33 protein-coding genes and 1 tRNA gene are annotated in these 42,398 nt (G+C 68.5%); 8 read left to right on the top strand and 26 right to left on the bottom strand.

The annotated features are described in order from the left end of the window. Positions 1–235 precede the first annotated feature (235 nt). From E1293_RS13515 to E1293_RS47395, 3 genes are all read right to left on the bottom strand, one after another. The gene (locus E1293_RS13515; RefSeq protein ID WP_165978200.1) at positions 236–1,234 is read right to left on the bottom strand and encodes a site-specific integrase; all 999 of its coding nucleotides are present in this window, start codon (positions 1,232–1,234) and stop codon (positions 236–238) included. Positions 1,235–1,242: 8 nt separating this feature from the next. Continuing rightward, positions 1,243–1,638, bottom strand: a complete 396-nt coding sequence (locus E1293_RS49430; RefSeq protein WP_132197518.1) for an Arm DNA-binding domain-containing protein — start codon at positions 1,636–1,638, stop codon at positions 1,243–1,245. A gap of 215 nt (positions 1,639–1,853) precedes the next feature. Beyond that, entirely contained in the window at positions 1,854–2,003 is a 150-nt protein-coding gene (locus E1293_RS47395; RefSeq protein ID WP_165978203.1) for a hypothetical protein, read from the bottom strand. A gap of 529 nt (positions 2,004–2,532) precedes the next feature. Here E1293_RS47395 and E1293_RS13505 point away from each other — a divergent pair. Continuing rightward, a complete protein-coding gene (locus E1293_RS13505; protein ID WP_132197560.1) occupies positions 2,533–2,931 on the top strand; it encodes a hypothetical protein in 399 nt (132 codons plus the stop codon). 221 nt (positions 2,932–3,152) lie between these two features. Here the strand turns inward: E1293_RS13505 and E1293_RS13500 are convergent, their stop codons facing one another. The 14 genes from E1293_RS13500 to E1293_RS13435 form a co-directional block, all read right to left on the bottom strand. Continuing rightward, positions 3,153–4,034 carry an HpcH/HpaI aldolase/citrate lyase family protein gene (locus tag E1293_RS13500; protein ID WP_132197558.1) on the bottom strand — a complete coding sequence of 294 codons (882 nt, stop codon included), beginning with the start codon at positions 4,032–4,034 and terminating at the stop codon, positions 3,153–3,155. Between the two features lie 89 nt (positions 4,035–4,123). Beyond that, complete coding sequence (locus E1293_RS13495; RefSeq protein ID WP_132197556.1) at positions 4,124–4,960, bottom strand: enoyl-CoA hydratase-related protein; 837 nt, start codon at positions 4,958–4,960, stop codon at positions 4,124–4,126. Then, entirely contained in the window at positions 4,957–5,940 is a 984-nt protein-coding gene (locus tag E1293_RS13490) for an MBL fold metallo-hydrolase (protein WP_132197554.1), read from the bottom strand. Before E1293_RS13490 ends, E1293_RS13495 begins: the two co-directional genes overlap by 4 nt. A 14-nt stretch (positions 5,941–5,954) precedes the next feature. Beyond that, positions 5,955–7,055, bottom strand: coding sequence for an acyl-CoA dehydrogenase family protein (locus tag E1293_RS13485; protein ID WP_132197552.1), 1,101 nt, complete (start codon positions 7,053–7,055; stop codon positions 5,955–5,957). Beyond that, positions 7,055–8,239: an acyl-CoA dehydrogenase family protein gene (locus tag E1293_RS13480; RefSeq protein WP_132197550.1), complete on the bottom strand. Its 1,185-nt coding sequence runs from the start codon at positions 8,237–8,239 to the stop codon at positions 7,055–7,057. Before E1293_RS13480 ends, E1293_RS13485 begins: the two co-directional genes overlap by 1 nt. Beyond that, positions 8,236–10,392: an acetate--CoA ligase family protein gene (locus E1293_RS13475; RefSeq protein WP_132197548.1), complete on the bottom strand. Its 2,157-nt coding sequence runs from the start codon at positions 10,390–10,392 to the stop codon at positions 8,236–8,238. Before E1293_RS13475 ends, E1293_RS13480 begins: the two co-directional genes overlap by 4 nt. A gap of 37 nt (positions 10,393–10,429) precedes the next feature. Further along, a complete protein-coding gene (locus E1293_RS13470; protein ID WP_165978202.1) occupies positions 10,430–11,659 on the bottom strand; it encodes an iron-containing alcohol dehydrogenase family protein in 1,230 nt (409 codons plus the stop codon). Positions 11,660–11,663: 4 nt separating this feature from the next. Then, positions 11,664–12,875 (bottom strand): amidohydrolase family protein, encoded by a 1,212-nt coding sequence (locus E1293_RS13465; protein ID WP_132197544.1) that lies wholly within the window; start codon positions 12,873–12,875, stop codon positions 11,664–11,666. Positions 12,876–12,935: 60 nt separating this feature from the next. After that, positions 12,936–14,228, bottom strand: a complete 1,293-nt coding sequence (locus tag E1293_RS13460) for a CaiB/BaiF CoA transferase family protein (RefSeq protein ID WP_132197542.1) — start codon at positions 14,226–14,228, stop codon at positions 12,936–12,938. 103 nt (positions 14,229–14,331) lie between these two features. Then, positions 14,332–15,351 carry an ABC transporter ATP-binding protein gene (locus tag E1293_RS13455; RefSeq protein WP_243716200.1) on the bottom strand — a complete coding sequence of 340 codons (1,020 nt, stop codon included), beginning with the start codon at positions 15,349–15,351 and terminating at the stop codon, positions 14,332–14,334. Continuing rightward, positions 15,348–16,433 carry an ABC transporter ATP-binding protein gene (locus tag E1293_RS13450; RefSeq protein ID WP_132197540.1) on the bottom strand — a complete coding sequence of 362 codons (1,086 nt, stop codon included), beginning with the start codon at positions 16,431–16,433 and terminating at the stop codon, positions 15,348–15,350. Before E1293_RS13450 ends, E1293_RS13455 begins: the two co-directional genes overlap by 4 nt. A gap of 2 nt (positions 16,434–16,435) precedes the next feature. After that, entirely contained in the window at positions 16,436–17,341 is a 906-nt protein-coding gene (locus E1293_RS13445; RefSeq protein WP_132197538.1) for an ABC transporter permease, read from the bottom strand. Then, positions 17,338–18,285: an ABC transporter permease gene (locus E1293_RS13440; RefSeq protein ID WP_132197536.1), complete on the bottom strand. Its 948-nt coding sequence runs from the start codon at positions 18,283–18,285 to the stop codon at positions 17,338–17,340. The genes E1293_RS13445 and E1293_RS13440 overlap by 4 nt, the downstream gene beginning before the upstream one ends. A 60-nt stretch (positions 18,286–18,345) precedes the next feature. Continuing rightward, complete coding sequence (locus E1293_RS13435) at positions 18,346–19,920, bottom strand: ABC transporter substrate-binding protein (protein ID WP_165978201.1); 1,575 nt, start codon at positions 19,918–19,920, stop codon at positions 18,346–18,348. A gap of 141 nt (positions 19,921–20,061) precedes the next feature. On the opposite strand from E1293_RS13435, the gene E1293_RS13430 reads away from it, so the two are divergent. The 6 genes from E1293_RS13430 (at position 20,062) to E1293_RS13400 (ending at position 24,154) form a co-directional block, all read left to right on the top strand. After that, positions 20,062–21,150, top strand: a complete 1,089-nt coding sequence (locus E1293_RS13430) for a hypothetical protein (RefSeq protein ID WP_132197532.1) — start codon at positions 20,062–20,064, stop codon at positions 21,148–21,150. Between the two features lie 28 nt (positions 21,151–21,178). After that, positions 21,179–21,730: a UGSC family (seleno)protein gene (locus E1293_RS13425; RefSeq protein WP_132197530.1), complete on the top strand. Its 552-nt coding sequence runs from the start codon at positions 21,179–21,181 to the stop codon at positions 21,728–21,730. A gap of 383 nt (positions 21,731–22,113) precedes the next feature. Beyond that, the gene (locus tag E1293_RS13420; RefSeq protein WP_132197528.1) at positions 22,114–22,761 is read left to right on the top strand and encodes a GntR family transcriptional regulator; all 648 of its coding nucleotides are present in this window, start codon (positions 22,114–22,116) and stop codon (positions 22,759–22,761) included. A 397-nt stretch (positions 22,762–23,158) separates the two neighbouring features. Continuing rightward, the gene (locus E1293_RS13410; RefSeq protein ID WP_132197526.1) at positions 23,159–23,431 is read left to right on the top strand and encodes a hypothetical protein; all 273 of its coding nucleotides are present in this window, start codon (positions 23,159–23,161) and stop codon (positions 23,429–23,431) included. Between the two features lie 133 nt (positions 23,432–23,564). After that, on the top strand, positions 23,565–23,834 hold the full coding sequence (locus tag E1293_RS13405) for a hypothetical protein (RefSeq protein WP_132197524.1): 270 nt from the start codon (positions 23,565–23,567) through the stop codon (positions 23,832–23,834). Then, complete coding sequence (locus tag E1293_RS13400; protein WP_132197522.1) at positions 23,831–24,154, top strand: type II toxin-antitoxin system PemK/MazF family toxin; 324 nt, start codon at positions 23,831–23,833, stop codon at positions 24,152–24,154. The genes E1293_RS13405 and E1293_RS13400 overlap by 4 nt, the downstream gene beginning before the upstream one ends. Before the next feature lie 346 nt (positions 24,155–24,500). On the opposite strand, the gene E1293_RS13395 is transcribed toward E1293_RS13400, so the two are convergent. The 5 genes from E1293_RS13395 to E1293_RS13375 all read right to left on the bottom strand — a co-directional run bounded on the left by E1293_RS13395 (position 24,501) and on the right by E1293_RS13375 (position 31,914). Then, a complete protein-coding gene (locus tag E1293_RS13395) occupies positions 24,501–25,499 on the bottom strand; it encodes a site-specific integrase (RefSeq protein WP_165978200.1) in 999 nt (332 codons plus the stop codon). Between the two features lie 8 nt (positions 25,500–25,507). Next, positions 25,508–25,903, bottom strand: coding sequence for an Arm DNA-binding domain-containing protein (locus E1293_RS49425; RefSeq protein ID WP_132197518.1), 396 nt, complete (start codon positions 25,901–25,903; stop codon positions 25,508–25,510). 257 nt (positions 25,904–26,160) lie between these two features. Next, positions 26,161–26,757: a hypothetical protein gene (locus E1293_RS13385; RefSeq protein ID WP_132197516.1), complete on the bottom strand. Its 597-nt coding sequence runs from the start codon at positions 26,755–26,757 to the stop codon at positions 26,161–26,163. Beyond that, positions 26,754–27,083: a hypothetical protein gene (locus E1293_RS13380; RefSeq protein ID WP_132197514.1), complete on the bottom strand. Its 330-nt coding sequence runs from the start codon at positions 27,081–27,083 to the stop codon at positions 26,754–26,756. Before E1293_RS13380 ends, E1293_RS13385 begins: the two co-directional genes overlap by 4 nt. Next, a complete protein-coding gene (locus E1293_RS13375; protein ID WP_165978199.1) occupies positions 27,073–31,914 on the bottom strand; it encodes an HD domain-containing protein in 4,842 nt (1,613 codons plus the stop codon). Before E1293_RS13375 ends, E1293_RS13380 begins: the two co-directional genes overlap by 11 nt. 470 nt (positions 31,915–32,384) lie before the next feature. Here E1293_RS13375 and E1293_RS47390 point away from each other — a divergent pair. Then, a tRNA-Ser gene (locus E1293_RS47390) sits at positions 32,385–32,501 on the top strand. Between the two features lie 55 nt (positions 32,502–32,556). Here the strand turns inward: E1293_RS47390 and E1293_RS13370 are convergent. The 4 genes from E1293_RS13370 to E1293_RS13355 all read right to left on the bottom strand — a co-directional run bounded on the left by E1293_RS13370 (position 32,557) and on the right by E1293_RS13355 (position 41,972). After that, the gene (locus E1293_RS13370; protein WP_207938833.1) at positions 32,557–33,822 is read right to left on the bottom strand and encodes a site-specific integrase; all 1,266 of its coding nucleotides are present in this window, start codon (positions 33,820–33,822) and stop codon (positions 32,557–32,559) included. Positions 33,823–34,338: 516 nt separating this feature from the next. After that, positions 34,339–34,740, bottom strand: a complete 402-nt coding sequence (locus E1293_RS13365; RefSeq protein WP_132197508.1) for a hypothetical protein — start codon at positions 34,738–34,740, stop codon at positions 34,339–34,341. Between the two features lie 330 nt (positions 34,741–35,070). After that, positions 35,071–38,451, bottom strand: a complete 3,381-nt coding sequence (locus E1293_RS13360; protein ID WP_207938832.1) for a helicase-related protein — start codon at positions 38,449–38,451, stop codon at positions 35,071–35,073. Beyond that, positions 38,448–41,972, bottom strand: a complete 3,525-nt coding sequence (locus E1293_RS13355) for an Eco57I restriction-modification methylase domain-containing protein (RefSeq protein WP_165978198.1) — start codon at positions 41,970–41,972, stop codon at positions 38,448–38,450. The genes E1293_RS13360 and E1293_RS13355 overlap by 4 nt, the downstream gene beginning before the upstream one ends. Between the last annotated feature and the right edge of the window lie 426 nt (positions 41,973–42,398).

The raw sequence follows: 42,398 nt of genomic DNA, 5'->3' as shown, positions 1-42,398 counted from the left end.
CGCTTTTAATCCGTAGGTTGTGGGTTCGAGTCCCACGCAACCCACCACCCTTGACCAGGGCAAACACGCTCTACGCCACGCGTGGGTGATCATGCCTGGGGCCGGGATGAGGCCCTCCTGGGGCCGAGAGGGCGCACAAGCTGAGCCGAGGCCCGCATCTCTCCCGTGCGATTGGTGAAGGCAAGGCTGTATCCCCGCGCCGACCAACTCGAGGTGGCACGCCACCGGTGTGCGGTTAGTCCTTTCGCAGGTCGTCGGGTGGGGCGAGGAGCGCAGGCTCTCGATCACGCAGCCGATACGCAGTATCCGAGCGGAGGCGTCCAGGCGGCCGAGCCCGTGGGCGGGGACCTGCCGATGTGGGACGCCTACTGGTCGCCCGGCGCCGCACCAGAGCCGTCCGGGGGTGGCCCCAGGTAGGTTGCCTGCGCCGGGCCAGGGCACGGCCGCGGCGTCGGGTGGTGCCGGGCACCCTGCCCGCGGCGCGCAGCAGGTGCGTTGCGGTCTGCTCGGCGGCGCGGTGCGCGACTTCGGGTAGCACGGAGGTGTAGGTGTCGGCGGTCAGCACGATGCTGGAATGCCCCAGCATCTCCTGCACCACCTTCAACTCCACCCCGGCCGCCAGCGCCAGCGTCACCGCGCCATGGCGCAGGTCGTGCAACCGGATCGGCGGCACCCCGTGGACGGCGATCAGCTTCTGGAACACGTGGGTGAGCCGGCCCGGGGCGACCGGGTCACCATCGAGGTTGGTGAACACATACCCGCTGTCGCGATAGCCCTCACCATAGGCGTCCGCTTCGGCCTGCTGCCGGGAGCGGTGCACGCGCAGCACAGCGATGGTGGTGCGGTCCAGCGCGATCACCCGGGTGCTATGCGCGGTCTTGGGCGGACATACCGTCAGCCGCCCGTCCCTGGGCTGCAGTCGGCGGCAGACCACCGCGGTTCCCTCGTCCAAGTCGACATCGCACCAACGCAGCCCGGCTGCCTCACCGCGGCGCAGCCCGCGTAACGCGATCAGATGGTAGGCCGCATACAAACGATGCGCGGCGATCGCGTCCAGGAACTGCACGGTCAGCGCCACCGTCCACACCGCCACCGCCGGCCGCTCCCCGGTCTTACGCCAATGCCGGACACGGGCGGCGGTCCACACCACCGCCCGCGGCCGCCGGGTCGCAGGCAACGCCACCAGCGACGCCGGGTTCTCCTCCACCAGCCCCGCCCGCAACGCCGCATTCAACGCCGCATTCAACGCGTCGCACGGATCCGATCCAACGTCGCAGCCGACAACCGCCGACCCGCTTCCTGATGCTCGCGGGCAATGACCTGGAACATCTCCTCCACATGCGCCACCGCCACCTCCGCCAGCAACAGATGCCCCAGCAACGGGCTCAGATACCGCCGCACATGATCGGCGTAACCGGTCACCGTGGACGGCGCACCCTGGCGGTTATCCAGCCACCGCTGCAGCCACTCGGCCACCGTGAGCGGACTCCCCGCCGGGCCGCGCAACCGTACCAACGCCTCCAGCGCGGCCTTGCGGGTCGGGAACCCGCCCCGGCGGACCCGTCGACGGCGACCGTCCGGTCCGGTTCCCAGTTCGAGGCGCAGGTACCAGCTGCCGTGGCTGCGCTCGGCCGCCAACCGCGGGCACCTGCGGCCTATCGCCCTGCCACTGTCGGGATCCTCGCAGCCGCATCGCCGGTACACACCACCAGCACTCCTCACTCTTCTCATAAGGGCAGGGTGGGTCTGCAATGGATGCATCGACCATCACAGACGGCGACAGACTGGCCTACCGAGTACGACAGCACAGCCTCGGGCTAGGGCGACAGGAACTCCTCCTGGCGTGCCTCCCATCACAGAAGCCGGGGCACCTCAATCTGCGCGGCGATCCACGACTTGCCGGCGTTGTGGCAGCTCTTCACTGCCCTGCGCTTGTGCGTGACGATCGAGTTGGCGATGTCGCGCTGCCTAGACCACTGGTGCGCACCGAGCCGTTCGGTCACCCAGCCGACCGGGTTGCGAGATAGGGGCTGACGGGTGCAGGTCAAAACTGACGGGCGGCGTACTCCCATACGAGGTCGACCGCCGTGGCTCACCTCCCCCGGCGCCTGGCCGGGGCGGTCAGGGGATGGCGACGCAGAGGTCGAAATGTCTTGCGAATGGTCGGGGAGCGGCGCCGCAGAGGCACCGGACAACTGCGGTGACGCGGGCCAGGACCTGCGAGGAATCGTCCCGCTCGATCTCGGTGAAGTACAGCGGGGCCGACGGTCGGGTCGAAGGTGACGCGGTAGACGACGTCCGGGTTGGGGGTCGCGTCGTCGAGCCAGGTGAGCAGCTCAATGTGGGCAGTCTCGAGCAGGGACGTGGACCTTCTCGGAGCGCAGTGTCAGGTACGGAGCCGTGTCTGGCATGGCTTCGCGGGCTTTCGTTGTGGCGCGGGCACGTCGCGCCAGCACCCGCCCAGGTTGACCTGTGTGTCCTCATGCGGCCTGATGCGCGCAGCGACAGGCGGTCCGGGAGAGGATGCGGGGCGTGACCACCACACGAGCGTTATCTCTCGCCGGGTCGGCCGCGCTGATCCTGGCGTTCGCGATCGGGTTCTGGCCGATCCACGTGAACGTCGGGCTCGGGACAGCGGACTGCGGGACTGCGTTCCGGCCGGTGGACGCCACCGACTCCTATGACGTGCTGTCGGACCCGACAGGCGCCGGTCTGACCGCAGCGGGTCTGGCTGACGATCGGTGTGAGGCTGCACGATCGGGGCCGGGGTACATCGCGCGCGCCGGTGTGGCCGGCGGTCTGGTTCTACTCATCGCGGCCGCTGTGCAGCGGCGCCGCCGCGAGCAGGCCGAGACTGGCGAAGAACGTGTGACGACGGTGCTCGGGCGCCCATGGCCAGCACGGGGCAACCGCGGGAAGGCTGAAGAGTAGGACGGCCCGAGCGCATAAACCCGGCAGGGCGGACGGGTCTTCGGGCGCTACAAAGTGCATCCGAATCCGCAAGTATTCCGCGCCATTTCGGCGTAGCTGTGATGAAGGTTCCGCTATTGGACCATTGGTAGCCATAATGAACTGCCGGTATGCGCCACCCTTAAGAGGTGTCAAGAAGCCGTCGGCATTGCACTGGTCATCACGCTGCTCGGGTGCCGGGGTCAGGTCGCTTCCGCGGCGGCGGCGCGGGCGAGGGTGCGCCGCGCCCCTAGCACGACCGCTGGGTCGATCATCTCTCCGTCCACGGCCACCGCGCCAGTGCCGCCGCGCTCGGCGGCCTCCATCGCGGCCTCGATCGTCCGGGCGCGGCGCAGCTCGTCGTCCGTCGGTGTGAACACCTGGTTGACGTACGCCACCTGCCGCGGATGGATCACCCATTTCCCGTCGAACCCGAGTTCCCTCGCCCGCTGGTTGGCGGCGCTCTGGCCCGCGTCGTCGGTGTACGCCAGGTGGGGGCCGTCGATGGCCTGCAGCCCGTGCCGCCTGGCAGCTAGGAGGACGGCGTGTTGGACGGGGAGCCACACGTCCAGGTCACGGTAGGAGATACCGAGCGCGGATCCCAGGTCCGCGTAGCCGAGGATCAAGGACTGCACCCGCGGTGAGGCTGCTGCGAGTTCGTCGACGCGGTGCAGGGCGTCGGGACTCTCGATCAGAACCTGGATGCCGACGCTCCGGTCGGAGCCCCCGGCCGCCTCGATCCCGGACAGCAGCCGGTCCAGGAACGCGACGTCGCCCGGGCAGGACGCCTTGGGCAGGACGAACGAAGCCGGCGCCGCGTCCCCCGTCAGGGACAGGACCTCTTGGTGGCACCACGAGGTGCCCACCGGGTTCACCCGGACCGCCACGGTCCGCCCGCTGCGCACCAGATTCGGCAGGCGGGCGGCGAGGACGGCGCGGCCCTGCTCCTTCGCTTCGGCGACGACCGAGTCCTCCAGATCGAACACGATCTCATCGGCGCCCAGCCCCGCGGCCTTGTCGACCTTTCCCTGGTCCGAGGCGGGAACGGACAGGCACGAGCGGCGCACCACGGCATCCGGCGACATGGGTTGACCTCCGGTTCGGGCAGGCAGGCCATGGGGCCGTACCGGCATGGGCGATGACTGGTGTGCGAGCGATCCAGCGCGGGTCGGCGTCAGTCCGCGTGCCGCTCGGCGAAGCCCGGCGGGTCCGGGGCGAAGGCGGCGTCCCGTTCACGGAGTGCGGGTGCGAGGCCGATCTCCGCGACCCGTTCGCGGAAGGCGAGGGCGGGCGGGGCGGTGTGCGCCACGGCGTCCTCGGTCTCGGCGATGCGGGCCAGCGTCGCACGGCCCATCAGGTCGATGCCGCGGTTCAGCACGTGCTTGTTGCCGATCAGCATCTCGCGCCCGACCTTTCCCATCCGGTCCGCGAGCGCCAGGACCGCGCCGTCGAGCGCCTCGGGCGCGTGGCTCTCGATGGCCAGGCCCAGCCGGCGTGCCTCCGCGCCGGTGACGGAGTCGCCGGTGAGCAGCATGCGCTTGGCCAGTTGCGGGCCGAGCCGGTACAGCCACATGTTCGTCGGCGGCACGCCCAGGTTGCGCACCGGCGGGAAGCCGATCCGCGCGTCGCGCGCACACACCAGCAGGTCGCAGTGCAGCGCCAGGTCGGCGCCGCCGGCGATCGCGAAACCGTGGACCTGGGCGATCACCGGCAGCGGGGTGTTGAACACCTCGTCGAGGGCACGGTTCGTCCGGCGCAGCCGCTCGCGGTCGGTCCAGATGGTCCGCGGCCCGGTGTAGCCGGCGGCCAGGTCGAAGCCCGCGGAGAACCCCTTGCCCGCTCCGCGCAGCACGATCACCGAGATGCCCGGATCGTCGGTGGCCTCCTCCAGCGCGGCGACCAGTTCCCGCAGCAGTTCCACGGAGAGGGCGTTGCGGCGGTCCGGACGGTTGAGGGTGAGCCGGCGCACCGACCCCAGCGTCTCCCGCAAGACGAGTTCCGGCGCGCTCATGCGCCGAACCTGAACGTCGTGCCGACCGCGGGTTGCACGTAGCGGTCCGCCAGCTGCGTCGACAGGGCCGCGTGGGCGGGCAGTCCGGAGCAGTGCATCGGCACGGCCATGGCTACGTCGAGTTCGGCGAAGGCGTCCACCGTCTTCTGGACGTTCTCCGCCGGCGTGGTCGGGAAGCCGAGGTGGAATCCGCCCATGACGGCGCGGATCGGCTTCTCTCCGCCGGCTATCTCGCGCGCCCGGGTGATGGTGTTCACCACGCCGGCGTGGGCGCACCCGGTCAGGACGACCAGGCCCTCGCCCTTGACGTCGATGACCAGGCCCTGCTCGTCCCACACCTGGTCGGGGACCCGGTGTCCCTCGCCGTCGACCTGCCAGAGCCCGGCGGCGTGGGTATCCAGGGTCTGCGGCGGCCCCTCGAAGTCGTTGACGCGCGAGATCTCGCCGGTGGTGAACACCCCCCAGCCGAGCACCATCGGGTCGCGCGTCAGCACCTGGCGTCCGCCTGAGCGGTCCAGGTCGTCCTCGCGGAAGGCCTGGTTGTACTGCGGCGCCGCGCGGCCGTCGCCCATCACCGCGTAGCGGGGCAGGAACGCGTCCGGGTGGGTGATCACAGGTAGCGGCGCCTCCAGCGCGTCGAGCAGGCCGTACACGCCGCCGAAGTGGTCGGGATGGCCGTGGCTGACGACGAGGTGGTCGAATTGGGTGGGGTCGATGTCGAGCGACCGCAGGTTATGCGCGAGCACCGTGCCGGTGAGTCCGGCGTCGAAGAGCACCCGTGTGGCGCGCCTGCCGCTGTAGGCGGTGACCAGCAGGCTGAGCCCGTTCTCCGCCGCCGGCGGGATCAGCCTGGGGTCGAAGTGCTCCACCAGCCCGAACCGCGACACGCAATGCCCGCCGGGGGTGTCGAGTTCGGGCAGCAGCATGTCCACCCAGTTCTCGACGAGCACGGTGATCTCAAGGCGATCCGCTTGCCACATCGTCGTGTTCCCTTCTACTCCGCCGGATTCCGGTCGTCCGGGGCGCCCGACCATTCGGCGAGCACCGCCGGCAGGTGGCCGGCCATGGCTTCGAGGTGCTCGCCCGGCGTGCCGGCGAGCCGCTCGTTGATCCTGCTTCTGCGGGCGTGCAGGTGCGCGGGCACCTCGCGGGTGAAGCCCGTCCCGCCGTGCACCTGGATGCCCGTCGCCGTCGTCCGGACGTGTGCCTGGTCGGTGACGGCCTTCGCGACGTGCGCGCTGAACGCGGCGTCGGCCGCGCCGGAGTCGAACACGGCGGCGGCGTGCCAGGTCACCGAGCGGGCGTTGCCGACGGCGACGTGGGCGTCGACGAGCAGGTGCTTCACCGCCTGGAAGCCGCCGATCGCCTGCCCGAACTGCCGCCGCTCTTTCGCGTACTGGACGGCGGCATCGAGGCACCGCTCGGCGCTGCCGAGCGAGTCGAAGCACAGCAGCACGGCCGCCTCGATCAGGACGTTCCGCAGCGCCTCGGGTTCGAGCCGGTGCATCCGCGCCGGGACGCCGTCGAGGTCGGTGGCCGTCCAGTCGCGGCCGGTGTCGAGCGCGCACGCGGGATCCGCCGGGAAGGCGAGCGAGCCTGTTTCGACGCAGGCGACCGCCGTGCCCGTGGCGGTCGTGACCGGCAGGACGAGCAGATCGGCCTGCCGTCCCTCGCTCACCGCCCCCGCTCGGCCGCGCAGCGCCCCGTCCGCCTCGACGTTGACCGCGGCCGGGTCGAGTCCCCAGGACGCGGCCAGCCGGTGCCCGCCGGCCTCGGTCTCGGTGAGCGGTTCGGCGGCCCCGTCCGCGGCGAGGAGGAGCCGCTGCGCCAGCGCATGCCCGAGCAGCGTGCCCGGGAGCAGTCCGCGCCCGGCCTCCTGCACCATCAGCCCGAGGTCGAGCAGCCCGGTGCCGGATTCTGGCGTCCCGATCTGGGGGACGCCGATCCCGGCGAGGGCCTTCCACACCTCCGTGTCGTCGTGTCCGGCGCCCGGCTCGGCGGCCTCGATCACCCGCTCGGCGCCGTGGTGCTCCTCGATCGCGCGGCGCACCGTGCGGCGCAACTCTTCCTGCGTGTCGGTCAGCACGACGCTCATCAGCGCGCACCCCCCTTCGGCAGGCCGAGCACTCGTTCACCGATGATGTTGCGCTGCACCTGGGACGTGCCGGCGGCGATGGTGTTCTTGAATCCGTTCACCCATTCGAGCGGCCACGACGTGGTCCCCTGGTTGCCGGGGCGGACCTCGCCGAGCACGTCGTCCGGCGGCAGGACGCTCAGCGCGAGGTCGACGATGCGCTGCCCCAGTTCGGTGGTGAACAGCTTCCCCGCCGAGGCGTCCACACCGACCTCCCCCTTCGCCGTCACCGTGGACACCATCCGCTGGTAGCTGAGCCCTCCGGCGTGCGCCTGCGCGAGCAGTCCGAGCGCCCGTGTCCGGACGTCGGTGTCGGCTCGCGCGTCGTCGGGCAGCGCCGTCCACAGTTGCGCGGCGAGGCGCCGCATTTCGAAGGCGCGGGTGGTCGCGAACCGCTCCCAGGACAGGGTGGTGAGGGCGACCTTCCAGCCCTCGCCCGCCCGGCCGATCAGCGCGTCGGCGGCGACCGGCACCTCGTCGAGGAAGACCTCGCAGAACTCGGCCGACCCGTTGATCTGGCGCAGCGGGCGGACGGTGAGGCCGGGACCGTCCATCGGCACGGCGAACGCGGAGATCCCGCGGTGCGGTACGTCCTCGACCGGCTCTGTGCGCGCGAGGAGGATCATCATGTCGGCGTGCTGTGCGCGGCTCGTCCAGACCTTCTGCCCGCTGAGCCGCCAGCCGTCCCCGTCGGCGGCGGCGCGGGTGCGCAGGCCGGCGAGGTCGGAGCCCGCGTCCGGCTCGGAGAAGCCCTGGCACCAGAGGTCCTCGCCGGTGAGGATGCGGCGCAGGTACCGTTCCTTTTGCTCCCCCGTGCCGAAGGTGATCAGCATCGGCCCGACCATCTGCGTGCCGACGATGCCGATGTCGAACGGCGCCTTCACCCGGTCGCGCTCCTCGACGAAGATCGCCTGTTCGAGCAGGGTCGCGCCGCGGCCCCCGTACTCGGCCGGCCAGGAGATGCCGGCCCACCCGCCGTCGTAGAGGGTGCGCTGCCACGAGCGTAGGAACCGTACTTCGGCGTCTTCGTCCGCGTGCGGGGCGAAGCGCTCGGTGCCCCAGCCGTCCGGAAGATTATCCGTGAACCACTGCCGCAGCTCGCGGCGGAACGCCCGCGCGTGGTCGCCGTCGAAGGGACCGCTCACTGGTGAGACCCTCCTCGTGAAGAGCCGTCAGAGGTCACGGGGTCTTCGCCGACGACGGCAAGGCCGTCGCAGATGAGGACTCCGGCCTCGGAGACGATGACGGGGTTGCATTCGAGTTCGACCAGCCGGTCATTGGCGGCGACGAGGCCGCCGAGCCGGACCAGCAGGTCCGCCACGGCGCCGGCGGCGTCGGCGCCGATCCCGCGATGGTGGTCGAGCAGTCGGCCGGCGAACAACTGCCCGAGAGCGTCCATGGCGTCCGCGTGAGTCAGGGGCGCCGCGCGCACCGCCATCTCTCCGATGATCTCGGTGAGCACGCCGCCGAGGCCGACTACCGCCACGGGTCCCGCCACCCGGTCGCGCCGTGCACCGCAGACCAGCTCGATGCCGGCGGGCACGCGCTGCTCGACGAGGACGCCGTCCACGGCGACGCCGAGTTCGCGGCCGAGTGCGAACAGCCGCTCGGCCTGGGACCGCACCTCGTCGGCGCCGCTGACCCCGACGACGACGCCGCCGATGTCGCTCTTGTGCTCCAGGCCGGGGGCGATGAGCTTGAGCACGGTCTCGCCCTCGATGCCGGCCGCGATGGCGACCGCCTCGTCGGCGTCGGCGGCCAGGGCACCGGCCGGGACCGGCAGGCCCGCGGCCTCAAGCAGCCCGCGCACCTCGTGCTCGTTCAGGGTCACCGTCGACTCGCCCTCGGCCGGCTGGGTGGGCGGCAGGTCGAAGGACGGGGCGGAGACCACCGCCGGGTCCGGCACCGCGGCGACGTACCGTGCGGGCGCCAGCCCGACGAGCGCCCGGACGGCGCGGTTCGGGTCGTCGAAGGTTGCGACGCCGGCTCGCCAGAGGTCCTCTTTGAACCTCTTGCTGCCGCCGCCCCAGGTCACCACCACCGGGACCGCCGGATTCCGTTCGGCGATCTCGGTGAGCGACCGGACCAGCCGCGGCGCGATCGGGTCCAGAGTGCCGAGGAAGACCATCACCGCGTCGACCTCGTCGGACTCCGCGAGGATCTCGGCCACCTCGCAGAACTCCTCGGGCCGGCTCTGGATGAAGGCGGTCGTGTCCACCGGGTTCGTCGCCGAGCCGAACCACGGGATGACGTCGAACACCTTCTTCTGCAGTTCCGGTGACAGTTCGGGGAGTTCCAGGCCCGCCGACACCATCAGGTCTGCAAAGAGCGACCCGGCCCCGCCGGACGCCGTCACCACCCCGACGCGCCGGCCCCGCATCGGCCGCGCCACGTGCCGTGCCTTGGCGATGTCGAGCAGGTCGTCCAGAGTGGCCGCCGCAACGATCCCGCCGGCGGCGGCGAGGTCGGCGAGGACCTTCTCGTCGCCCGCGACCGCGCCGATGTGGCTGCCCGCGGCGGCGGCGCCCTGCAGCGACCGCCCGGCCCGGCAGAACGCGATGACCTTCTGCGACTCGGCGGCCATCCGGGCGGCCTTCGCGAGCTGGTCCCAGCCGGACAGCGATTCCACGAACCCGAGGACCGCGTCCACGCCGGACTCGGGCCGCATCATCCACTCGACGACGTCGCCGAGCGTCGTGGCGGACTCGTTGCCGAGCGCGACGAGATGGTCCACGCCGACGCCGTGCGCCAGGCAGATCGTGTAGATGATCGCCGCCATGCCGCCGCTCTGGCCCACCACCGCGACCCGGCCCCCCGCGTTCGCCACCTGCACCGCGTTGGTGAAGGTGGCGAACAGCGAGCTCGGCTTGCTGATCACCCCCATCGAGTTCGGGCCGATCAGGGCCATGCCGTACTTGCGCGCCGTCTCCACGAGCAGGCGCTGCCGCCGCCTCCCCTCCTCGCCCGCCTCGGCGAACCCGGCGGAGAGCACGATCGCGGCCCGTACGCCGAGCCCGCCCGCCTCGGTGAGGACGTCGAGCACCGACTCCGACGGGGTCGCGATCACCACGAGGTCGGGCGGCCTGCCGATCGCGGTCAGCGACGCGGCGAGGCGGCGGCCCTCGATCTCCGGTTCGGCGGGGTTGACGCCGAACACCTCGCCCTCGAAGTGGCGGACGAGGTTGGCGAAGGTACGCGCCCCCGGACTGGTCGGCGAGGTGGAGACTCCGACGACCGCCACGCTCGCCGGGCGGAACAACGCGTCGAGAGCGTGCGCGGACTCGACAGAAGTGGTCATCTGATCTCCAAGGTTCGGACCCGTCCGGCCGTGCCGGTCAGGCCACTCCGTGAACGGCGGCGGCGACCAGCCGGCGGACGTCGTCGTCGGTCACCGGCACCGGGTTCAGGGCGACGCCCCGCTCCTCGCGCAGGCCGGCGACCACGCCCTCGACGTCGACGGCCGGCAGCCCGATCTCCGCGAGCGTGACGGGCGCCCCGACACGGTGCTGGAACTCGCGCAGCACCGCGCCCGGGGAGGCCGCGGTGAGCGGCGTGCCGAGCACCCGTTCGGCGGCGCCGCGGATCACGGCCGCGCACCGGGCGAGCGGCCGGGCCGCCCCCGCCTCGTTGAAGTCAACGACGTAGCTGAGCATCACGGCATTGGCGTCGCCGTGCGCGACGCCGTGGTGCGCGCCGAGGACGTGGCAGACCGCGTGGTGCAGGCACACGCGTGCGGTGCAGAGCGCCCGGCTCGCCAGGACCGCGCCGGTGAACAGCTCCGCTTTGGCGTCCTCGCCGCGGTCCCGGGCGGCCAGGTAACGGAGCATGCCGGCTGCGAGCGCGTCGAGCCCGGCGAGGGCGAGTCCGTCACTGATCGCGTTGCCCGCGGTCGAGTACATCGCCTCCACCGCATGCGCCACCGCGTTCATGCTGGTCGTGGCGACGATCCCCGCGGGCAGGTCGTTGTCGTCGGACGTCTCGTAGAGGACAGCCCGCGCGGACAGCGCCTGGTCCCAGAGCACGCGCTTCATGCCGTTCTCCGTGACCCCGGCGCCCGGGGTCAACTCCGCGCCGGAGAGCGTGGTCGGCACCACGACCAGCGGCACGGGCCGTCCCCCCACGACGGGGTCGGAGACGGTGCCGTCGGCGCGCACCCGGGCGAACAGCCGGGACATGTCGACCCGCCCGTCGTCTCCGCGCGCGGCCATCACAGCCGCTGTCGCCTTGCCCAGGTCGCCGGCGCTGCCGCCGCCGAGCGCCAGAATGACGTCCACTCCGGCATCGGCGAAGCGGCGGCCGAGCCGCACCGCCGCCGGCAGCGGCGTGTGCGGCTCGATCTCGGTGCAGACGACGCGGTCGAGAGAGCCGAGCGACCGCCGCACGCGTTCGCCCAGCGGACCCCGCCAGACGCGGTCGCCGGCGAGGACACCGACCACGCGGCCGCCGAGGCCGAAGATGATGCCGCCCACACCGTCGACGACCCCGGCGCCGATCTCGACGCGCTGCGCCGGAGTCTCGTAGCGGGCGGTGGCCGACCTGGCACGTGCCCGTGCGTCCCGCGTCACCGGCTCAGCCAAGGTGGTAGACCCGGGCGGCGTTGGTGTTGAGGAGCTTGCGCAGGATGTCCTCGTCGATGCCCTCCAGGCTGCGCTCGATGTGGACCTTCGGGCTGTCGGCGTAGGACGCCGGGCCGGGCTGCAGCGCGGTCGGGTGCGGGAAGTCGGTCTCGAACATGACGTTGTCCTGGAACAGGTCGCCCATCCGGCGTACCGACTCGGACTCGAACCAGAACGTCCCGTACACCTGGCGCTGGATGTACTCGCTCGGCATCAGGTCCATCTCCGTGAACGCGTCGCGCGCGCCGGAGTTCAGCCACTGCCAGTCCAGCATCTCGGCGAAGTACGGCATCCACCCGAACCCGCTCTCGACCGAGACGAAGTTCAGCCGCGGGAACCGGTGGCACACGCCGTACAGGGTGATGTCGGCGATCGTGCGCGCATTGCCCATCAGGAACATCGCGCTCATCTTGGCGAAGTCGGCGCGGGAGCGGCGGTAGCCGATGGCCGAGCGTGCCTCTTCCTCCGTGATCTGGAATCCGGTGTGGAAGTTGATGGACATCTCGTTCGCCTGCGCGGCCTCCCACACCGGGTTCCAGTGCTCGTCGTAGATGAGCGGCAGGCCGACCGGCTCGAAGTTGGAGGGGAAGATGATGCCGCGGTGGCCCTTGGCGATGCATCGTTCCATCTCGCGCACGGCCAGGCCGGTGTCCCAGAACGGCAGCCACATCAGCGGGATCAGCCGCTCCGGGTCGGGGCTGCAGAAGTCCACCAGCCAGTCGTTGTACGCAGCGACGCACTCGTAGCGCAGCTGCGGGTCGAGATCGAAGAAGTAGACGCTGGAGAACCCGAGGATGTTGGGGTAGAGCAACTGGGAGTGGATCCCGTACTCGTCGAGCCGTTCCAGCCGCCGCTCCGGGTGCCATGCGGCGGCGTCGGCCTCCTCTACCAGCTTCGGATACGAGGGCGGGAACTCCCGCCAGTTCGCGGTGGCGAAGTTGGCGACCGCCGAGCCGCGGCGCTCCCCGATCCACCAGCGGTCGATGCCGTGCTTCTCGTCCCGCCGGACGTGCGGGATCTGGTCGCCCCACTTGGCGGCGCTGAGCCGTCCCGTCCAGAGATCCGGCGGCTCCATGACGTGGCTGTCCGTGTCAATGATCTTGATGCGCTCGGCGATCCCCGGGCGCTCCGCCGTCGCGGCCTGTGAGTGCACCTGAGCCGTCATGAGTTTCCCGTCCCTTCCTATGAACCCGTTGTCATGCCTTCGGCCTGCGTGAGCGCCGGTCTACGCCTCGGCCCCGCTCGCCACGCCGGTCTCCTCCGACGTGCCGGTCTCCTCTGCCGTACCGGCCGGCGGGGAGGCCACGATCCCCTTCTCGGCCCATCGGGCCAGCTCCGCCTCGCTGAAGCCCAGCTCGTCGATCAGGACCTCGCGGTTGTGCGCGCCGAGGGCCGGCCCGAGCCAGCGGTGCCGCCCCGGCGTCTCCGAGAGCAGCGGGACGACGTTCTGCACCCGCACCGGAACGCCCTGGTCGTCCTCGACCGTGGTGAAGCTCTCCCGCGCGAGGTACTGCTCGTCGACGGCGATGTCGGCGGCGGTGTACACGGGGAACGCCGCAACCTGGTGCTCCTCGGACGCGGCGAGCACCTCGTCGCAGCTGCGGGCGCCGATCCAGCCGCCGATGACCTCGTCCAGCTCGTCGATGTGCGCGAGCCGTCCGACGTGGTCGGCGAACCACGGCTCGTCCAGGTAGTGCTCCTGGCCGATCATCCGCATGAGGCGCTCGGCGATGGACTGCGCGCTGGCCGAGATCGCGACCCACCGGCTGTCGGCGCTCTCGTAGAGGTTGCGCGGCGAGGTGAACGGCGCCCGGTTCCCCGTCCGGCCCTGCACCTCCCCGAGCTGGTCGAAGAGCGTCAGCTGCGGGCCGAGCAGCCAGAAGACCGGCTCGTAGATGCTGAGGTCGATCGACTGGCCGCGCCCGCCGGGCGTCGTGTCCCGGTGCCGCAGCGCGAACATCGCCGCGCAGGCGCCGAATATGCCGGTGATCGCGTCGCCGAGAGCGAACGGCGGGAGCGTCGGCGGCCCGTCGGGGTGCCCGTTGATGTGCGCGAACCCGCTCATCGCCTCGGCGATCGTGCCGAAGCCGGGACGGTCGCGCCACGGCCCGGTCTGCCCGAACGCCGTCACCCGCACCATGACCAGGCCGGGGTTCTCGGCGGCGAGCCGCTCGTAGCCGATCCCCCACTTCTCCAGCGTGCCGGGACGGAAGTTCTCGATCACGATGTCGGCGGTCGAGGCTAGCCGGCGGAACGCGTCCTGCCCCTCCGGGGCGTGCAGGTCGAGGGTGACGCACCGCTTGTTGCGGTTGAGCACCGTCCACATCAGGGACGTGTCGTCGCGTTGCCAGCCCATGCGGCGCTGCCCGTCGCCCTTGGGGTGTTCGACCTTGATGACGTCGGCCCCGAAGTCGGCGAGCATGGTGGCGGCGATCGGCCCGGCGAACAGCGTCGAGGCATCGATCACCCGCAGGTTCGCGAGCGGGCCGGGGCGCGCGTCCTCGGTCGTGCCCTTCAAGGTTGCCTCCTATGTGATGCATCATGCATCAGATCGTCGTAGGGCTGGGTGACATCGTCCCGGGATAACGAGGTCTCGCCGCCGGCCGAGCAGTGGACGTCGCTCACGGCACCGCCCCGCTCTTGTCCAGCGCCGCCGCCGCACCGCCGTCGCCGGTGTTCAGGTGGCAGGCCGACCAGCCTCCGCCCGCGGCCGGCACCACCGGCGGCACCTCCGCGGCGCAGACCTCCATGGCGTGCGGGCACCGCGTGCGGAACCGACAGCCGGACGGCGGCGCCAGCGGGCTGGGCAGCTCACCGGACAGGACGATCCGCTCCCGGGACCGCTCGGCGGGATCGAGCCGAGGGATCGCCGACAGCAGCGACCGGGTATAGGGGTGCGCCGGTTCCTCGTAGACCCGCTGCGCCGGTCCCTCCTCCACGATGGAGCCGAGGTACATCACGGCGATCCAGTCGCTGACATGCCGGACGAGTGCCAGATCGTGCGCGATGAACAGGTAGGTCAGGCCGAAGTCGCGCTGGAGGTCCTCCAGCAGGTTGATGATCTGGCTCCGGGTCGACACGTCGAGCGCGCTCACCGCCTCGTCGCAGACCACCAGGTCAGGGCGGGTCACCAGGGCCCTCGCGATCGCGATCCGCTGCCGCTGGCCTCCGGAGAACTGCTGCGCGTACCGGTTCAGGTGGGCGGCGGAGAGGCCGACGTGCTCCAGCGCCTCGACGACCGCCGCCCGGCGCTCGGCACGGCTCGCGCCCTTCCGTGCCGCGCCGAGCGGTTCGGCGACCAGGTCCTCGACCGTCCAGGACGGGTCGAGCGACGAGTACGGGTCCTGGAAGATCATGTGCATCCGCGGCCGAAGCGGCCGCAGCCCGCGTCCGCCCAGGCGGGTGATGTCGACCCCGTCGAAGGCGACCCTGCCCGACTCCGCGGCGGTCAGCCTGAGCACCGCGCGGCCGAGCGTCGACTTACCCGAACCGCTCTCGCCGACGAGCCCGACGGTGCGATGCCGTGGCACGGCTATTGAGACGTGGTCGACCGCGGTGAGCATCGCGCGCGGACGTCCGAAGACGTTGCGGCCGACGGGGAAGCGAACGGTGAGGTCCTCGACCTCCAGGATCGGTTTCACTTCCGGTCACCTCCCGGCAAGACCGAACCGCCGAGCGGTTCCGCAGCAAGGGCCCCGGTGCCGCCCGCGTCGCCGCCGATCCCGGACAGCCGCAACTCCTCCCGGCGCACGCAGCGGGACGAACGGCCATCGCCGATCGGCTCCAGCGGCGGCTCGTCCGCGTCGCACACGCCGGGTTTCGCGTGGGGGCAGCGCGGGTGGAAACGGCAGCCGTCCGGCATCGCCTCCGGGGTCGGGATGGCACCGGGGATCGACCACAGCCGGGAACCGGTGGTGTCGCCCTGGGGCACCGACCGCAGCAGCGCCTCGGTGTAGGGATGCTGCGGAGCGGCGAACACCTCGGCGGTACGGCCCGTCTCGACCAGGTGTCCGCCGTACATCACCACGACCCGGTCGGCGATCTCCGCGACGACCCCGAGGTCGTGCGTGATGAACAGGACGGACATGCCGAACCGCTCTTGCAGCGCGCGCAACTCGGACAGCACCAGGGCCTGGATGGTCACGTCGAGCGCGGTCGTCGGCTCGTCGGCGATGAGCAGCTTCGGTTCGCACGACAGGGCCATCGCCATCATCACCCGCTGCCGCATGCCGCCCGAGAACTCGTGCGGGTACGCCTTCAAGCGCTCCGCCGCGGACGGGACGCCGACCAGGTCGAGCACCTCCACCGCGCGGTCACGCGCCGCCTTGCGCGAGACCCCGCGATGGCACCGCACCTGCTCGGCGATCTGCTCGCCGATGGTGAACGCGGGGTTCAGGCTGGTCATCGGCTCCTGAAAGATCATCGCGATGTCGTCGCCGCGCACCCGGTCGAGCTCGCCCGAGCGCAGGCCGAGCAGCTCGCGCCCCTCGAACCGCACCGAGCCGCGGGTACGGGTGATCCGCGGTGGCAGCAGCCCCAGCACCGACATCGAGGTCACGCTCTTCCCGGAGCCGGACTCCCCCACCAGCGCGACCGTCTCCCGCGGACCCACCGCGAACGACACCTCGTCCACGACCCGCGCCACGCCGTGCTCGCCCCGGATGTCGACGCTGAGCCGGTCGATCTCCAGCAGCGGGCCCGCAGCCGGCTTGGACAGCCCCATGACTACCTCATCGCCCTTCTGCCGAGGCTGTCGCGCAGTCCGTCGCCGAGGACGTTGAGCGACAGCACGATGATCATGATCGCGACGCCCGGGCCGATCGCGTAGACCGGCGCGTCCCGCAGGTGGCGGAACGCCTCGCCGAGCATGGATCCCAGGCTGGCGCTCGGCGGCTGCACGCCGAGGCCGATGAAGCTCAGCGACGCCTCGGCGATGATGGCGAACCCCAGCGACAGGCTGATCTCCACCAGCAGCGGCGACAGGATGTTCGGCAGCACGTGGCGGCGGACGATGCGGTGCGCCGGGGCGCCCATCATGCGCGCCGCCTCCACGTACGTCTCCTCCCGGACGGCCATCGCCGCGCCGCGCACCACCCGCATGAACCGCGGGGCGTAGATGACGCCGATGGCGATCATCGCGTTGGTGAGGCCGGCGCCGAGGAACCCGACGATGCTGATCGCGAGGATCAGCGGCGGGAAGCTCATCAGGGCGTCGTTCACCCGCATGATCGCGCTGTCCACGAGCCCGCCCGCGTAGCCCGCGATCAGCCCGAGCGGCAGGCCGATCGCCATCGCGACGCCGACCGCGATCACGGCCGCGCCCAGCGACAGCCGGGCGCCGTACATCATCCGGGTGAACACGTCCCGGCCCAGGTCGTCGGTCCCGAGCCAGTGGCCGCCGCTCGGTCCGGACAGCGCGTCCGAGAGGCTGCCCCCGGCAGGGTCGTACAAGGTCCACCACGGCGCGAGCACCGCCGCCAGCGTGATGAGCACCAGGATCGCGAGGGCTGCGACGGCCGCGCGCTGCCGCCGGAACCTGCGCAGGAAGCCGACGCGGACGGCGGTGCCGGTCGGCGGGCTCCCGGCCGCGGCCGGAGCGGCGGGGACGGTGATGTCCGGTTCGACGCTCATGCGGCACGCAGCTTCGGGTTGAGGTAGCCGTAGGCGACGTCGACCAGGATGTTCGCGACCACCACCACCAGCGCGGCGCTGATGGCGACTCCCTGGATGATCGGATAGTCGCGGTCGAAGACCGCCTTGACCGTCAGCGAGCCCAGGCCCGGCAGGTTGAAGATCTGCTCGATCACGACCGTCCCGCCGAGCAGGATCCGCACCTGCAGACCGAGCACGGTGAGCACCGGCGCGAAGGCGTTCTTCATCGCGTGCTTCCCCACTACGCCGCGGACACCGATCCCCTTCGCCCTGGCGGTGCGGATGTAGTCCTGGTCCAGGACGTCGAGCATGGAGGCCCGCAGGAAGCGCGCGATCTCGGCCGCCGCCGCGACGCCGAGGGCGACCGACGGCAGCACCAGCGACTGGAACCACCGGGCCGGGCTCTGCTCGAACGGCACGTACCCGGTCGCCGGGAAGATCTGCAGGTTGAGCGCGAACACCAGCACGAGGAGCAGGCCGATCAGGAAGTTCGGCATCGCCACACCCCCGGCCGAGATCAGCATGACGACCCGGTCGGCGATGCCGCCCGGCCGCGTCGCCGCGATGATCCCGGCCGGGAGGGCGATCAGCATCGCCACGATGAGCGCCCCCGCCATCAGCGACAGGCTCACCGGGGCGCGCTCGGCGATGGCCGAGAGCACCGGCTGGCCGCTGAAGATCGACTGGCCGAGATCGCCGGTGAAGAGCCCCTCGATGAAGTGCCAGTACCGCGTCCACAGGGGTTCGTCGAGTCCCAGCCGGTGACGCGCTTCGGCGACGTCGGCCGCCGAGGCGGCCTGCCCGCCCGCCGCGAGCCGCGCGGGGTCGCCGGGAGCGATCTCCAGCAGGAAGAAGACCACGAACGTGACGATGACCAGGATTGGCACGCTCATCAGAAGACGCCTGGCCAGCAGTCTGAGCATCAGTCACCCTCCCTTCGTCATGGTCGGCCTCGTCATCGGAACGGTCGTCCGGAACTGCGGCTAGCCGCAGTTCTTCCGGACGCCCACGCCCCGGTACTCGTCGGCGCCGACCATGTAGGGGGTGAAGCCGACCACGCACCCGTTGTCGGCGAAGATCGACCGCCGCGCGAAGACGGGGATGTCGAGCTGCTGCTGAGCGAAGAGGGCGCTCGCCTCCTGGACCAGCTTGGTCCTGGCGTCCCCGGTCGGGGTCGTCTCGATCTTGTCCATCAGCGTCTGGAACTCCGGCGTCGTGCCGCTGCCGGGGTTGATGAACCCGCCCTTGCCCGCGTTCGAGTTCAGCGTGTCGGCGGGGTCCGCGCGCCCGCCCCAGCGTCCGAGGAACATGTCCACCTCGCCATCGGTGAACATCGAGTACCGGGCCGGCTCGACCACCTTCAGCTCCAGGGTGATCCCGGCGGGCTTGACCATCCGCTGCAGCGCCTGGCCGAGCTGCTTGTCCAGCGGCCGGTTCAGGATGAGCGCCGAGAACTTGGCGCCGTTCCCGTACCCGGCGCCCGCGAGCAGCTCCTTGGCCTTCGCGGCGTCGAACGGGTACTTCGTCGCAGGCCAGTCCTTGGAATATGCCTCGTACGTCGACGGGAACATCTGCACCGTGGGCTCGCCGTGGCCGTGCCCCAGCGTTTCGACGAGGGACTTGCGGTCGATCGCGTAACTGAGGGCCTGCCGCACCTGCTCGTTCTTCAGCCCGCCGCGGGTCATGTTGAGGAACATCGTCCACGCGCTGACGGTCGCCTTCTCGGAGACCCGCACGCCCGCGCCCTTGGCGTCGTCCACCTGGCTCTCGTCGATCAGGGACATCGTCACCTGGCCCGACTGGAGGGCGTTGATCCGGGTCTGCGCGTCCGGGATGGACTTGACGACGAAGCCGGCGAGCTTGACCGCCCCGGCGTCCCAGTAACCGTCCCACCGCTTGTAGGTGGCGGAGACGCCCGGCTTGAATTCGACCAGCTTGTACATGCCGGCCCCGACCGCGGCGCGGTCCAGCGAGCCGGACAGCGAGCCGGGGCTGATCATCATGCCGAGGTTCTGGGCGAGGTCGTACAGGATCGAGTAGCGCGGCTTCTTCAGGGTGATCTCGACGACGTCCGTGCCGGACGCCTTCATGTCCTTGATGGACGCCGCGGGCGCAGAGACCGCCGGGCCGGCGTCGGGCATCTCACGGGAGCGGTCGAGGTTCTTCACGACAGCGGCCGCGTCGAAGGGCGCGCCGTCCTGGAACTTCACGCCGGAGCGCAGGGTGAGCCTGAGGGTGGTCGGGTTCGCGAACTCCCATTTCGTGGCCAGCTGGGGCACGAGCTCGCCGCTCGGGCTGATGCCGATCAGGCGGTCGTAGACGAGGTTGAGCTGCCGGGTGGGGAATCCGGAGTCGTTCTTCGCGGGGTCGATCGTGTCGTTCTGGAACGGGTCGGCGAACGTGAGCGTCGCGCTCGTGTCGAGATCCCCGGGGGCGGCAGAGGCGGAGATCGGGCCTGCTTCTCCCGCCGGGTCCGCTCCGCCGCCGCCGCACGCAGCGAGCGACGCCGCCGCCACGACCACGGCCATCGGGGCCACCACACGTTCCCTGAGAGACATCCGGACTCCTCCAAGGTTGAGCAATAGGATGCATCCTGCATTAGGCATCATTTAGTGTCAACCACGTCACACCGCCCAAATCTCACTGTTTGACCTGATGGGAGCTCTAGATGCAGGATGCATCGAGAAGGAGGTGCCTCGATGGCACGGACGATGCGGCTCGCTGAGGCCGAACTCCAGGACGTTTTCACCGAGCGCGGCTGGAGCGACGGCCTCCCGGTCGTGGCCCCCACACCGGAGCGCGTCGGCGCGATGCTCGCCGAGTCGGACCTGCTCCCCGAGGACGTCCTCGGGGTGGTGCCCGGCCGGTCGGCGGTGCTCACCGCCGAGATGCTCGCCGCCAACGCGGTCATGGCGGGCGCCGTACCGGAGTACTTCCCGATCGTGCAGGCCGCGATGGCGGCACTGCTCGATCCCGCGTTCAACCTCAATGCCGCGCTGACCAGCACCGGCGGGGCGGCGCTGACCGTCGTCGTCAGCGGTCCGCTCGCGGATCGGGTGGGCGTGCACGGCGGCCACAACGCGCTGGGGCCTGGTTTCCGCGCCAACGCTACCATCGGGCGCACGCTGCGCCTGGTCGCCCGCAACGTCTTCGACGCCCGTCCGGGCGGCATGGACGGCTCGTCGCTGGGCAACCCCGGCCGGTACGCGCTGTGCTTCGCCGAAGCCCCTCCCCCGCAGGGCTGGGAGCCGCTGCACGTGCGGCTCGGCTACGAACCCGACGACACCTCGGTCACCGTGATGGCGACAGAGGGACCGCACCAGGTGGCCAACCACCTCAACGGCGACCCCGGCGGCATCCTGGCGACGATGGCCTCGGCGATGGCCTCGCCGACCAGCTTCATCGCCGGCAAGGGCGGCCAGGCGATGTTCGTCCTCGGTCCCGAGCACGCGGCGGCACTGGCCGGCGCGGGATTGACCCCGCGCGAGGTCCAGGAGCATCTGGCGGCCGCGAGCAGGATCGCTCCGCAGGCGCTGCTCGACGCCGGCGTCCGGATCCCAGTCGGCAGCGCGCACGACATGACCGCGGGTCCCGACGGCCTGCTGCCGGTCGTGAAGACGGCCGACGACGTGCTCCTGGTGACCGCCGGCGGCGCCGGGGCGGGCTGGTCGGCCTACCTGCCCTCGTGGGCCACCTCGGTCACCACTGCGGCGGTGTCGCGCCGCGTGCGCGACCCACACGAGGCCCTTCCCGACTGCGGGGACGACGTGTGCGCGGTCGATTTCTGAGCATCCACGCTTCCCGAAGGAGATCCCTGTGACAGTCCTGGACATCGTCATCCCCGAACCCGCCGATCCGCCGGCCGACCGGGTCGGCCGCGCGCCTCGGCGGGCTCCGGGCCCGCACGATCGGCTGGTCCTGATCGACAACGGCAAGCCGCGCGCCGGCGCCTTGCTGACGCAGATCGCCGCGGACCTGCGCGCCCGGCTGGGCTTCTCCGGCGTGGTCGTGCACAGCAAGACGAGCGCGGCCAAGCCGCTGACCGCCGAGGAGTCGGCGCGGCTGGCCGAGGGCGCCGGCCTGATGATCGCCGCCCTCGGCGACTGCGGGGCGTGCTCGGCCTGCAGCGCGAACGACGCCATCCAGTTCGAGCGACTCGGAGTGCCCGCGGTCGCCGTGATCACCGAGCCGTTCCAGTCGCTGGTCGCCCGGTTCGCCGTGCGGCTCGGATTGCCCGATGTCGGCACGTCCGTGCTGCCCCATCCCGTCGCGTCCCGCTCGGATGAGGAACTGTCCGCCTTTGCGCGCCGGGTGGCCGGCACGGTCGCGGCCGAGTTCTCCGGGCCGGCCGAAACACCGGCGGGATGATCCGAGTGCCGGGCAAGGCGGCTGCCCCGGTTTTCCCCGCCGGGGCATGCCGCCACAGGACACTTTGGGACGAATCCGGCAACGGTCGGAGCGCGGCGACTCGACCGAGGGCCTACGTACATCGCCTATACTTCAATATCCGCCGCGGCGACTTCTTCCCCCCGACGGATAACTCACCCCACCTTTTCGAACTCCCTGGGCGGCACCAGTGACGAGCAAAGAGAGGTATCCCCATGTTGGCGCTCACATTCCCTTGTCGCCGCACCTGCGGCAACCAGGAAGCGCTCCCGTCCGGGCAGGCGCCAACCAGCAGTCCACTCGTCCGCCGCGTGACCCGGCACCCGGCCCCAGCCGACCCGGGCATCTGAAGAAGCGGCTCCGAGATGGTTGAGTACCGATCGAAGACGTCGCTCGCCGTCGCCGCCATGCGCGAGATGATCATCGACGGCAGGGTCCCGGCCGGCGAGCGGTTCGACGTCCGCGGCATCGCCACCGAATTGGGCATGAGCATCACGCCCGTACGTGAGGCGCTGCGCATCCTCGAGGCCGAGGGCCTGGTGCTCTACAACGAGCACCGATCGATCTCCGCCATGGAGCTCACGGCCGAGGATGCCAAGGAGCTCTACATGCTGCGGGCGTTCCTGGAGAGCATGGCGACCGAGATCGCGGCCGAGAACCTGACCGATGACGACCTCAAAGCGATCGAGGCCGCTCAGCAGGAGATGATCGAGGCGGCACGGTCGGGGGATCCGACGCGGGCTTCCAACGCCAACAGGAACTGGCATTTCGCGATCTACCGCGCCGCCCGCACCAAGTTCGTCGAACCATTCATCATCCGGCTGTGGAACCAGTTCGCCTGGAGCACGATCTGGAAAGTTCCCGGGCGGTTGGAACGGTCGGTCACGGAACACCAGGCGATCACCGCAGCGCTGCTTGAGCGCGACGGCGCACGTGCCGCGCGCCTCATGAAGGAACATATCGCCGCCGGCCAGCACGCCGTCGTAGACCGCCAGGAAAACCAAGAGAGCTAAAGGTGGACCGCCCCGGGTTAGGTGGGAGGCCTTGATACCTGGAAGGGTGAGGGGTTATGGCACCCCCGAGGAAATACTCCCCCGAGCTGCGGAAACGAGCGGTCGGGATGGTCTTTGAGCTGCGTGAGTGCAGCAACGCCGCGAGAAGCGCCCGATCCGCCGTAGTGAACCGCATCCTGTTCCCGGCCAGCTGGCGCTCCAGCACGACGATCTGATGCCCCAACACCAAGATCTCAGCGTCCTTGTCGCGATCGACCATCGGGAGCAGGCGGAGGGCCGCGAAGGTGTTCGCCACGGTCAAGTAGGCCAGTCGCAACAGCACGGCCGCTCTTCATCTCGCGACGACCGCCTCGCCACGCCCGTCCCTGCGAACTGATCAAGCCCCGCGCCAGAACCCATGCCCTGCACGCTTCACCCGCACGGACGTCATTTCGGCAGGCACAAGGCCGCCGCCGTCAGCGGCATGCACCGCGCCCGCTGCCGCGGCCTGGCCGAGACCCACCTGGAACACATCTCCAGCGCCACCGCGCTCAACCTGCTACGGCTCCACGCCTGGTGGACCGGCAACGCACCCGAACCGCCCACCTCGCCCGCCTCGAACCACGCCTCGCGGCTTGACCCACTTCCCTGGATAGCCACCAGGGCCGAACAAGCCTGGGCGCTGTTCTAGTTCCGGGTGCAGCCGGGGCAGCCACCTGCTGCCCCGGAACCGCCGGCCGAGCTGCCTTGACTCCCGGGCTGATCGCAGGCGCCGTGATGGCGGCGACTCCGCGAACGTCTAACAATTGTTGTACGCTAGGTCCATGAGCGTCGGATTCCGTCCCACCGAAGAAGACCTCCGTGTCATCGAAGCCAATCGTCACAAGGACGAGAAGACCAGTGACGTCATCCGTCGCGCATTGCGGTTGCTGGACCGCGAGGCATGGGAAGAACGCGCCCGGGCCGACATGCACCGGCTGAGGACCGAAGACCTGTCCGCTGAAGCGGATGCCTGGGAGTACGACGCCGACGGCAACATCCGCATCACCGGTACCGGCCTGACCGTTCCGGCAAGGTCGCAGGATCACCCATGATCCGGGGAGCGGTCTATCCGGTGGACCTGGGTGATGCAAAACGTGGCCACGAACAACGGGGACGGCGCCTCGGGCTCATCATCAGCATCGAGCAGAACGCCTGGTCCACGGTGACCATCATCCCTACCTCGACCAGCGCCCAAGCGTCGGTCTTCAGGCCGGAGGTCGTCATCGCCGGGCGGGAAACCAAGATCTTGATTGATCAGATCCGTACCATCGACGTCATGTACGTCGTCGGCGAAATCGTTGACTACCTCGCACGAGACGACCTGGCACAGGTCGAGCATGGCCTGTTGCGTTACTGCGGCCTTCTGCGTTGACCTGTGCCGCTCGGAAAAACGGTCCATGGCGGCTCGTTGTCGGCTCGGCGGTTCCGAAACAGATCGGCACGCGACGGCATTGTCCGACATGAAAATTGAGCTCGATGCGGACGCTTTTAATCCGTAGGTTGTGGGTTCGAGTCCCACGCAACCCACCACCCTTGACCAGGGCAAACACGCTCTACGCCACGCGTGGGTGATCATGCCTGGGGCCGGGATGAGGCCCTCCTGGGGCCGAGAGGGCGCACAAGCTGAGCCGAGGCCCGCATCTCTCCCGTGCGATTGGTGAAGGCAAGGCTGTATCCCCGCGCCGACCAACTCGAGGTGGCACGCCACCGGTGTGCGGTTAGTCCTTTCGCAGGTCGTCGGGTGGGGCGAGGAGCGCAGGCTCTCGATCACGCAGCCGATACGCAGTATCCGAGCGGAGGCGTCCAGGCGGCCGAGCCCGTGGGCGGGGACCTGCCGATGTGGGACGCCTACTGGTCGCCCGGCGCCGCACCAGAGCCGTCCGGGGGTGGCCCCAGGTAGGTTGCCTGCGCCGGGCCAGGGCACGGCCGCGGCGTCGGGTGGTGCCGGGCACCCTGCCCGCGGCGCGCAGCAGGTGCGTTGCGGTCTGCTCGGCGGCGCGGTGCGCGACTTCGGGTAGCACGGAGGTGTAGGTGTCGGCGGTCAGCACGATGCTGGAATGCCCCAGCATCTCCTGCACCACCTTCAACTCCACCCCGGCCGCCAGCGCCAGCGTCACCGCGCCATGGCGCAGGTCGTGCAACCGGATCGGCGGCACCCCGTGGACGGCGATCAGCTTCTGGAACACGTGGGTGAGCCGGCCCGGGGCGACCGGGTCACCATCGAGGTTGGTGAACACATACCCGCTGTCGCGATAGCCCTCACCATAGGCGTCCGCTTCGGCCTGCTGCCGGGAGCGGTGCACGCGCAGCACAGCGATGGTGGTGCGGTCCAGCGCGATCACCCGGGTGCTATGCGCGGTCTTGGGCGGACATACCGTCAGCCGCCCGTCCCTGGGCTGCAGTCGGCGGCAGACCACCGCGGTTCCCTCGTCCAAGTCGACATCGCACCAACGCAGCCCGGCTGCCTCACCGCGGCGCAGCCCGCGTAACGCGATCAGATGGTAGGCCGCATACAAACGATGCGCGGCGATCGCGTCCAGGAACTGCACGGTCAGCGCCACCGTCCACACCGCCACCGCCGGCCGCTCCCCGGTCTTACGCCAATGCCGGACACGGGCGGCGGTCCACACCACCGCCCGCGGCCGCCGGGTCGCAGGCAACGCCACCAGCGACGCCGGGTTCTCCTCCACCAGCCCCGCCCGCAACGCCGCATTCAACGCCGCATTCAACGCGTCGCACGGATCCGATCCAACGTCGCAGCCGACAACCGCCGACCCGCTTCCTGATGCTCGCGGGCAATGACCTGGAACATCTCCTCCACATGCGCCACCGCCACCTCCGCCAGCAACAGATGCCCCAGCAACGGGCTCAGATACCGCCGCACATGATCGGCGTAACCGGTCACCGTGGACGGCGCACCCTGGCGGTTATCCAGCCACCGCTGCAGCCACTCGGCCACCGTGAGCGGACTCCCCGCCGGGCCGCGCAACCGTACCAACGCCTCCAGCGCGGCCTTGCGGGTCGGGAACCCGCCCCGGCGGACCCGTCGACGGCGACCGTCCGGTCCGGTTCCCAGTTCGAGGCGCAGGTACCAGCTGCCGTGGCTGCGCTCGGCCGCCAACCGCGGGCACCTGCGGCCTATCGCCCTGCCACTGTCGGGATCCTCGCAGCCGCATCGCCGGTACACACCACCAGCACTCCTCACTCTTCTCATAAGGGCAGGGTGGGTCTGCAATGGATGCATCGACCATCACAGACGGCGACAGACTGGCCTACCGAGTACGACAGCACAGCCTCGGGCTAGGGCGACAGGAACTCCTCCTGGCGTGCCTCCCATCACAGAAGCCGGGGCACCTCAATCTGCGCCCTGGGATGTCTTTAGGACGGGCACTTGGCTACGATCTCCATCGCCTTGACCGTTGCCAGCGGGATGATCCGCATGGTCTTGTCCCTGGAGAGGATCACTTTGCCGTCAGCGGCGCTGACGAGCCTGCCGCAGTAGCGCGCTCCGGCGGTGTCCACGGTGAGGAGGACTACTTCCTGCTTCGATGTCGGCGCCGTCCAGGTCAGCACGACCGCGACAGCGATCATGAGGACTGCCAGCAGCGTCAGGCGGAGGGCCCATGCCATGGAGTGCCGGACGCGGACGACCTCGCCATCGGACCAGCTCTCCAGGTCCTCTCCGGTCATGAGGATCTCGTCGGACGGTGATCCGTGCGCCGCGGATAGAGCGCGGAGTGTGGCGGTGACCAGCGCGGCCAATGCCAGGAGCAGCAGGGCGATGACGCCCCACTTGGCCCACGTCTCCAGGTCGGTGAACCCGTCTCGGCCCTTCACGACCAAGACTGCCCCGAACAGCGTGGTAAGCCCGGCAAGGCCGGTTCGCCAACTCTCGGCCTGCCTCCGCGCCGTCTCGACCTTGTCGAACCGAAGTTGCTGGGCCTTCATGTCCCAGCGGTACCGGTCGAGGCTCACGGGAGCATCACCTGCCAGAACGCTCCACACCCCTTGTCGTAGTTCTCCGGTGGCCGGTCTGCGTGGACGCTGCCGCAGTCACAGGTGAGGGTGCGGGGTCCGGGCTTCGGCATGCGTCGTTCGTCCCGCCGGCTCTTGGCCCCAGGCGGCCCGAACGTCCATTGTCGGACGACCCGCGCCCCGCATCCCGGGCAGACGCCGATGATGTCGTACCGGGCCCCGTCGGCGGCACGCGTCACGGTGAACCCGCCGTCCTGCAACCCGTGGTCGACCAGCCGGTACTCGACGGCCCGGTGGGTCTCGATCGGGAGCCGATCACCACTCATCGTCGTGGCCTTCCACTGTGTAGCCGAACAGGGGTCGGTATTTGCGGAGCCTGGCCACGACCTGCTCCTCGGATTCCTCGATGTCCCTCGCCGCCGCGGCGATGTGATCCCGCCTGATGACTCCGCTGACAACCGGGGCCTGCCCGTCCAGAGATGTGGTAAGGACCAGGAGGTCCTGCCAGTGGACGAGCCCCTCCGGGCAGGCGTCCGCCGGATAGTCGAGTTCCAGACCGAGCGGTTCGATCCGACGGAATCGCTGATCCGTGTAAGCCAATGTCCACCCGAACCGCCCGGCGGTCTTGACGAGGTGGAGCGCGTCGATTCGGTTGACAGGACGGTCCCGATAGCCCTCGTCGGCCTCACTCGTCATGGCGAGGTCGTAGCTGTCTGGGAAGAATTCCAGATAGTCCGCCGCCACGGATTCGCTCACCTCGGGCACGGGAGCCCCGACCGTACGACACTCGTCGAGCCGCTCCAGCATCTCCTTTACCGAGAGACGAAGACGCGCAGACGAGGCAAGAATGCGCCAAGGATCGATCCGCCAGTCGACTGGGTCCACAGCATAGTAGTGTTCGAAAAGGTCGCCAGTGAGTGCATTATATTCGGTGATTCGATGGCCAGAGATCCGTGACTCCCACGCTTCCTTCGGAACCACGGACAGATCTGCGGCATCACCAAGGACCCGTACGCACTGCTCGATTGCGGCACCTAGGTCAACCTTTAATTCCCAGGCAAGGTAGAAGAGTTCGGGAACGGTGATAGGGCGCTCCGGCACTAACATCCCGATCAGTCTGGCGTAATCTTTCAACCTTCGTTCATATCCTGGGCGCCCCTCGATTCCGATCTTTCCCATAAGATCACACAAGACCGACCAGAGGCTTGTTCTGTACCTCTCTTCAGAGTCCAGACGTCGCCCGATGGTGTCCAGTATCTCCGCCTCAGCCTCGGTCGCGTAGCCGCCGCCGAGACCTGCCAGGTCGGGGACGGTGATGAACCCTGCCGCCACGACCCGCTCAAGTTCACGAGCGAGCTCGTAGACGTTCTTTTCCAGCCGCGTCGCCAATGCCAGGAACTCGATCGGAGCCAGCACCCGGCCGACCTCGGGAACCACTTGTAGGACACCGATCTCCGCGGCAGTCAGCTCATCGGGATAACAATCGCGCATGGTGACCGTGTAACCGAGTGGGGCGAAGCGGTCGAACATCTCGATTATCGCCGACACGTCCAGATCGAGCCTGGCCACAGCCTTGGCCACATGCGCGGGAGTTACCTCCGGGCCGATCCAGGGCTCCAAGCCGTCAAGATCCCTGGTGAAAAGTTTGACCTCGATATCGTTGAATACATGCTCGCGAAGGCTATCGAGATCCCGTCCCAAACTGGAGACGGCCCCCGGAAGGAGATCGTCAATCCGCTGGAGAAGCTCACCGATCGATATGTTGAGATGGGCGGAGACCCGCGCCAACGAGCCGCCCAAGCATGGGGTTTGCGCGGCATCGTTTCGGGCCCAGGCGGCCAGGGCCCACTGGAGAGGTTCCTCCTCCTTGTCCAGACTGCGTGTCGGGAGCGGAACATTGCGCAACTGCGAAACATCGAGGCCAGCGATCGAGAACCGCCGCAGGCGGCGGAGGCGCTCAAGCGGGACTTCGTCTCGCGGGCTCCGTATCTGAAGAAGGAGTTCGATGGGCGGCTTTCCGAGTGATGCCCTATTAAGGATATCCCCACCCTCGTAGACCTTCTTAATCGAATGAGCGTCGGCGGGCTCCACCGCGGGAAATCCTTCCAGGGATCGCGGGATAGGTATGTTCCCATAACTTCCAACGATCCCACTGCTCACCCAGACGCCTATTCTCCAGGACCGGATCCATGCATTTCTATTTCCCATCCACCAGTGGTTGCGCTGGGCCATGATAATCTCATCGATGGGCAGGCATCCAATTTCCCGAATCGGAGCATGTTCGTCGCGGCCCCAGGTTCCACCGATGCTGATCTCGCCCTCATTATCCATAAGGTGCTCGAAGATCTGCCGGGCGATCTCCGGAGAGGATCCGGCGACCTTCCAGAGCCACGTGAGGGAGAACTGCGGCCACTCGACCAAGGAAGGGAGCGAAGCTCGGATCTGTCTTCTGACCCATTTCTTGTTCCATCCCTGGAGGGTGTTGCGGTCCACTGAGAACCGGGGGCGGTTCTCGTCCCGCAGGTTGACCACGAGGCCGTGCATCTCCTCGTTGGTCCTTATGCCGTCAGCGGTGATGCCGCCCTCGCCCGGGACCCACCACAGGTCGGTCTCGTGCTGGAGCAGTTCGGCGGTTCCACCCGGAGGGCGGAGAGTCTCGGGCCACCAGGTCTCGCTACCCACCTCATCCTCCGTCACCTCGACCCGGAATTCCGACAGCCACAGGAGCCGCCGCAGGGTCCGGAGCACCGAGACCTGCTCGTCGCCGGTGAGGTACAAGCGCACGCTGGTCCCACCCTCCGGCTCACTGCCGGCCGACGTGGTGATCTGGAAGAGGCTTCCGCTGCTCGCGATTCGGATCTGGTTCGCCTGCCCGGTCTGGTCATCCTCGTCGACTGACCGGGTTTTGATCTCGATCTCCTCGGCGATCATGAAGTAGCTGAAGACGCCGATGCCGAACTGGCTGTTGGGAATGAGCCTCAGGGAGGGATCCAGCTCCTGCCAGCGGGCCTGCTCGTAACGGAAGTCCTGGCGGTAGACGAAACGCTCGCCCGCATTGGCAAAAGTGTTCTTCAACGCCTCCACGGTCATCCCGATGCCGTTGTCGCGACACTCGATGTAACCGCGCCCGGTAGCATCCGTACCCTGCCTTAGGGTGATGCGCCCGTCCCAGGGAGCGAGATCGAGCCCGCGCAGTTCGCGGTACCGCCGACGGGTCCGGCGGTACCGGCACGAGTCGAGTGCGTTCTGGTACAGCTCGCGGATCGCCAGGGACGAGTCTCCGTAGAGTTGCCTCCCCATGAGCAGTTCGCGGATCTTTTCGTCCGATAGCCGGAAGGCGAGCAGCGGCGTTTTGTATACAGGGCGCCCCTCACGGTTGACTGCGCGCAGGCCGTCGTGGGTCAGGCGGGCAGGCAGCCCTTCGAGTAGCGCCGGGTCCATGCCGCCGAGCCCGGGGAACTCGATGCGGGCGCGCTCGGCTGCCTTCGCGACGTGTTCGAGCGCGTCGTGGATGGCGGGGTGATCGCATGTCGCGGTCAGGCGACGCGTGCCGTCGGCCTCGGCTTCCCAGGTGAGAAGCTCGACTGCGCGTTGGAGGGCGCCGAGTTGGAGTTCGTCGGTGATGCCAAGGTGGTCGACGACGACTGTCGGCATGCGGCGGGTGTCGGCTGCCATAGCGCCGGCGACGGCGAGCAGCGCCGCCAGCGCGCGGGTGGTGTCGGTGAAGTCGGTGCCCTTGATTCGCTCGGTGAGCCGCTGGTCGTCGGCGTCGGCGCCCACGCTGTGCATTAGGATCCTGGACACTTCGGCGAGTTCGTCGGTGGTGAGCCGTCCAGTACTTCCGGCGGCGGACAGGGCCCTGGCCAGCCGTCGGGAGACCTCGCAGGCGGCGGCGCCCTCCCAGAGGCGGGGGCGGGCGACGAGCCAGCGGTGGACGAGCCACATGGCTAGGGCGTCTCTGGCTTCGAGGCGATGGCGTCGCTCCAGCCCCTCAGCCCGGCGGCAGACGTGGTCGTACATCGCGAAGGTAAGTTCGAGGTCGTCACGCAGCCCCTTGGCGAACAGCCGCTCGAAGTTGGTCGGTCGGAGGCGGGCCGCGTCACGGATACCGTCCGCCATGGTCGCCTCACGTAGGAACGGGGCGGCGATGAGCATGCCGAGTTCCTGGGCTGTGAGGCGCGCGTCCGGGCTGAGGCACAAGTCGAGAGCGTCGAGGACCCTGGTCGGGTAAAAGTGCGACGACCATGGATCGGACAGATCGGCATGGTCCCGAAGGAAGGCTTCGGACGATAGCCAGTCCCGTGCGCACGTCTCAACGACCTTGACGACGGATCTGCGGGTCTTCTCTACGAGGTCCTCGTCGCAACTCGCCCGGGACCAAAGGCGGGTACGTGTGACGGCCCGCTCCCAGGCGGCGCTGATCCGGTCGCCCTCGCAGATCAACTCCGCGCCGGCGACGCGGTCGCTTGCCCAGGTGCGCTGCGGGGTCTGGTCCGGCGCGTCGGTGTGCGCCATCCGGCGGGCCATCCGCTCCCTGGCTGCCTCGAAGACTTCGTCCAGCGTGCGAGCGGGGTGACGGCGGGCGAGGACCTCGCTGAGCATCTGAGTGAAGAAGCTCCCCGATTCGTCGTATCCGCTCGTCTGGCCCTGGTCACAGCTGGTGAGCAGGACAAAAGCGCCGTTCGGTGGGTGGTACAGCCGCCCGCCGGACAAGCCAGGCGCGGACCGGCCGGACGGATCGTCGCGGCAGGCGTCCACGACCAGGACGATCAATCTGGCGGGGCACTTCTCGACGGCCTTCGGCACCAGCGGAATAAGGCTGTCGGGGTCCGGCTGAGTGCTGTCCTCCAGGTCCGCGACCAAGTCCTTGGGAATCAGGTAGGACTGTCCACCAATCACTATCCCGTGGCCGGAGTAGTAGATCAGCAGGACGCCGCCAACGGGCGCCTCCACACAGGCGCGACGCAGGGCCTGCTGGATCGCCCCACGATTGGGCTGCACCCCATGGCTCGGGACACAGCGTTCGATGAGGTACTCCGATTCCCCGAGCGCTTGCGCCATACGGCCGATATCGGCATCAACAGTCCCGCCGAGTGGCTTGAAGAGGTCGCCGTCGTATTCCGAAACACCGATCAGGAGGGCACGGCGATCGCTCACAAGCAGCACCTAACGCGAGTGGCTGGGATCAGCAACCATTATCCCGATGGGAAGACGCCCTTCCACGAGATCGGCCGATCTGTCCGCTACCGGCGCGACCGAAGATGAAGGGCGCCCCGCCGTACAGCGAGCGCGGTGCTGGGGGCGCGGGCGGCGCCCGATCGCCAGACGGTAGGCCCCGGCTGCCTGGCGAATACCCAGCGCGTCCATGCCTTGCTGGCGTATCGGACCAGTCGGCGGTTCAAGCTCGTCCCGCGGCTCGGCAAGCGCAAGGGGGACGAACAGGCAAGGCGCGGAGACAAGCGAAGCGAACCTACGGAGCGCGGACCCTGCACTTGCCGATTACTCCGTCCGTACAGGTCAGGCGAGGCCGCAGCCGAGCATGCCAAAAGATCACCAACGACCTGTGGCGGCTCGTTGTCGGCTCGGCGGTTCTGAAACGAATCGGCATGCACTAACATCGGACAGCAGGGAAATCGGGTGAGATGCGGACGGTTCGGCATGCAATGCCACTGTGCAACCTGTTCCGACACGACAATTTCGGACTTTTAATCCGTAGGTTCTGGGTTCGAGTCCCAGGCGGCCCACTCACGCATCGCCTATGTGGCTTGCGGAAACGTGTCGTGTGCACGGAGTGACTGGCTACTCCTCCTTGTCTTGGGAGGACGTGGGGAGGACGGAAGGACGGTCTTCCTCAACCGGGATCTTCCTTGGCACCAGTGCCGCAGCGGCTTCTGCGGCTTCGCGGGCGACCTCGGGGAGGACGCTGGTGTAGGTGTCGGCAGTGATGGCGAGCGAGGAGTGCCGCAGCAGCGCCTGGACCAGTTTCATGTCCGCGCCACCAGCGAGCATCAGCGTCGCGGCGCCATGGCGGAGGTCATGCAAACGGATGGGCGGCAGCCCGGCACCGTAAGCCAGCCGGGCGAACGCGTCCGTCACGTGGTCGGGATGCAGTGCCGAGCCGTTCTCCCGGGTGAAGACCTTTCCCGACTCCTGCCACGCCTGGCCCCACTCGGCCCTGGCCTCGTCCTGCCGACGGTGGTGGGCTTCGAGCACAGTGACGGTGCCCGAGTCGAGCGGGATCGTGTCTTCGCCGGCGTCGGTCTTGGGGTTCCCGTCCTCGATCTCCTGGTAGGTGATCTTCACGCGGTTCTCCCGGACGGTCAGCGACGCCGCGGCCAGGTCGAGGTCGGGCCATGCGAGTCCGCACGCCTCCCCGCGTCGCAGGCCCCGGAATGCCATCAGGTGGAACAGCGGGTAGAGAGGGTGGTCTGCGGCGTGATCGAGGAAGATTCCGATCTGTTCGGGCGTCCACACCATCACCCGTGAAGGGCGCGGCAGCGACACCCAGACCTTGAACGCGTTGACCGTATGGCCGCTGGCCCGCTCTGCCGCCAGTTCCCGCTCGTAGGCGGTCTGCCATGTGGTGACGCGTTCGCTGGTCCACACCAGTGCTTTGGGGCGCTTGCCTGTTTGGAGCTTGGTCAGCTTCGCTACGTTCACTGCGGTCAGGCCTTGCCGTACCGCGTCTGCCAGGGCCGACCGGAGGGTAGCGCGGATGCGCTGCATCGTCGCCGCTCCGACCGTCCGGCGATGCGGCGGAAGCCCGGCCAGTTCGGCGCGAGCGGCTCTGTGCTCGTTCTTGTCCCCGGATCGCCATGCCTGCCGGACCGCCGCAAGCAATCGCCGGCGTTCCCCGGCCGCCCACAAGATGCGCTCGTTGTCGGCGTCGATCGCGGCGAACATCTCATTCACGTGCGAAACGCGTAGCTGGTCCAGTTCGATGTGACCCAGGTGGGGTTTGAGGTAGTACTCGATGTGCTCGCCATAGGATTTGCGAGTACTCCGGCGCAGACCTCCGTGGCCGGCCAGCCACTCGTCAAGATATTGCCCGAGCGTGTACCGCACACCCGGATCCAAGCCCCGCAATGCCCGGCACCGTGCATCCTCAAGAGCGTTCTCAGCGTCCTCTTGCCTGGTGAATCCGCCCCGGCGAATCCGACGGCGCTTGCCACCCGGGCCAGCGTCGAGCTCCAGGTAGAAGTACCAGGTACCGTGCCGCGGATTCCACGTGCCGTCCTCGTGACGCAACTGCGGACAGCGGGCAGCAAGTTCCTTTCCGTCCGCGCCACGGCATTTACACCTCTTGTACGTCGACCCCTTCATCGAAACCTGAGACTACATACCATGTCGCGAGCTGAACCAACACTGAAAGGTATCTCAAGCTTCCACCCATAACACCCAGAACGGGTCCACATGGTTGCGCCCTGCCGGGCACGAGGGGTCCTGCGGCCTATTCAAATGTTGTCATCACCTCAACCGAGCGCTGATGCCCACCGTGTCAGGATCCCGAGGGTGTTCCCCCCGAACGTGCGCATTCGGGAGGAACGATCTCGTCTGAGCTAGGCGATTGTAGTGCCGTGGTCAGGGTCGCAGGCTCCATTTACCTTTGGCCTGGTGGAGTACTTCCTCCAACGAGTCGGCATGGGCGAGGACGTCGATGGCGGCCTCGCAGGCCCGGGCGGCCCAGACCGCTCCTACCTTCGGTCCAGCTCCCTGCCGAGCAAGGATCGCCTCCGACAACAGCCGCAGGGTCGTCTCGCTCGAGTCGCCGAACGCAGTGAGCACCGCCTCGGCGAGAGTGCGTGGAGCACCCTGGGGCCACATTCTGGCCGCCTCACCGACGTGCCAGCGGATTGAGGCAATCTCCGCGTGGTGATCGCCGCAGTCGGCGGCCACGCTCTTCCACAGCGGCTCGCTTTGATCGGGCGGGAGCATGACCATCAACCGGACCAGCTTCTCGACGGCGAGAGGCATCTTCTCCACACGGTCCTCCGAAGAGTGAGAGGGCGAAGCTCCTAGGAGAACACGTATCCGCACCTGGTCGGTACCGGGCCTTGGCCGGAGTGACGGTCCTCCCAGGCGCGGCGGTCACCGCGGTCACCGCGCCGTCCGAGGGCAGACGTACTCGGCTTTGGCCCGCTCCACGGCGTCGAAGTAGGTCTGGCGGAAGCTGGACGCCCTCCTGGCAGACCTCGGGGTCATCGCTCAAGGCCCATCCCTAGGATCCCGGTTCCTGATGGTGGCGAGCTACCTGCACACAGGCCTGCGCCATCACCCCGACACGAACTGAATGATGTGGCGGGGTATCCCGGATTATGTGTCTAGGGGTCCGAGGTGGGGCGTGATGGCGATCCAGCAGACTAAGTGGACGTCGTCTGAGGTGATGGGCGGGAGGGGTAGTGGTGCGTGCTGGCGTACCAGGCCGAGGCGGTCGGCCAGGTCCGCGACTTGGTCGACTCGCTCCTGGGGGCTGCCTGGTTGGTTCACGGTGGCGCGGACTGTGCGGAGGATGCGGGGACTGTAGGGGGCTTGGAGACGTTCGACGAGTTCGTCTTGCCGGTCGCCTAGGTGCGCGCCGTGGTGGCGCACGAGTTCTGCGGCGTCTCGCATGACCTTGGGGACCGGGCGTTGGAGATTGGCGGGGTCGGTGTTGTGCGTCCAGGCGTCGACGATGTGGGCCTTGGCGACCACCCAGGCGTTGATGGCGGCCTGGTAGACCGCGTCAGGGAATTCGGCCGGGGTGTCGGGGCCGCCTGGGTCGGCTGCGGTGAGGCAGGCCAAGGTGTCGTCGATGACGATGGGTGAGCCGTCATCGTCGGGGTCGATGGTCAGGTCGGGGGTGAGCGGGACGTAGCGGAACCAGGGTTTGGGGTGGTCGCCGATGCGTGCGCAGAAGACCAGCCCAGGCTGAGCTCCGGTGCGGACGAAACCGGAGCCGCTGCCCCAGGCCAATCCGAGGAACGTTCGACGGATCAGGGGGTTGTTCAGATTGGCGGTGAGCTGGCGTCGGTACTCCTCACCGGACAATGCGGAGGAGCCGCCTTCTTCGAGGAGGGTGGCGTCTTCGCGGCGGAGCCGGTCGATCTCGGTTCGGGTCTCGGTGATGCTGACGTCGCGGCCGGTGTAGCCGGGAAGGACCTCGCCCACTCCAGTTGCCGCGGCGGCCTGTTTTAGTTTGCGCTGGAGTTTGTCCTCCAGACCCAGCAGGCTCTCCAGGTGCCGGTCTGGGAAGAAGCAGCGCAGGTACACCTCGCGGTGGTGGGAGCCGATCCGGTCGATGCGTCCGTGCCGTTGGACCAGCCGCATCGGGTTCCAGGGCAGGTCGTAGTTGATGATGTGGCGGGCCTGCTGGAGGTTGACGCCCTCGGCGAGGACATCGGTGGCGATGATGAGGTCGTAGCGGTCCTCTTCGCCGTCGCCGCCGGCGGTGCGGGGGGCGAATCCGGCGATGACTTCGGCGCGTCCGTGCCGGTCGGGACCTGAGGCGGTGGCGAGCCTGGAGCGGTAGCCGGACAACCGGGGGTCGGTCTCGATTGCGGTCTGGAGTTGGCCGTGGATGTGTTCGACCGTGTCGGAGTAGTAGGAGAACACCAGGACCTTGCGTTTGTCCCGCTCGTCGTCTTCGGTGATGGACTCCTCAGCGGCCTGCCGGGCGATGACCGCGAGTTCCTCAATCAGCGCGATGATCTTGGTGTCGGCGCTGGCGTGGTGTTGCTGGACCTGGTGGTGGAAGGATTTCAGCAGGTCACGGTCGGCTTGGATGGCTTGGTGTAGCGCGGTCACGTCGTAGTCGGCGGCGTCTTGGACACCGGCAAGTGTTTCGTCCTGCAGAGCTTCGAGGAAGGTGTCCATCTCGTCGCTGTCGGAGGCCGACCATTCCCGCAGCGCGTCGCCGGTCAACACCTTGCCGTGCTCCAGCGCGGACAGGAACTGTTCGTGGCTGGCGATCATCTTCTCCAGGGTGCGCTGGAAGGCGTACGCCGAGGACTCGAAGCGTTTCAGCAGTGCTGAGCGCAGCAGGCCGGCGTTCTGCTGCTCGAACTGTTCCTCGGTGTCACTGTTGAGCCGGAACCTGGAAGGCACGTATCGGGCCAGGCTGAGGACCTCGCTGGGCGCGGTCAGGTTCACCGCCGATTCCGGGTCGTCGTCGGAGTGGGCGCCGAGCGCGGTGGCGAGTTGGTCGAACAGTCCCGGTAGCGCCTCCTCCAGGTCGTAGTCGACCCGACGGACGCGCGGCGTCGGGAAGCTGATCTGACGGGTGACACCGTTGATGACGACGCGGTCGCCGGAGTAGTGGTGGCGGACGAATCGGCGGGTACGCCGCACCGCGACCCGGTCGATCACATCGAACAGGTGCTCGGGTGACAGTTCGTCCGGGTGCAGGGCCATGGCCCGGTCGAAGTAGCCCTTCAACGACGGGATCCCCGAGTCGGCGAACGCGGCGTCGTTGGTCACGAAGTAGGAGATCAGGTTGTAAAGGTCGTACAGGCTGTTGTTGACCGGTGTGGCGGTCAACAACAGCAACCTCTTGGGCACCGCTCCCTCAGCGAGGGCCCGCAGTGCCTCGGCCCGCCGTGTGGAGGCATTGCGCAGTGCGTGGGCTTCGTCGATGACGATCAGCGCGTAATCGTCCAGCGGCTGCAGCGACGAGCCCATCCGTCCGGCGTCCGCCACCCCGGACAGCAACTCGTCATACGACACGACATCGGCCGGCAGGTTCTTCTCCCTCAAGAACGGCCGCCATGTCGAGTCTCGCAGCGTCGCTGGAGCGATAACCAGAGCCTTCTGCCGATTGGTGATCACGGCCTCGTGGAGGATTTCACCGGCGATGTAGGTCTTGCCCAGCCCGACCTCATCGGCGACGATCACCCCGTTCAGGCGGTCCATGATCCGCTGCGCCCGCCAGACGCCATCGGTTTGGAACGCGGTCAACCCAAGCTGTGAGCCACCGCATGCTGCTGACTCGGCCTCCACTTCCGCGCCGTACAGCTCGTACAGCATCCGCAGGAACACACCCCACGGCCGGTGCGGGTTCCACCGCGCCTCATACAGCGCAGCCAGGTCGAACGGGGGCGCGGCCTGCCACGCCTCTTCGAACCATTCACGGACGGCGGCGACGGTGTCCGGCTGGTACTGGCCGAGGTTGAGTTCCCTGTTACGGGACAGGCCGGCGAAGGTGAAGTTGCTTGACCCTGAGATCACCCCCGGCATTGCGGTCTCCATAATGAACGCCTTGCCGTGCAGGAATCCGGCCTGATAGTGGCGCACTTGCACCCTGCCGGATCGCAACCATCGCACCAGCCGGCGGGCCGACGAATCGGCGGCGCGGGTGAAACCCAGAAGGTCACGGTCGCGTTCCAGTGCTCGCGCATGTCCCTCGAGCGCCCGCCGTATCCGGACGCGCGATGCCTGACTCCCCACCCCTTCGGCCAGTGGCCGTACCCGTTGCTGTGATTCCTCTGGTTCGGCGCCTAGCAGCAACCGCACCGCTCCCGCCTGCTCCAACTCATCTGCGAGCAGCATGAAGCCTCCCGGGTTGAAGTAGGCTGACGCAATCGCGATCACCGGTGGCTCCACCAGGTTCTGCCGCATCCCGGCAAGCAACACATTGATCGCATCAGCGACCGTCTGCCCTTGTTCGGGATGATTGGTGGCGAACGTCGACCTGAAGTCCCGCCAAGGGGTGGCCGTCATGCCGTCTCCGCCACCGAGTGGGGCGCCCAACGGCCGTATTGGTGCAAGGCCGCCGCCCGCCGGTCATGGCCGTCCCAGCCGCGGTGGAAGGTGGCGAAGATGTGTTCCAGGTCGGCTTGGCTCAGGCCGTACAGGTGGGCGACCACGGCGTCGAGTTCGGCGATGAGGCTGTCACGTTCGACCGGGTCAGTCACTGAGGTGACGGGGACCTCTGCTTCGGCGGCCCAGTCGGCGTATCTGTGGTCGACCGCCGCGAGTCGGCCGGCGATGTGAACGGCCCGCTGGCACAGCGCGGCGTTCGGGTCGAATTGCGGGATCGGTGCGGCCCGCATGAACTCGACGGTCACATGTGACTCCACCATTTGCCTGGCGAACCAGTCGAAGGGGATGGCGGAGATGACGCCGAGTACGTAGGCCTGTTGCTTGGCTCCTCCGTCTCGCCAGAAAAGGTAGAAGGCCTGGTGGGTGAGGATGGTCTGCGGTGGCACGAGCGCGGCCACGATGGTGCGGCTGTCGGTGGCCCGTGCGACATCCCGCCAGGCGATCCTGGGAGCCATGCAAGGCAGGGTGTTCGGGTCGGCCGCCCACGTCGTCGGCATCCGGTAGAAGGCCGACTTCCTCGTTCGGACCTGGTTGGCGCGACGGGCTTGAAGAACGTCGGTGATGTGTGCGGGGTCTGCCCACGCGTACACGGTTCCCGTTTCGGGATTCCATCGTTCGAAGGATTCGCCCTTGTAGACCGGCCATAGTCCTGGGGCGTAGTCGAACCGGAAGTGGTGCTTGTCGTCGGTGGCGTTAAGTTCGCGAAGCCCCCGGACGTGCCAGCCCGGGCCCGGCTGGTCGAGCCGGGGATGCTCCCGGATGGTGAGGAAGACTCGGAGGGCATCGGCGTCGGGCAGCAGGGGGATCGCAGCCGGTTCCGACCAGTCCAGTAAGGCGTCGACCGGCAGTTCGTCGGCGGGGTTCACTGTTCCGGCATGGAAGCTGGCAAGGTTGTGGAAGGGGCCGCGCAGCGGGAGTTGTCGTCCCGGTTCGGGTGACCGGTCTACGCGCAGGGCGACCAACCCGATGGTGTACTGCGGATGGACGTCATCGAACACCCACCGGCCCGTGTTGGTGAGCGTGGTGAGGTCGGTGACCGTTCCCTCGCGGAGGACGACTTGACGCCAATCGGCCATTCCGCTGGCTTCGAGTGCCTTGCGGGGAAGCACCACCCCGATACGGCCGCCGCTGCGGGTCAGGTGCAACATGCGCCACGCGAACGCCTTGTACAGGTCGGGCCTGCCGACTGTCAGACCTGGGTACGGCCCTTTCGCCAGGGCTGTCTTGACGAGTTGCATCGCGTCCGTCTGCCGACGGTATTCCTGCGCGAGGTCGGGCCGCTCGCGGCGGATGCGTTCCATCTCCTGGTTGGCTTGGGCCTGGCTCAGGCTCCGCAGGCCAGGGAAGTGCGGCGCGTAGAACGAATGCTCTTCGACCTGGAGTTTTTCCCACGGCGGGTTGCCGAGGAGCACATCAAATCCGGGCCGGTCCCGCAGGAAGACTTCGGGGAATCTCGCTGGCATGTGGGCGACCAGCATCTCTTCCATCCGGGTGCGGATGTCGGTGCTGTTGCCTTTCGTGATCGCCTGGTCAGGGGTGGCGATATTTGTGAGGAGGCCGAGGCGCACTGCGATGGCTGCGTTGAACAGGGCGGTGGCGTCCGTGGCTTCCGAGAGCGCCTCGTTGTAGGCGCGGGCGGCCGCGTGCACCTCTTGCTTGGTGGCTTCCGCTGTGCGGGCCACACGCATCAGCCGGCTTCGTGCCGTTTCCAGAGCATCACGGACGGGCTCGTCGAAGATGCTGATGGTGGCGCCACCAGTATCCGGGTCCAGGACATCCAGCACTTCGTCGATGGTGCCGATGCCCGTCAGGCTGTTGCCCCGAACCAGTCCGTGGTCCAACGATGACATGGGCAGCCCAGGTACGAAGGTGTGGATCCACACCGCCAGCCGAGCCAGTTCGACCGCCATCAGGTTCAGGTCCAGGCCGTAGATGCATCGGCGCGCGACTTGGCGACGCAGGAGCGTGGACCACTCGATCTCCACGTCGCCCGCTTGATCGCCGAGAGCTTCGCGGGCGGCGTCGCCCAGCCGGGTCAGCTCGTCGTGGACTGCAGGGATGGGGTGCTCGGCCACGAAGGAGGTGAGTCGGATGGCGATCCGGTCGATTGCGGCGACCAGGAAGTGCCCCGACCCCATGGCCAGGTCCGCGACCCGGAAGTCAAAGAAGGCGTCGGCTGCTCCGGCCTCGTCGCCAGCGTCCAAGAGGGCACGGACTCTGTCCAGGTGGCCGGCGAGGGCGGGCTCCAGCGCATGGTCCAGCAGGTGGTCTACGGCGAAAGGTTTGGTGAAGTAGGAGCCGGTCGACTTGCGCACGCCCGACTTGTTGTGTGGGTACACCTGTCCGGCCGAAACCTCGACGGTGTCACCGTCTCCAGCAGGCAGATACTTGCCCTTGGCATCGATCGTGAGCGCTGTCGGGGCCAGTGACAGCGATGACTCCAGAAGCCCCTCGTAGATGGTGCCGAACTCCCGGACGGACAGCGATCGGAAGTCCACCGGTCCTTGGGTGCCGTCCTCACCGCTGTCCACCAGCAGCGCCCGCAGTGCGGGCCCGAACTCAGCATCGGTCAGTCGGAGGCCGGTCAGTGCGGCACCGGACGGGTTGCGCTGCGGATCATGGGAGAACAGACCGCCGTTGTAGGCGGGAACGTCCCATCCGCGGTTGCCTTCATCGACTGCACGCCACACAGTGAGGATGTCGTCCCACAACGATGTTGCGGCTGGATCGAACCGCGGGTCGGGTTCGGCTGCGAACTCCTGGGCCAGGGTCTTGACCGCGTGGCGGCTATAGCGGGGGTTACGCCCGTAGGGCAGCAGGTCGCGGTCCTCGGCGTAGGCAAGGAAGAGCAACCGGAACAGGATGAGCAAGGTGCGGTGGTAGGCCTCCTCCAATTCGTCCTCAGAGATGGCGCCCATCCGGCCGGCGATCGCGACCGCCAAGCCCGGGACGACGTCGCGGTAAATCCGTTCCCGCAGGCGAGTCCCCAGGTCGGCGGCGAAGTTCGCCGACGTTGACAGGATCTGGTCGATGGTGCCACCGGGCTGAAGCCCTGCCGGTGAGAAGAACAACTGCAGGTACCCTGCGTCCTCCGGCGGTAGAAGCGCCAGATCTAACTCGGCATAAGTCTCGCTCGGGCTCTTCCGGCCAACCCCGATATCGGGCTCGGCCGGGTGAATGCGGATCTGGCTACCCCGCAACACGATCACCCACCGGACGTTCTCGCGTTCAGCCAGCCATCTAGCGTGTGCGATGGGCGACTGCGAGCCGAAGCGGGCACCCGGCCGATCAAACAACTCGCTCTCGTCCAGCAGAACAGCTATCGCCCGGGATGTCCCCTCGTCCGTGAGCAGGAGCGCGTCCGAGCCGCGCGGCACACTGAAGTGGCCGAGCGCCCGGATCAACTCCAATCCGGTCATTCCAAGAAGCGGCGTGGCCGCCTGGCATGCCTGCGGCCAGTCAGCTCGCTGCGGTACTCCTTGGCGCAGTTCGTGGGTGGCGAACAATCCCCGGTTCACTAACCCAGGTGTGAGCTGGTCCGTGATGCCGGCCAACAGCCGTTCCAACGTTCGTGCTGCAGCATGCCGGTTCGGTTCGGCAAGGGCTACGGCACAGATCCGCTCCACACGGTCGGCGTCCAGTCGTGGGACGACCGCAGGGTCTCCGGTGATGCCGCATACAGTCGCTTCAATCCCGTTGAGAGCCGGATACAGGACGGCTAGTGTCTCGCTCGAAAAGTTTCTTTTCTTTTGATTTTGGCGATGATCTCGTCGGCGTCCTTGGTCCAGGAGAACGGTTCGCAGCGGTCGTTCCAGCCGTCGATGAAGGCGCCGATCGCGGTGGTG

The organism is Actinomadura darangshiensis (genome assembly GCF_004349235.1).
GTDB lineage: Bacteria > Actinomycetota > Actinomycetes > Streptosporangiales > Streptosporangiaceae > Spirillospora > Spirillospora darangshiensis.
This window is presented reverse-complemented; position numbering and strand designations above follow the sequence as displayed.

Bases quoted from the DNA above. Each gene is read 5' to 3' on its own strand.
- E1293_RS13410 (WP_132197526.1), top strand. From the start codon at position 23,159: ATGCCCTGCACGCTTCACCCGCACGGACGTCATTTCGGCAGGCACAAG.
- E1293_RS13355 (WP_165978198.1), bottom strand. From the start codon at position 41,972: ATGACCGGATTGGAGTTGATCCGGGCGCTCGGCCACTTCAGTGTGCCG.
- E1293_RS13450 (WP_132197540.1), bottom strand. From the start codon at position 16,433: ATGGGGCTGTCCAAGCCGGCTGCGGGCCCGCTGCTGGAGATCGACCGG.
- E1293_RS13490 (WP_132197554.1), bottom strand. From the start codon at position 5,940: ATGTGGCAAGCGGATCGCCTTGAGATCACCGTGCTCGTCGAGAACTGG.
- E1293_RS13435 (WP_165978201.1), bottom strand. From the start codon at position 19,920: ATGTCTCTCAGGGAACGTGTGGTGGCCCCGATGGCCGTGGTCGTGGCG.
- E1293_RS13420 (WP_132197528.1), top strand. From the start codon at position 22,114: ATGGTTGAGTACCGATCGAAGACGTCGCTCGCCGTCGCCGCCATGCGC.
- E1293_RS13500 (WP_132197558.1), bottom strand. From the start codon at position 4,034: ATGTCGCCGGATGCCGTGGTGCGCCGCTCGTGCCTGTCCGTTCCCGCC.
- E1293_RS13400 (WP_132197522.1), top strand. From the start codon at position 23,831: ATGATCCGGGGAGCGGTCTATCCGGTGGACCTGGGTGATGCAAAACGT.
- E1293_RS13440 (WP_132197536.1), bottom strand. From the start codon at position 18,285: ATGCTCAGACTGCTGGCCAGGCGTCTTCTGATGAGCGTGCCAATCCTG.
- E1293_RS13380 (WP_132197514.1), bottom strand. From the start codon at position 27,083: ATGAGTGGTGATCGGCTCCCGATCGAGACCCACCGGGCCGTCGAGTAC.
- E1293_RS13360 (WP_207938832.1), bottom strand. From the start codon at position 38,451: ATGACGGCCACCCCTTGGCGGGACTTCAGGTCGACGTTCGCCACCAAT.
- E1293_RS13445 (WP_132197538.1), bottom strand. From the start codon at position 17,341: ATGAGCGTCGAACCGGACATCACCGTCCCCGCCGCTCCGGCCGCGGCC.
- E1293_RS13485 (WP_132197552.1), bottom strand. From the start codon at position 7,055: ATGAGCGTCGTGCTGACCGACACGCAGGAAGAGTTGCGCCGCACGGTG.
- E1293_RS13475 (WP_132197548.1), bottom strand. From the start codon at position 10,392: ATGACCACTTCTGTCGAGTCCGCGCACGCTCTCGACGCGTTGTTCCGC.
- E1293_RS13405 (WP_132197524.1), top strand. From the start codon at position 23,565: ATGAGCGTCGGATTCCGTCCCACCGAAGAAGACCTCCGTGTCATCGAA.
- E1293_RS13495 (WP_132197556.1), bottom strand. From the start codon at position 4,960: ATGAGCGCGCCGGAACTCGTCTTGCGGGAGACGCTGGGGTCGGTGCGC.
- E1293_RS13465 (WP_132197544.1), bottom strand. From the start codon at position 12,875: ATGACGGCTCAGGTGCACTCACAGGCCGCGACGGCGGAGCGCCCGGGG.
- E1293_RS13430 (WP_132197532.1), top strand. From the start codon at position 20,062: ATGGCACGGACGATGCGGCTCGCTGAGGCCGAACTCCAGGACGTTTTC.